Raw genomic sequence first — 57671 nt, 5'->3', positions numbered from 1 at the left:
TTTACCGTTATTATGAGAACCTTGGGCTTTTGGGGTATTATAATCTGCATTCAAAAAAATATCAGAAAGCTATTGAAGGTCTATTAGAATGTGAGAAATATTTCTTTACGAACAATATTAGTGATATAAGAAGCCAGAATTATACTCTTTTATATTTGGGAAAATCTTATGCCGGACTTCAACAAAAAGATAAAGCCGTAGATTTTTTCCGAAAGATAGATTCTATGGTTCTTAAAACAAACTATATTTATCCTGAACTGAGAGATGTATACACCTATCTAATTGATTATTATAAAGAAAACAGCGATACTGAGAAGCAGCTTTATTATGTAGAACGGTTTTTAAAAGTGGACAATGTACTGTATACCCAGTTCAGATATATTTCCAGAGAACTTCCGAGAAGATATGATACACCGGAACTTCAGCAGGAAAAAGAAAGCATTACCAATGAGCTTACAAAGAGAAAAAGCCTTTTTTATATTGTTCTAAGTCTTTTGCTGATATCACACCTGCTATTCATTAATGTTTATTTTAAATATAAAAAGTCTGAAAAGAACTATAAAAAGATTGCTCAGGATCTGATTCTATCGGCTAATGAAAGAAGGTTTGATAGAGATTATAAATCTGAACCAGAAAAAGAAACCTTCTCTGAAACTCTTCCGATAGAAAATACAGGAAGCTCAGAAGACAGGACTACCAGAACAATTTCTGAAGATATTGCTCAAAACATTTTAAAAGACCTTGAAATATTTGAAAACAAAGATCAGTTTTTAAGCAGAGGAATTACGTTGGGAAGTCTTGCCAAAAAAATAAAAACCAACTCGAAATATCTGTCGGAAATTATCAATACCCACAAAGGAAAAAACTTTGCCACATATCTTAATGATCTCCGTATTGATTACGCCATCAGCCGACTGGCCAATGACAGAAAATTCAGATCCTATAAAATTCCTTTTATTGCCGAAGAATTAGGGTATAATAATGAGCAAGCTTTCACTTTAGCCTTCAAAAAACGAACCGGAACACCTCTTTCTATCTATCTGAAAGAAATTGAAAATATGACCGGAAAATAAGTTTAACTTATTGATTTTCATTTTATTTGTATTTATAAATTCATGATTTTAGGTATATAAATTTATGAATCTATATACCATACACTTGTGTCGTTATTCCACTTCCTGCATCTTTGCTTCAGGTAAAAACACAACCATTTATTTTGTATGTGCACAATACAGGATATCAATTCCAAACTGTTGATTAATTAAAATATCAAGTCGGGAATTGGAGCATAAAAATTAATAAATAAAGAGGATAAAAACCTGAAAGAATAACCAAGAAAATAGAATGTAAATAATGAGATAATTGTTCAGAAATTTAAAAATATAAAGTGTAGTGATTATTTAAAAATCATAAGCAGTTAAAAACAAAATCCGGTGAATCCGCCACAAAGTTTAAAAGTATAGTATAGTCTAAAAATGGATGTATGGCCGGTAATGTACCACAGAGTTATCACTTAAAAACTAATAACCATTTCAGTAAAACTAATTCCATGAAAGCTCAGAGTAAAATAAAATTTTATTCTTTTTAAAAGTGATAGTGTAAAGTGTTCATTCCGGATCAATACGGATTTTATTGAAGTTCAGGACAATATTGAGTATAAATGTAACCTGAAAATGCAGAAGAGTAAGCAGAAGAAAAAAGGTGAAATTCCTGAACAGAAAGTTTAAATGCTTGTTAAATGATTTTTAAAGACAGCGCAATCATCAAGTTGCGCTGTTTTTTTGTAACTTTGCGGACATTAATTTTTATATAAAAAATTTATCATCAACAAATGAAAAAGCAAACGATCAAAGAAGTCCTAAAGGATTACAAGAAAGTATTACATCATGACATTACAGTTTACGGATGGGTAAGATCCTTCCGTGCTAATCGCTTTATTGCGCTTAATGATGGTTCTACGATTAATAATTTGCAGATAGTTGTTGATTTCGAAAATTTTGATGAAGCGATCCTTAAGAATATCAGTACTGCTTCTTCCCTTAAAGTAGTAGGTGAAGTGGTAGAAAGCCAGGGAGCAGGACAATCTGTGGAAATTATTGCTAAAAAGATCATTGTTTTAGGAGATAATTTTACAGAAGAGCTTCAGAGTACGATTCTTCAGCCTAAGAAACACAGTCTGGAAAAACTTCGTGAGCAGGCACACTTAAGATTCAGAACCAACCTTTTCGGAGCAGTGTTCAGAGTGCGTCACGCAGTGAGCTTTGCTGTTCACTCGTTCTTCAACCAGAACCAGTTTTTCTATATCAATACTCCGGTTATTACGGGAGCAGATGCAGAAGGAGCAGGTGAAATGTTTGGAGTAACAAACTTTGACCTGAACAATATGCCGAAAACTGAAGAAGGGGAAATTGATTTTTCTCAGGATTTCTTTGGTAAGAAAACCAACCTTACCGTTTCCGGACAGCTTGAAGGAGAAACTGCTGCAATGGGATTGGGAAGAATCTATACTTTTGGACCTACTTTCCGTGCTGAAAATTCTAACACAACAAGACACCTTGCTGAGTTCTGGATGATTGAGCCGGAAGTGGCATTCAACAACCTTGAAGATAACATCGACCTTGCGGAAGATTTCTTAAAATATGTGATCCAGTATGTATTGGATAACTGTAAAGATGATCTTGAGTTCTTAGACAACCGTTTTGCAGAAGAGCAGAAAACAAAACCGGAAAAAGAAAGAGCAAAAGAAGGTCTTATCGAAAAACTTCAGAATGTAGTGGCTAAACGTTTCAAGCGTGTAAGCTATACAGAAGCTATCGAAATCTTATTGAACTCTAAAGAAAACAAAAAAGGAAAATTTGCTTACCCGGTTGAAAAATGGGGAACAGACCTTCAGTCTGAGCATGAAAGATACCTTGTAGAAAAGCATTTCGAAAGTCCGGTAGTATTATTTGACTATCCGAAAGAAATCAAAGCTTTCTATATGAAACTGAACGATGACAACAAAACCGTTGCTGCTATGGATGTTCTTTTCCCGGGTATTGGTGAAATCATCGGTGGATCAGAAAGAGAAGCAAGATTAGATGTATTAAAACAGAAAATGACAGATATGCATGTAGATGAACACGAGCTTTGGTGGTACCTTGATACCAGAAAATTCGGTTCTGTGCCGCATGCAGGCTTTGGTTTAGGACTGGAAAGGCTAGTTCTTTTCGTAACAGGAATGACAAATATCAGAGACGTAATTCCTTTCCCTAGAACACCGAAAAGCGCTGAATTCTAGAACAATAAAAAAAGCCTTAATCACAAGTTAAGGCTTTTTTTATTATTTAATAGTTTATTATATTAAGGTAAGTCATGCAAAAATCATGCTAAATGTGTTTTTTATCAAATAAATTTATTAAATTCGTAGAATATGTTATGTTAAAACGCAAATTAGAATATGCTTAAACAACACTTACAACTCAAATTAGGACAGAAGCTGGCCCCTCAGCAGATCCAGTTGATGAAGCTTATTCAACTTCATACTCTTGAATTTGAAGAGGAATTGGAGAGAGAGTTAGAAGAAAACCCGGCTTTGGAAATTGCAAAAGAGGATTCTAAAGAGGATGAGTATTCTTCTCTGGAAGACGCTTATCAGGATGAGGGTACAGAAAGCATTGAAACAGATTTCGACGTCAATGAATATATTTATGACGATGAACCAAGCTATAAAACTGCATCCAGCAACTACTCTCCGGATGATGAGGAATTTGATAACGAAAGCCTTCTGACAGAAGGACAGTCTTTATATGACTATCTTACAGAACAGATTCATCTGATTAATATCAGTGAAGAAGATCTGAAGATTGCAGAATATCTTATCGGAAACTTAGATACAGATGGTTATCTGAGAAGAGAGATCAAATCTATTGTTGATGATCTGGCTTTCTCCCAAGGGATTTATACAACGAAAGAAAGAGTAGAGGATATCCTTGAGAACTATGTTCAGAAACTGGATCCGTCTGGTGTGGGAGCAAGAGGTCTGCAGGAATGTTTACTATTACAGATTGAAAAGAAAGTAAGCTCAGACAAAGCGGTTTCTTTGGCTGCCAATATCTTAAGACATCAGTTTGAAGCCTTAACGAATAAGCACTATAATAAGATCATTCAGAAATATGATATTGAAGAAGACGATCTGAAAGATGCTCTGGATGAAATCTCAAAACTTTCTCCGAAAGTAGGAGGGAACTTTGATACCCAGACGATTACAATTAATCAGGAAATTATTCCGGATTTTGTGATTCAGGTAAAAGACGGGCTGGTAATTCCTATGCTGAACAGCAAAAATGCACCTACTTTAAGAGTTTCTGAAGAATATAAAGATATTCTGACTACTTATTCTCATGATAAAAATTCATCAGAACATAAACAGGCTGCTTTATTTATAAAACAAAAGCTGGATGCTGCAAAATGGTATATTGATGCCATTAATCAGCGTCAGAACACCTTATTACAGACGATTACAGCCATTGTAAAGTTCCAGAAGGATTATTTCATCACCGGAGACGAAAAGTCGCTGAAACCAATGATTCTGAAGGATATTGCTGATATTACAGGATTTGATATCTCCACGATTTCAAGGGTGGTAAAAAGTAAGTATGCAGATACTCCTAACGGAATCGTATACCTTAAAGATTTGTTCTCAGACAGCTTAACAAATGACGATGGAGAGGAAGTTTCTACCAAAGAAATCAAAAACCATCTTCAGGAAGTGATCAGTAAAGAAAATAAAAGAAAGCCGCTTACAGACGACGCATTAGTGGTAATTCTGAAAGAACAGGGTTATAATATTGCCAGAAGAACGATTGCAAAATATCGTGAACAACTCAATATTCCTGTTGCAAGATTAAGAAAAGAACTTTAAGTTGATAAAAATAAAAAAGGTGAATATGTTTATTCACCTTTTTTATTTTAAATCCACCTGATCCCCTTAAGAAATCAGAAATATATTGTCACTTATCCTTTTGAACAGACTGAATGTATTCACCTGTTTTCCATATTCTTTGCTTTCCCAATGTATTTTTCCATCTTTATAATCATTCATCAGAACAAATATTCCTCCATTGATCTTTAAGAAAGCAATAGCGGGAAAGCTAAGTTCTTCAATATCTTCCCACTCGTCCAGCCTTATCACCATTGCCTCAATGTCAAAATCATCTTGTAGTATATTGTAAAAACTGTAGAAGTTATAATCTTCCAGCGGTAGGGTATAGTCTTTTATTTTTCCTGCTTTTTTATGCTGCTGTACAAATTTCTTCAACAAAAAATTAAAGGACAGGAGATACTCATATTTTGCAATCATAAATGCTGAAATTTTTTAATAAATATAGTATGCATTCTCTGTTATACGATTCTTTATGTTCTTGATGCTTATTTTATAGGGAATATTTTCTTCATTTTTATAATGAAAATCAATCGCACTGATATTCTTTTTACTTATTCCTATCCATTGATTGCCCTTAAGCTTATAAAGAGAAAACTGATTATAATGGAGCGCATTCTCGCCTTCGTTAATAATGATCAGTTTATTTTTGTCCTGCGGGTAAAAAGTAATATGGGTTTTTCCGATCTTATAAGACTGTTCTTCCAGAAAATTGACATGTTGTTTTTGATTGTAAGCAAGAAGCCTGGATTTCCATAATAGAAATCTGTAACGGGTATTGGTTACTCTTCTCTCTATATTTCTCCTGATCTTTTTTAAAGGATAGGAAACCTTGTTAGATTTATAATGAATCCCTTTTGGTGAAATTGAAAAATTGCCCTTAGGTTCAAAACGATCTATAAAGAAATGTGGATTGTCCTTCAGATTGATAAGATGAATCAGCAGGTATTGTTTTTCTGTTACAGTATTGAAAATATTACCTTCCACCCAATGGTGGGTTACATTGGAATAAACAAACTCCTGAACAATATTTTTGTGATAATATTTAATTTTCTTTTGAAGTTCCAGCTTCCTTACCACAAGAGTGAAACTTTCAATTTCAGTTTGGATCTCAGTAATATCTTTGGTATGAACAAGATTAAACTCAAAGTTACATTCATCAAAACAGAAATGACGTGTATTTTGTAGAATATGCGCATAATCTTTACTCTGTTTGAAAAGGTTAATGCACTGTTCATTGTTTTTCAATAGGGTGAAGAATCCCGCAGGATAGTTTTTGTGGGGCGAAATAACATCATATTTTTTCAATAATTTCTCTGTGATAAAATACCGGATATTCCCGAAAATAATATCAATGTCACAATATCCCCAAAAGTCGTATTCCTTTAAATAATCCTGAAAAATTAATCCATAAGTGGGCTTAAAATCACACAGTTTGTAACCATCCAAAATGTTGATGGATAAATTCAGTTTTTCGCTTGCTATTGCACTGAATTCAGCAAGACTACTGATCTTTATAAAATGAACATTCGGTAGATGAAAAGGCGCTTCCAGGTTGGTAAATAATAAAAAATCAACATCCGGATTGTATTTGCAGCTGTATAAAAAATGGTTGAAATACTCAGGCCAGCTTTTGCCAAAATAACAGTTTATTAATGCGATTCTGGTCATCTTATGTCAGTTTTTTAATATTCAGTAACGAGTCATAGCTTTTATGCAAGAAGTAGTATAAAACAGACTCATGGATATTGGGTTTTGAAGCAAATGTTCTGTTGATAAACATATGAATATAGCTTACCACCAATGATTTTACCATTTGCTGAGACTGCAGTTCCTTAACTTCAGCAATGTAACGGGCTGTTTTTTTAGACCTTATATCCAGAATTTTAGAGAACTCATCCGTGCCTGCCAGAAGTTCCAGGGTCTGATGTCTGTGATCTCTATATTTATCTTTTAATGTCTGTTTAGAATGATCATCCAGCATGCTTCCATATCCATTGGAAAGCTGCTGCAGAATATCTCTTTTTTCCGTCATGTTATAGCCGAAATCATCCAGAATCCTGTTGATTCCGGCAACGGCAGCTTTCCAGATAGGAGTTTCGGTGTATTCGACTTCTCTCAGTAATTGGCAGACGCATTCACTGTCGAAGTAAAAAATACTTTCCATCTGGTCTATTGTGGTTTCACCATATCGCTCAATCTCCCTGTTGTAGGTGTCCAGAACAATTTTATGGATAATCATTTCCCGGGTCAGATATTTGTCAAGTAACTGATAAATCTGGTTAGAAAGGGTGTGATCTTGAGATGCTGTCAGAAATCTTATTCTGATGTGCATATCCGGATCGCTGTAACGGATGAAGAACCATTTTTTGATAACTCCTTTTTTAACAAGTCCATTGGCAAATTTATAGAGGGTATCTTTAATAATCTGGTCCGAAACCTTTGTACTGCAATAAATTTTGTAGAAAAGCCACTCACTTCCCGGAACAAAATTTCGGGTCACTGTATTTTTTACAGGGAAAAGGGTCAATTTATCTTTCTTTTTGCTGTTGAAATTATTCCATGGAACAAGAAATTCATTGCTGTGATGATTTCCTTGTTGATCCTTAGTAACAGTTTTGTAATGGCTGGAAAGGTTTTCCAGAACTCTTATCTGTTTTTCTTTCAGTAAATGGTCAAAGAGAATTTCCAGAGAAAGAGGATTGTTTGTAAATACAGGAAGTTCCATGTCTTTTTCTGTGAAAACACAGATTTCAGGAATGTTTTTTTCCTTTAAATACTCTTTGAAAACCTGAATAGAAGCCTTCTTTCCATTGAAAATTTTAGAATAATCCAATAACCATGATGCTCTGGAAAGAATCACATTGTTGATCATTATTCTGGGCAGATATTCATAATTCACAAACATGCCCCAGTTCCAGCTATAGGAAGGAGTTGTATGCTGATACTGAAGATCACATAGAAAATGATACATCGGTACTTTATGCAGGTTATAATTATGCGCGGATGAAAGACTTGGAATAACTTCTTTATTATACTTTTTAGAACGAAGAACAATTCTGTCGTTTTTCACAGAAATCATAATGTCATTCAGATAAATGGGCTCACCATCCGTGTTATGACGGTTGATGATAGGAATTTCATACTTTCTCAGATGAGGTCTGATCGTAATATTTCCAACCCTTGGCTGCGGATTGTGTACCACTTCAGCAATGATCTGCCCGTCAAAGAAAGATTCTTCTTCCAACAGTGCATTTTTTACTGATTCCTCCAATTGATCATCCATATGGCAAAAACGTCCCAGATAGGTAGAAGATGAAGGTCCGTCACTGTACTTATGGAAAATGACAGGTTTTCCTTCCTGGTCTTCATAGATATGGACCAGTGAAGACATTGAAAAAGGAATATTTTTATTCTCCTCTAAAAATGGAGTAATTTCTTCCTGTGTGATTTGTATTAAATCCTGATTGTCTTTTAAGGCATTAATGAGCTTTTCTCCTAAAAACTGATTCCACTTCAAAGATCCCTGGATAATGTTGGTAGTATTTTCAGATTTAAACTGAATTCCGTCTGTCAAATTAGAATTTTCATTATCAGAATGCAAAGGGTAGTTGATCCCTGACAAAGGATCAAGTGCTAATAGTATTGGAATTTCCTGCTGATCATATCTTGCGATGAATTCCTTTTTAAAATTATCCAGAGCGTCAATAGTATCTGCTGCTCCAATCTGAAAGACTGTGGAAAGTACTTTTTTAAAGTCTTTAAAAATATTTTTATCCAGTGTATTGGATGTTTTCCCTTTCAGTAAGTCTGTCTGAAGGATATTCTTTTTGTGATTTTTAATCCCGATTGAGGTTAATATCTCAGAAATCTGATCAACAGCAAGAAATGTACTATTGGTTTCGTTAGCTTTCTGTACAATTTCAAAGATGGTAATCAGGCTTTGGATCAGTTCTGCATTTTCTTTATTTTCTTTATCCGCTGGAATTTTCAAATCTTTTAAAAACTGATAGATAAAATTCTGAAAATTCTTGTCAGTAACCTTTGGTGAAAGTTCACTGACAAGAATTTTTGAATCTATCAATTCGTTGATATAGTCGAAACTGTCTTCATAAGAAATATCCTGATTAACTAATATTTCTATGATTGCTGAAAGCTTTAAACCATCCTGACAGGCTTTTATGATAGAATTCAGATATTTGTTTTTTTCGGTAGAAATAATCTCATATTTCAACCCTGAATCCTTGATAGTAGGCTCAATATAACGGTATTTATTTTTAGTGCTGTAAATGGTATTGTTGGTATAGAATTTACAAACTTTTCTCACCTGCATATTCTCTTCCAGCTTTACGGTAATGTCATGCAAAAGCTGCATATCCAGTCTTGCAAATATTTTATCCTGATCTTTATTCAGGGTAATCTGAGTGCTGTCACTCCATTCGCCCATACTTACACCGGCATTGGTCCCAAAAGGAATGGTTCTGAAATGAGTTCTCAGCCAATATTTCAACAGAGATTTTTTTATTTTATCAGCTTTTTCTTTGGACAGTTTTTTTTCGTCCCAATGAATGAGCTGCTCATATAAATCCGGTGATGATAAATAAATGGTATTACGGAAACTTTCTGTATGGATATCCTCTTCCCACTTATCTATGTTTTTCTGTGGAAGAAGGGGTGTTCTCAGCAGGTAAAAGTTAAGTTTTTCTATATCGTTGTATTTCATCCTATGTTCATTAAATAAATTTTGTCCCAATCTTTGGCTTTATCGGGATACTGATAGTCTAGCAATACCATTCCTACTCCGGAAATACCTTCAAGAAGTCCTGTATGTTCTACCCACTCGTCATTCTTGAGGTCGAAAGGAAATTTTGCTCCTTTATCCAGTTGTTGTAAGGTTAGAGACATCCAGTAATCATGAGCCTCTTTCAGCTCTTTATTTTGAAATATCCTGTAGAATTTATTGAATATGTGGGAGATGCCGGATGTTCCGTGGCATATTCCGGTGTCTATACACTCATTTTTTTGACTATAGAAAACTCCGGATCTGTCAGCTTTTACTTTTGATACATTCAAAATCATCGAATGACACATCGTTTTCAGCTCCTCATCCTGTAAAACGGTGTAAGCTTTCCAGATGCTTATTGCCACTCCTAAATCACCATAGCACCATGCAAGTCTTTCTGATAACTGTTTTTCTCCTGTGGCGATATTGAGTTTTGAAGGAAATATGAATTGGGCATCTTTGTTTTCTTCGTAAAGTTCCTTTAGAAAGTTGACACTTCCCCTGATCAGTTTTGCACATGTTTCCTTCTCGCAGCCTTGATGATAGCATTCGGCTAAAAAGGATATAATAGAAGGCTGGCCATGGGCGAGACCAAGGTCAATGATATTGTCTTCTTTTACTATATGATCAATCCAGAAAAAGGATTGGTTTCTTTCATGTTTTAAATGGTCTATGTGGGATATTATTTTTGCAACGGCATCCATTTTTTGAATTTCAAGAAAATAGATTCCTAATCCAATCAGACCTGTGAATAAATCGTACTCTTTTTTGTCTGCAGCGGTAGAAAGCAGTTCCAGGAAAAATTCAATAGAATCTTCTTCTATGCTTTCAATGTCTTCATCCGTAATAATATTGGAATTATGCAGAAGCCTCATGAAGTAAATGATGGCTAAGCTTCCGGTAGCAAATGATGAATAAGAAGCTTCTGAGGCCATGTCAATAAGATCCTCAATTTTTTCAATCTCCACATCATTGTTGTAAAATAATGAATAGTACCCGTTTCCCAGACTGAATGTGATGTTTTCACCTTTGTCTTCATTACACTTTTCTGAAATTTGGGTTAAAAAGAAGTCGATTTTATCTTTATACATACTGGCTTAATATTTCAATAGCTGTTAAGGAATCTTTGTGTGATCTCGAGATATTATTGAACATAAATTCATTATATCCGTAGAGTTCTTTAAATTCCAGCAGTTTTTCCTGAAAGAAACTTCCGTCTCCTACAAGGCTTATGTTGCTTATATCGTTGTTGGTACTTTTTTTAGCAACGTTGATCGCCTTTTGTTTTGTTTTATGACAGCAACCTGAAAAAGTAAGGACCATTGAAGGTTCTTTTCCATGTTTTGCTTTGTATTCTGTTCTGAAATTTTGTAATTCTTCTTTCAGATACTCTTTGTTTGATTCTCCATGAAATATGGATCGTGCAAAATTAAGGTCATGCTCTAAAGCGACTTTTAAACCGGAGTGTGAAGAACCCATATACCATACATCCGGAATATTTCCTTTGTAAGGAGGGATAATTAAATCTTTTTTGAGAAATTCACTTTCATCTCTTAAAAAGCTTAATGTAGATTCCAGTTTAGGAAGAAAGGATGAAAAATAATTTTCTTTATCTACATCCACGTTGAAATATTTAAGATCATATTCACCAACGAGGCCTTTAACGAACCCGAGGTCTAATCTTTTGGGATATAAACTGGATAGCAGCTTATAATTGTGAGCCACTCTAAAAGGGCTTTGTAAGGGTAAAATAACTCCTGCAATTCCTATTTTTATTTTTTCTGTTAATCCTAATAAGATGGGAATCAGCATCTCAGGAGTAGACCAGGCCATGTCATGTGCTTTTGAAAAGTAGTTTTCAGTAACCCAGAATCTGGAGAAACCCAGTTCGTCCGCTCTTGTAGCATAGTCAATGATATCGTATAATGATTTCTTAGAATTGTTGAGCGAATTTTCTCTTATGCCAAATTCTAAAAGGCCTATTTTTAATTTATTTGCCATAATAGAGCTATTAAAAGCAGCTACCCCTTACGGAGTAGCTACAGTTTTTTTGTAAAATGTTTCTGATGAATTAAGCAGGACAAACGCAAAGGTTAGTAGATCTGCTGCTTCCAGCAGTACATGTCCAGTGTGAACAATCAAAAACAGATGTTACTAGCTCTTTTCCAGCTTTTACTGATTTCATTTCTTCAGAGTTTAATTGAGATAACTTCTCTTTTTTAAGAGTTAACTTTTTTGTAAGCTTTTTGCTCATGGTTTAAAAATTTTAATTTGTACCTACTCGTTAGCTTTTCGGTTTCCGCTTTATTATCAATTAAATTATATTTTTAAAAATTTGATGATCGACTTATTAAGCAGATCTGGTTTCTCAAATGGAACATAATGAGACGAATCAGGAACGATCAGGAGCTGTGAATTTGGGATACTGCTATTGATCAATTTGGTATGTTCTTCTTTGATCACATCATTGCTTCCCGCGATTACCAAAACAGGATTTTTAATGGTTTTCAGCTGATTTGTCTCGATATGTGGCTGCTGAACCATCAGTTTTATTAATCTTTGGTTAGGAACATCTTTTATTTCAAGTTGCTTTTTAAAGATATCCAGCGTTTTAGTTTCTATGCCTTCCGGATTAAGATTAGCTCCAACAACAATCAGCTTATTAACTAAATCAGGATGATTAATGGTAAATAATAAACCAGTAATTCCGCCATCACTCCATCCGACAATATTGAATTTGTTGATGTTAAGTTCTTTTGTTACTGCCAGTAAGTCATCAGAAAACTTTTCATAAGTATAATCTTCTGTGGAAAGATCTGTACTTCTTCCTTGTCCTCTCGTATCTAATACAATTACTTTGAATTGTTTGGCCAAATCAGGAATCTGATTGTAGAAATCCGATATACTGCCATTGTTCCCATGAAGAAGTACAAGTGGTTCTCCACTTCCATATTCTTCATAATATATTTTAGCATTCTTAAGATCTATATACTTTCCGGATTTATTTTTTCCATAAACCGTTTTTCCTGCCTTCTCTTTATTTTTGTAATAATCAATAAGTGATTGATCTTCAGTATTATTATCTGTTTGGCTTATATTTTTCGGAGTATTTTCATTTTTATCTTTCATATAATTGATATTAATATTGGAGATAAAACTTCCTTTACTGGCTTCCCATTTACCCTGACTTTGATAGCGGAACAGCAGATCATTAGACAATGTTTTTTTTGCAGAAATTCCAAATACGAAGTCTGCATTATCCTGAGGAACACTTTCAACAAGCTGTAAAGTAATCGCCAGCTGATCAAGATCCGTATAAATTAATTTATACTTTTGAAGATCAATGGTTTGCCATCCTGTGGTATTCGTTTTGAATATTATATTTTCATAAAGCAGAGATTGCTGTGGTAAATTATCCTTTACAGAATAGATGTTGAGCTTTAAAGTAATTTCCTTGAATTTAGAACTCGGAATAATGAAAAAATTATAGCTGTTAAGTTTCGTCCACTTATAAATATCGAATATTTGTCCCTGCTCTATGGTTGGAACATTTTTATCAAACATTTTAGAGAAGGTAAGCATAGGTCTTTTTGTATTTCCCAATGCTTCATTTTTTGTTTTTTTCCCAGTTATACTAACTTCTGGAATAATATTAACCTTTTTGCCTAATTTGATATGGGCATCTGTTGTTATCTGCTGTACAGTAACTTTTTTATCATCATACCCATTAGATTCAAATATGATATAGTCACTTTTTTTTGCATTTTCAGGAATATCTATTGAATAGTTACCATTAATATCGGTAATCGTGCTGGTATTTATATTCTCCAAACTTATGGAGCAGTAAGAAATAGCTTGGTTGCTTTCATCGGTAACTTTCCCTGAGATTTTTTGAGAGTAAATAGTTATACTAAGCAAAAGGGCACCTAGTACCGATATAATTTTCATGAGTTAGCTTTTTGTAAATATATTATTTTATTTCATATTAATCACATCTTGAGGAAAAAAAATGTAAAAAAATATTTATCATATATTCTGTTTTTAATCATATTTAATGATTGTTTTTAGTTTATTTCAAAAAAAGCATGTCAAATTTTTATTAAAAATAATTTTTTGAAAAGTGCTTGTGTTCTGTGTTTTTCACGTATTAGTGTATTAAATAACTCTATTTTTTGAAAAAAAATAGAGTTATTGATTTCTTTTAAGCAAAAATGAAGCTCAATGATAAGAAGAGGAAGCTAAAATTATTGATTGGAGCTTTTTATTATACTGCACAATCTTATTGACTGCTTTTCACATGGCCTAATCCCAACTCCTTCATGGAAATTTCACGCATCTCCACTTTTCTTATTTTTCCGGAAATAGTCATTGGGAATTCATCTACAAACTTCCAGTATTTTGGAACTTTATAGTGGGCAATTCTTCCTTTACAGTATTCCTCAAGTTCTTCAGCAGTGAGGACAAATCCTTTTCTCACTTTTACCCAGGCCATTACTTCTTCCCCGAATCTTTCACTAGGAACTCCAATGATCTGAACATCCAGAATGTTGGTATAGGTGTATAAAAAGTCTTCAATTTCTTTTGGTGAGATGTTTTCTCCACCACGGATGATGAGGTCTTTTATCCTTCCTGAAATCGTTATATAGCCGTCTTTATCCATTACCGCCATATCTCCGGTGTGCATCCAGCGGGCATCATCCAGTACTTTTTTTGTATTTTCGGGATCATTCCAGTATTTCAGCATGACAGAGTAGCCTCTTGTACAAAGCTCACCATGTTCCCCGCGCTGAAGAGTTCTGCCATTTTCATCCACAATTTTTATTTCAAGATGATCCTGAACAGTTCCTACTGTACTCACCTGTTTTTCCAATGGCGTTCCTATTAAAGTCTGAGTAGATACGGGTGATGTCTCTGTCATTCCATAGCAAATGCTCATTTCTTTTATATTCATAAGGCTTTCCACCTTTTTCATAATCTCCGGAGGACATACTGAACCTGCCATAACACCTGTTCTTAAGCTTGAAAAATCATAAGTATCAAAATCTTTTACTGCCAGTTCAGCAATAAACATCGTTGGGACACCATACAAAGAAGTACATTTTTCGTCCGAAACGGCTTTTAAGGTAATATCCGGATCAAAGCTATCATTGGGAATGACCATACAGGCACCATGAGCCACGCAGCACATATTTCCGATGACCATACCAAAGCAGTGGTAGAAAGGAACCGGTATACATACACGATCTTTTTCCGTATATTTTAATCTGATACCAATAAAATAACCATTGTTGAGAATATTGTGATGGGAAAGAGTAACCCCTTTCGGGAAACCTGTAGTTCCGGACGTATATTGAATATTAACAGGGTCATCAAACTGTACATGCTCCTCAAAACTGTGAAGAAATTCATCTGAAATATCCTGACCGTTATTCACAAATTCTTCCCAGTTTTCATCAAAGAAAATTTCATGCTCAAGAATAGGGCATACCTCCTTGGCATATTCCACCATTTCTTTGTAGTTGCTGGATTTAAAGCTTAAAGAAGAAAAAATAAAACGAATTTCAGATTGATTAAGGACGTATGTCAACTCATGAGTTCTGTAAGCAGGATTGATATTAACTAAAATAGTTCCTATTCTCGCCGTAGCAAACTGTAAAAGTACCCATTCATAGCGGTTGGAAGACCAGATCCCTATTCTGTCGCCGGCTTTTGCGCCTAAAAGAAGTAAAGCTTTCGCAACAGCAGTGGTCTGATTATAAAATTCCTGGTAAGTAGCTCTGTAGTTCTGATGAACACAGACTAACGCTTCCTGATGGGGGTATTTTTCGACAGTCCTTTTAAGATTGGCTCCGATGGTCTGTCCTAATAATGGAACATCAGAAGTTCCATATACATAAGATAAGGGCATAGTTTAAGATTTGGTGGGCTAAAATTAATGATTATATCCCGAACTATGCCTATGAATATTAACTTTCCTGCGAATCTATTTCTTTAAGTTGGTTTAAGTTTTTATCAAGTTTTCTGATAATAGTACCATAAACCAATCTGTAATAAAACCAGATCATGGATATAGCCAGTAAAGTGCTCACAACTATTCCTACAATAATGATAGTAAGGTTGGAGCCGCTAGGTTGTATATTCTGAGAATTTAAAGTATAAAATATAAATGCTGTCAGTACAAAAGTAAAGACTACTAATAATACAATACTGATTAGAATAAATGCATTGACCGTTGTTTTGAACTTAATAATTCTGGTGATAAGTCCCTTCAGATTTTCCTCAATCTTGATTTTTCGGTAATTCTGATAAAATTTAAAGACAAAATAGGCTGTGATCAATAGACTCAAGATCTTTATAGCTAAATAAACATGACCGAAGTTGTTCTCTACTTCAGGAGCTTCCTGGGCACCAAGCCTTTCTAACATCTTACGGAAACTGTCCGATTCTTCCTCTGGAAAAAGATAAAATAGTCCCAATACAGAAAAGAACAGAAATTCTACAACACTGATCCAGAAAATATATTTCACGTAATTACGTGATTTTCTATTCAACATCTGAAGAATCTCCTTGTTGTCATATTTAGGCTGAACAGGCTGTTCCTGCCATGTTTTTTTTAAACTATCTAAATCAAATTCAGGCATATTTTTCCATCTGTTCTTTAAGGGTTTTCTTTAATCTGTTCATTTTCACACGTGCATTAACTTCAGTGATTCCGAGGTTTTCTGCAATATCCTTGTAAGGCAGATCGTCAAGATACATCATGACAATAGCTCTTTCCACATTAGGAAGAGTCTTGATTACAGTATACAAAAGTGATACCTGTTGTTGTTTTTCATCATCATCTTCCACAAAATCTCTGTGGTTGATGTCCAGCTCATTCGTAGGAAGGCTTTTGCTTTTTTTTCTAAAGAGGGTAATGGCGGTATTGAGCGCTACACGATACATCCAAGTGGAAATCTTGGAATTTCCTTTAAAGGAATCATAACTTCTCCAGAGCTGTAACACGATTTCCTGAAAAAGATCCTCCTCATCCTCCAGAGAATTGGTGTACAGACGCGAAACTTTAATAATCAGTCCCTGATTATCCTTGATAAGTTGCGCAAATTCTTTTTCTCTGGAATCCATAGATATATAATGGCACGAAGATAATGATAAAGTGGTAATTGGTGAAAATTATAATTCAAAATCGTGAAAAGATAAAATTAAAAAAAAGAAGAATAAGTGAAATTCTGTTCTCTCTGTTCTTAGCTTCCTTTGCCTCTTCACCTTTTTACCACAGAATTTATGTATCTTTGCCACCGCGAGAAAATCGGCTTGTTGATTTCCCGTTTTCGGGAGGTAGGAAAGTCCGGACACCATAGAGCAGCAAAGCGGATAACATCCGTCACCCGTGAGGGTAGGACAAGTGCAACAGAAAGCAGGTACAGTTCGGCTGTAGTGAAACCAGGTAAACTCTTTGCGGTGCAATGGTAAGTATATCGGTTCTTTTCAGCAATGGAAATAGGGGCGGCTCGTCCTGAAAACCGAGGGGTAATCAGCTCAAGTGTTACAGCAATGTACCACGTAGATAAATAACAGGCACTTCTTCGGAAGTACAGAATCCGGCTTATAGATTTTCTCGTGATTTTTTTTAAAAAGCTGGAAGTTAGAAGCTTGAAGAGTGAAGTTATTTAAACGTAATGATTTTAAACCTCCATTCTTCAAGCTTCCTCCTTTCATTCCAATTTATTCGCCTTCCAATTGTTTTTTAGATTCCTGTAATTCCTGTCTGTCTTCATCAGAAAGCGTTGGATATTTAAGATCCATTTTCTCCAAAGTATCAATAATAATCTGGATAGCAGCTACTCTTGCAAACCACTTGTTGTCAGCAGGAAGTACATACCATGGAGCATGATCTTTTGATGTTTCATTGATAGCCGTTTCATAAGCTTCCATATATTGATCAAATAAGGCTCTTTCCGGAAGATCTCCTGCCGAGAATTTCCAGTTTTTTTCCTGTTCATCAATTCTGTCTAAAAGCCTTTTTTTCTGTTCGTCCTTAGAGACATGCAAAAAGATCTTTACAATGGTGGTTCCGTTCTGGGCAAGATGTTTTTCGAAATTTCGGATACTTTCATATCTGTTTTCCCAGAATTTACCATCGAAATCTTTTACTGAAGACCATGTTTTTTCACTTAAATTATACTCAGGGTGTACTTTGCAAACCAGGACACTCTCATAGTGAGAACGGTTGAAAATTCCAATCATTCCTTTCTGTGGCAGTGCAAGGTAGTGTCTCCATAAAAAATCATGAGAATATTCTTTAGAGCTTGGCGTTTTAAAGCTGGTTACATTACAGCCCTGAGGATTTACCCCTCCGAAAACATGCTCTATCATACTGTCTTTCCCTGCAGCATCCATTGCCTGAAGCACAACAAGAAGAGACTTGCTTCCATCAGCATATAATTTTTCCTGCAGTTCACGAAGCTTTTCTTTCTCCTGAATCAGCATTGCTGCTCCTTCTTCTTTAGTAAGTTTTCCTTTATATGAGGTTGACGTTTTTTTTATTGAAAATTTTCCATTTATTTTAAAGTCATCTGAGAAATCGGTGTCCATATATTAATATTAAAAGATTATGTTATTAAAATTCAATAGGGTGGGCTTTAGCCCAGCCGTTTTTAAAGAGAAATAAGTCCAAAGGCTTCAGCCAAAACCTAAATACATATAATAATTTCAACACTATTTCCTGCTGCCTATCACCTATCATCTGCAACCTATTCTAATATAAATGTAATAAAAAAACCGCCTCGGTGGAGACGGTTCTTTTATTTTTTTGAGTAGAGATTACTTCGCGGCAGCCTTTTTAGCTAGTTTTGCAGCTTTTTTCTCAGCTTTAGCAGCTTCTTTCTGCTCAGCAGGAGTCAATACTTTTGGCTCAGGTGCGTTAGCATCTACGTTACCTTTGATGTAGATTACACTTCTGTTGTTTGCAGGGTCGTTAGAGAAAACCTCAATCATTTTGTTGAAAGGACCAGGAATAGCAGTGTTGTATCCAACTTTGATCTTAGCTGATTTCCCAGGCATAATCGGATCTTGGCTGAACTCAGGAGTTGTACATCCACAAGAAGGCTTTACATTGGAAAGGATCAATGGCTTATCACCAGAATTCGTTACAGTAAAGAATCTTGTACCATCAGCGTTAGGCTTAAGAGTTCCGTAATCGAAAGTCGTTTTATCAAATGTAATAGTTTGTGCAGATGCAAGAGCAAATGTCCCGAATAATGCAATTCCTGCAATTAGTTTTTTCATATTCTTGAATGTTAATATGTTTGTTAGATAAATTTTGTGAAACAAAGTTAAAAATTATTTTAATTCATGCTTAAAAATTTTTTTCTTTAGACTATTTTTGCAAATTGCAAGCCAAAGAAATAGAATTTATGCAGATTTCAGAAAAGTACAATCCACAGGAAACAGAACAAAAATGGTACAGTTACTGGTTGGAAAACAAATTTTTCCATTCAGAACCTAATGACAAACCACCATATACCATAGTCATTCCTCCGCCAAACGTGACGGGGATACTACACATGGGACATATGTTGAACAATACCCTTCAAGATGTTCTGGTCCGTCGTGCAAGAATGCGCGGATTTAATGCTTGTTGGATTCCGGGAACAGATCACGCTTCAATTGCTACTGAAGCTAAAGTTGTTGCTAAACTGAAGTCTGAAGGAGTCAATAAGTCAGATATTACCCGTGAAGAGTTTTTAACTCATGCATGGGACTGGACCAATAAATATGGAGGAACCATCCTTGAGCAGTTGAAAAAGCTGGGATGTTCATGTGATTGGGACAGAACCCGCTTCACATTGGAAGATAAACTTTCGCAGCAGGTTATTAAAAGTTTTGTAGATCTATACCATAAAAGATTAATCTACAGAGGTTATAGAATGGTCAACTGGGATCCGGAAGCGAAAACCAATATCTCTGACGAAGAAGTAATATTTAAAGAACAAAACGGGAAATTATATTTCCTTAAATATAAAATCGAAGGATCTGAAGAATTTCTTTCAGTTGCTACTACGCGTCCTGAAACTATTTTTGGGGATACCGCTGTATGTATCAATCCTAATGATGAAAGATATGCTCACCTGAAAGGTAAAAATGTAATTGTACCGATTGTTGGCAGAGTAGTTCCAATCATTAAAGACGAATATGTTGATATTGAATTCGGAACCGGAGCGTTGAAAATTACTCCTGCACATGATATCAATGACTACGAAATCGGACAGAAACATCAGTTGAAAATGATTGATGCGCTGGATGATGACGGAAATCTTAATGAGCATGGTTTACATTATGCAGGAAAAAACAGATTCGACGTAAGAAAGCAGATTGCTAAAGAACTTGAAGAAAAAGATCTTTTGCTTAAAGCTGAAGATTATGTAAATAAAGTGGGAACTTCCGAGAGAACAGGCGCTGTTATTGAACCTAAAGTTTCAGTACAGTGGTTCCTTAAAATGTCTGAAATTGCTAAACCTGCATTGGATGTAGTAATGGATGATGAGGTTAAGTTCTATCCTGAAAAGTTCAAAAATACCTACAAGCACTGGATGGAAAACATCCGTGACTGGAATATCTCCCGTCAGCTTTGGTGGGGACAGCAGATTCCTGCCTATTACTTTGGAGAAGGAGATGAAGATTTTGTAGTTGCTGAAACTAAAGAAGAAGCTTTAGAACTGGCAAAACAGAAAACAGGAAACTCAGGTCTGACTATAGAAAACCTTAGACAGGATGACGATGCATTGGATACATGGTTCTCATCATGGTTATGGCCAATGTCTGTATTTGACGGATTACTTGATCCTGAAAATAAAGATATCAACTATTATTATCCAACATCTGATTTGGTTACAGGTCCGGATATTATTTTCTTCTGGGTAGCCAGAATGATTATGGCCGGATTGGAATATAGAAAAGAAGTTCCGTTTAAGAATGTTTATTTTACAGGAATTGTAAGAGATAAGCAGAGAAGAAAGATGTCTAAATCTCTTGGAAACTCTCCGGATCCTCTTGAATTAATGGATAAATACGGAGCAGATGGAGTACGTGTAGGTATTCTATTGAGCTCTGCAGCTGGAAACGACCTTCTTTTTGATGAAGATTTAATGCTTCAGGGAAGAAACTTCATGACGAAGATTTGGAATGCATTCCGTTTAATCAATATGTGGAATCATGAAGATAAACCTGCTATTGCTACAGATAATCAGGCTATTGAATGGTTTGAAAATAAATTGAACAAAACAATTGCTGAAATTAATGATCAGTTTGAGAAATTCAGAATTTCTGATGCCCTTCATTTGATCTATAAATTAATTTGGGATGATTTTTGTGGTTGGTACCTTGAAGCCATCAAGCCAAATTATGGAGAAGGAATTTCTAAAGAAGTATATAACAAAACCATCTATTTCTTTGAAGAACTAATAAAGCTTCTTCATCCGTTCATGCCTTTCTTAACAGAAGAATTATGGCAGACTATTTCAGAAAGAAGTATTGATGAGGCTTTGGTAATTGCTCAGCAGAAAGAAGCAGAAGCATTTGATGAGACAATTATCAAAAACTTCGAAACAGCGGCAGAATTAATTTCTGGAGTTAGAAACTACCGTCAGACAAAAGGCATCTCACCAAGGGAAGCCGCTGAGGTTTATACTAATGCTGCTGAATTTGCCAATGAAGCTGTGATAAGAAAACTGGCTAATATTTCTGAAATCCATTTCGGACAGAAAACGGATAAGCCAAGCTTTACTTTCCTGGTAGGAGCTACAGAAGTTTCTATCCCTTTAAGTGAAAACTTAGATTTAGGAGAAGAAAAAGCTAAAACTGAAGAAGAAGTAAAATATTTAAAAGGATTTTTAGTTTCAGTAGAAAAGAAGCTTTCCAATGAGAAATTTGTAGCGAATGCAAAACCAGAAGTTGTAGAGGTTGAGCGTCAGAAACAAAAAGATGCTTTGGATAAGATTGCGATCCTTGAAGAAAAACTGAAAAGTTTATAAAATATAGACAATAAATTTTGTCAAAATCTCAGGCTGGATACACATGAACAATTGTATCCAGCCTGATGGTTTAAAAGAATAAATACAATGACACACATAGAAAACATAAAAAAACTATTCTCGAAAGACTTTGTAGAAAGTCCGTTACTGGAAAGTTTTGAAGTAGGAAAGATTTACCTTTCCAGTGGTAAGCTGGTTGCCTGCGATCCATTGATCACCAATGATATGCTTCCTTTCACCACAGAATTTCCGAAAGGAGATTTTTCTGTCATGTTGCATAAAGAAAGAGAAAGCAACTGTGTGGCCTATACTGAAATTATTTTCAATAATTCTGAAATTAAAGAATGGAAAATGGCCACTACAGCGGGGCAGAATATAAAAGATCTGGCGAAAGAAGAAGTTTTTGGATATCCTGTAGAAAGTGGTATGGGATGCTTCATGGATGTTGATACCCAAAATAGTCTCAACGATCTGGAGCAGAGGTTGTATCAAAATAAAGGAGGAGATTTCATGGGAATCTACGAAGAATTTTTCCATGATTATTTCTTTGATGAAAATGGAGCTATAGATCAGTATGCCTTCCTGAAACCAGCAAAAGAACATCCCGGAACTATATTTGCTTTTGAAACCGGATATGGAGAAGGATTTTATGCAAGTTATATAGCTTACAGCAAAGATCAACAACCAGTGAAAATAATTACTGAATTTATTGAAATAAGTTAATTTTAAATTAGTTATTTTTGAAGCGCAATTTTTGTCAGGTATAAATTTTAAAGCTAATACAAAAACACAATGAATTTCTCATCAGAACAACCCCGAATTATTGTTGTAGGGAGCTCCTCTATAGATTTGGTTCTTGAAACCGAAAAAATTCCTATGCCCAATGAGACCGTTTTAGCCATTAAATCAGATAGCTATTTTGGAGGAAAAGGGGCTAATCAGGCGGTAGGTACTGCCAGGTTGGGAGCAAGTGTATATTTTATAGGATGTGTGGGGATGGATCCTCTTGGGCAGCAGATCATGAGGAATCTGGTAAGTGAAAATGTAAATGTAGGCTTTGTTCATGAAACAGATAAGGACGCTACAGGGACAGCCTATGTAACGACCTCTCACGGAAATGCAGCTATTGTGGTAGTTCCGGCAGCCAATAAATACCTTAGCAAACCTCATATAGATGAGGCTGAAAAATATTTTCATACTGCAGATCTTGTACTGATACAACTTGAGATTTCTATGGATGTAGTAGAACATACCGTTAGAAAAGCTAAGCAGTACGGAAAGAAGGTCGGTTTATATGCTTCTCCTGCCATGAGAGTCAGAGAAGATATCTTAGAAATGGTTGACTTTATTGTAGCCAAGAGTAATGAACTTTACATTATTTTCGGAGAAGAAAAAAGAGAAGAAGTTCTTAAGAAATATTTCAATAAAGTTTTCGTAAGAGATGACACCAATTCAACTATTTATTTTGATGGTACAGAGATGAAATATTACAGAAATGATAAAGATGAAAAAGTTCATAAAATGGGAATGGGAGATGCATTTACATCAGGATTTGCCATTGCGCTTTGCCATGGGAATTCTATAGAAGAATGTGTTAAATTCGGAAATGAAGTTTCATCAAGAGTGTCCGGAGGTAAAGGCTCTCAGACCGGACTGCCAAGAATCTCAGATTTCTTTTCCTAAAACTATTTACGACATATCAAAAGTCTGAAACTTAACATAAAAATATAAGTAAAATGTCCACTTTTATAGTGGATTTTTTCTTTTTATACTATGGAAAAACTAATATTAACCACAGAAGATCATACTCCGCTGGCTGTCCATCTCTTTAAACCGGAAAAAGATAATGGGAAACTACTGCTGATCAACTCTGCAACAGGAGTAAAACAACAGGTGTATTTTTCCTTTGCCAGCTATTTCGCTGAACAGGGTTTCACCGTAATTACTTATGACTACAGAGGAATAGGACTTTCCAAGCCAAAAAATATGAGAGGATTCCATGGCTCAATGAGGGTATGGGGCTCAAAAGACTATAAAGCTTTAACTCAATATATCAAAAAAGATTTTAAAGAACACAAAAAGTACTGCCTGGGTCATTCTGTAGGAGCATTAATCCTGGGAATGAATCAGGATTCTGAAATGTTTGAAGAATTTGTCTTTGTAGGAACACAAAATGCCTTCGTTGGAAACCTTAAAGGAATGACAAAAGTGGAAGCTTATTTAGGCTTTGGAATTGCCCAGCCATTAACAACTTCATTGTTAGGATATTTTCCTGCACATTGGTTTGGACTGGGAGAAAGTCTTCCAAAAAATTGCGCATATGACTGGAGAACCTTAATTTTAAACAAGAAATCAACCAACAGGCTGTTGGAAAAAATTGAGAATTTCTCTGAAAATTTGACGCAGAAAGTATTTGTAATTCGGGCTGAAGATGATATCTGGCTGACAGAAAGAGGAGTATTAAGCTTATTAAATAATACCTATCCTAATCTAAAACCAACTTACAGACTAGTGACAGTTTCAGAGTCCGATAAAAAAGAAATCGGGCATATTAATTTTTTCAGGAGTTACAACAGCAAACTTTGGGATATTATTTTAAATGAACTGATAGATAAATGAAAAGTACGATTGACAACACAGTAGCATTTGTAAAAGAAAAATTAGAAGGAGCAGAAGCAGGACATGACTGGTTTCATATTGAAAGAGTCTGGAAACTTGCTGCCCAGATAGCAGAAACAGAAGATTGTGACAAAGAAGTAGTAGAGCTGTCTGCTCTTCTTCATGATATTGCAGATCCCAAATTTCATAATGGTGATGAAACCATTGCTCCCAAAATATCCAGAACATTTCTTGAAGAACAGAATGTTTCTGAAGAAATCATTCAGAAGGTTTTATTTGTGATCGAAAATATTTCGTTCAAAAACAGAGATCAGGCGCCAGTAAATCCGCCTATTGAACTGCAAATTGTGCAGGATGCCGACCGTATTGATGCCATTGGAGCTATTGGAATTGCCAGAACATTCAACTTTGGAGGTTTTAAGAATAACCTGATGTATCACCCTGATATAAAACCCAAACTGGGAATGTCTAAAGAAGAGTATAAAAAATCTGATGGAACTACCATTAATCATTTCTACGAAAAACTATTGCTTCTGAAAGATATGATGAATACTCCAAAAGGAAAAAAAATGGCCGAAGAAAGACACCATTATATGCTGAATTTCCTCGACCAGTTTTATAAAGAATGGAATGTAGATTAGAAAATATTATATCCAAGAATTAAGGATACATATTTAAGATCTGCAGTCGCAGAATTTCTTTTTTCATCCAGTAAATTAGTATTTGTATTATATCTTGCTTCGATGCTGTATTTATTCTTGTAGTTGAAGCCTACACCCAATACAACACTTTTAAAATTTTGGGACGGAGATAATTGCAGTTTGTCAAAAACCGTCCCATCATAATCTAAATCAATGCTCTCAGATGAGCTGGTTTTAAACGAAAGGATATTAATTCCGGCATTGATAAATATTTTTGAATCATCATTGATATACATATAATGTCTTAAGCTAAGCGGAAGACTGAAGAATGCATAATTCTCCAGATGCATACTATATAAATTATCGCTTGTTTTAATCGTTGATTTATTGTTGTAAAGAGAGTAGGTAGGTTCCAGTACTAATGACCATTTGTTTTTGTTGAATGGTAATACAATTTCCGCCTCTACACCTATTCTTACCCCTGTTTTAGAAGAGAACCCTTCATTGCGGTATGTTTGCTCTATTTTTAACGGAGAGTAGAAATTAGCTCCCGGTCTTACGCTTAGGTTAAATTTTGCTTTCTTTTTCGTTTCTGTGAATGATTGCTCACCATCTGAGACTGCTCCGGAAAATTTACTGTTGTATACGCTGAAGATCTTTTTTAAATCGCTGGTTGTATATTTTGTTTTTGCTGCCAGAGCCTGTGCATTGGTATCGCCTGAAAAAATTGTTTTCAGTTGATTGATATAATCATCATTGGTTGCAATCTGTGAACTGCTGCCGTTGAAATAATATTTTTTGTAGATCAATGGCTGGATAGACGAATCTGAATCCGAATAAAAATATCTTTCAAAATTTTGTTTCTGATAGAAATACAGGTTTTTATTTCCTTTCACAACTTCTTTTAAGAAAACGATTCCTTTTTTAAATTCAGGGTCTTTATTGTTGGAAAGGTCATCAAGATGATCAGATGAATAATCAATATCACCATTGTAGCTGATAAACTTTACCTCATTATAAATTCCAAATTCTTTAATTGAAATGGGAGTACCGGTGTTTTCTGCTGAAGTTTCATCTGTTTTGTAAATGAAATTTTCAGGAGTACTTACCCATCCCTGATTTTTGATGAGTACCTCTTTTTTTACATCATTGCCATTGATGATGTACCCTTTTTCGAATTTTACCTGAGCGCAAATAAGCACTATACAGAAGGAAAGTAGTACCGAGAATGTTTTTTTCATGGTTAATTAGGATTAAAAATTTGGGCGCAAATATAGATAAAATAGAGAGAAGAAGTATCTTTGTAAAATATGACACTCATTATTTTTATAATATTCCTTGCTTCTGTTCTTTGTTTGGTCCTGTTTAAGGTTACATCAGGAAGTATGGCGAAGTGGGCAAAACTGTTTCGTATTGTAACACTGGTCTTTTCAATTTCTGTTTTTACATACTGGTTTATCAAGAAAAGTGCGGTGGCATTTGTAGATAATTCTGTTGGACTGCAGGTTGTCAATAAACTACCTCAGGCATTAGACTTTTACCTTATTAATGTCAATAAAACAGATAAAAATACTACCCTTGAACCAAAACATATTGGGAAAATACGTCCGGAATATTACAGAATAGAATATCTGAAAATGGATAAGTCTGATGAATATTGGATTGCAGGGTATCTGGGAAAGAAAAATCTTGTATACTTTTCTCAACATTCTGTGCCCAATAAAAATATTGATCAGATTGTAGAAGTTCAAAACTACATTAACCAAAGTATGAAACTTTCTGAGACTGCCAAAAAACAGGTAGATGCCTATAATTATGAGAATACAAAGCTGGGCATCTGGATTACACTGGATTTTCTTCTTCTGTTTCTCAATCTGGTACTGCTTCTTCGAAAAAATAAATAAAAAAAGGAATGAGACTTTACTGCTCATTCCCCATTTTTTGTTTTTAAGGATAATCCAGAATCTGCATGACCTGTTCTTTACATTCTTCAGGACATGCTCGTATGAGTTTATCCTTAGTATGTTTATTAATACTTTGAGGGGTAATCCATTCCGTTTTATCGGAATTCAGACTGTGGCTGTCATATACTCTTTTTATGGTGTTGTTGTCATAAAAAATATATTCATCACCAAGCCAGTTATTGGCAACACTGATTGTACAAATTTCCTTTTCCATGATTTATGTTTTTTAAAGTATAATGATTTCCGAAAAACATTATACTCTAATATACGAGTTTTTGTGATGAAAAGGATTGAATTGCTGGTTAAAAGTATATCGAAATTATTCTATTTGAATTGATCTTATTAAAAAAGTGTTCCTGTACTCTCTGTAGCCATTTGAGGAATATGAATATCAGTTTTCCATTCCTCATTTACTTTCTTGATGAAATAAGCTGATAATAATGGAGAGGCCTTTTCAATATTCTGATGTACGAAAAAGTAAAGATTCTGAAGACCATTTTTCTTCCATTGAGTAAGATGCTTCAACCAGTCATCCAGTCTTTCATAATCACTTTCTGCATTGGCACCCACATACCGGATAAATGCATTGGGAGTGGTAAGACGCATATGGAGCATATCTCTTCTTCCTGCAGTATCTACAATAATATTGGTGATGTTATGAGCTTCAAAAAGGTCACAGGTTGTATTCAGAATTTCCTCATTGGTAAACCATTCTGTATTTCTGAGTTCTATAGCTAATGGTACTTCTTTTGGCCATTCTTTTACAAATTTTTCCAGTCTGTCATAATCCTTAGGCTTAAAATTATCATGAAGCTGAAGGAAAGCCATTCCTAGTTTCTCATCAAAATTGATAACGGAAGATGCAAATTGGGTCACAGGATCTGTCACATCAATCAGTCTTCTGAAATGGGAAACAGTATTGGTGATCTTTGGAAAGAATTTAAAATCTGCCGGAGTCTTTTCTTTCCAGGTGGTTACCTGATCAGGAGTAGGCATTCCGTAGAAAGTAGCATTCAGTTCGATAGAATTAAACTGAGTGGCATAGTACGTCAGTTCATCCTTAGTTCCTTTAGGATAAAATCCTTTAAGGTCGGTCTTATTCCATTTGGCACATCCGATAGAAATATTTTCCAGTCCTTTTTTATTAAGAGCCAGCATTTCTTTGGTTTTAGGATGGTCTTTAGGTAATGTGAAATCTATTTTTGAAGGGTCTTCTACTTGTCCGAATTTCATATCTGTAGTTTTGGTATTAAACAATAAACACAAATATAAACCAAAAATATCAGAGCATTCTATGATTCCTACGGAAAATAATTAGACAGAATCAGCATTGAAAACGACAAAAGCACACCTCTCGGTATGCTTTTGCAAAATATAGCGTGTTTATTACTTGATCCTATGCCTCGCAGCTTGAACACGATACGAAGTTAACCATCATTTCTTTTGAAACCGATGAACTTCTTTGGTAGTAAAGTGTTTTTACTCCTTTTTTCCAAGCTTCAATATAAAGGTAGTTGACATCTTTTACAGGCATTGTAGAAGGAATCTGAAGATTCAGAGATTGTGCCTGATCAATGTATTGCTGTCTTTGTGCAGCCTGAGAGATAATCTCCATTGGAGAGATTTCTTTGAACGTTTTGAATACTGCTTTTTCTTCAGGAGTAAGCTCATTCAGGTGCTGTACGGATCCATGGTTGAGCATGATTGTTCTCCATGTTTCTTCGTTATCCAGTCCTTTTTCTTTCAATAGTTTTGCAAGGTATTTATTCTTACGCATAAAGTTTCCTTTCGCAAGACCTGCTTTATAATAGTTAGAAGAGAAAGGCTCAATTCCAGGAGAAGTCTGTCCTAAAATTGCTGAACTTGAAGTCGTAGGAGCAATAGCCATTGTAGTGGTATTTCTTAACCCGTATCCTTTCAATACTTCCGGTTCTCCATAGATGTTGGCAAGCTCTCTTGAAGCCTGCTCAGCCTGTTCTTTGATATGTCTGAATGCTCTTGCGTTGAACTGAGTTGCCTCAAAGCTTTCAAACGGAATCATATTTTTCTGTAAATAAGAATGGTAACCTAAAACTCCTAATCCAAGAGCTCTGTGACGCATCGCGAAGTTTCTTGCTCCCTGTAGGTAATAGTTACCATCAGTTTTGTCAATAAACTCTGATAATACAGCATCAAGGAAGTATACTGCTAATTTTACAGCATCTGTATCTTTCCACTCATCGTATAATTCAAGGTTCATAGAAGACAGACAGCAGATGAAAGACTCTTCCATTGTAGAAGGAAGCATGATTTCAGAACAAAGGTTACTCGCATTTACCGTCATTCCTAAATCTTTATAAACCTGAGGTTTGTTTCTGTTCACGTTATCTGTAAAGAAAATATACGGAAGACCTTTTTGCTGGCGGCTTTCCAATACTCTTGCCCAAACCTTACGTTTTTCCATATCACCGTCAATCATGTCCTGCATCCAGTAATCTGGTACACACACTCCGGTAAACAGGTTTTGAATCGGGCTACCGATATCTTTAATGGATAAAAATTCTTCAATATCTCCGTGGTCAATATCTAAGTAAGCAGCAAAAGCTCCTCTTCTTACGCCTCCTTGTGAAACAACATCCATAGCCGTATCAAAAAGCTTCATGAATGAAACTGCTCCTGAAGATTTTCCGTTATCCGTTACAGCGGTTCCTCTGTTTCTTAATTCTCCAAAATATCCTGAAGTACCCCCTCCGATTTTAGTCTGCATGATGACTTCTCCCATTTTGTGAGTAATCCCTTCAATACTGTCCGGAATGTGAGCGTTGAAACACGAGATAGGAAGACCTCTTTCTGTTCCCATGTTAGCCCATACAGGAGAAGAGAAACTGATCCATCCTTTTGTGATCATTTCTTTGAATGCCGGTTGAAGTTCAGGTTTGTACAACCTTTTTGCAGCGGCAGTGGTAATTCTGTCGATAGCTCCGTCTACCGTTTCACCTTTCAACAGATATCCTCTGTTCAGCATTTGCTCAGACTCTTCATTGAGCCACCATATATTTGAATTTTGCTCTTCCATAGATGTTATATTTTCGAATTCCGGAATGAGAGAATCACTCCGGAATTTTGTTTTTTTATATTATTGATTGTAAAATTTCTACTTTGTGGGAACCGTTCAACCCGCTTTCGTCTCTTAATCTCTGAAATTCTTTAAAAGACGGAATATTCAAAACTTCATGCTGAACTTCTTCATTAGCGTAGTTTGAATAATGTACAAAAGTAACGCCGTCTTCCTTTACAAAAACTTTGTATTCAAAAGAGGAAGCATCTAAATTTTTAAAATCTTCCAGAAACTTTTGGATATTGGTTTTATTGTTTGGAACAAATTCGGGGTTTACCGTATAGCTTACTATTACATTGATCATTTCTTTTGTATTTGTGCTTTATTAATGAACAGCAATTCCACTTATGAATCAGAAAAGGATTAATCCCGATACTGACTGCTTTGACGCTCGCTTCGCTCGCGCCTCCGTATTAGAACAAATCGTTTGCTGTAATACTTTTATCGTGCTTCGTGTAATCTACAGGTCTTTTTGCAAAGAAATCATCTAATGAATTGGCGAAAACTTCCTCTTCGAACCATACCATTGGTTTATATTGTTCCGGAGTGATGTTGTATCTTGTTTTCATGTTGATTTTCTTCAAGCTGTCATCTACACGGTATTTCATGAAGTTTAATAAATCTTCTTTAGAAACATTGTCGATTTCTCCTAGTTCAAAGATCCAGCTAAGGATATCACCTTCTCTTGCGATAGATTCATCCACTAACGTGTAGATATCTTCAATATCGCTGTCTGTTAATAAGTCAGGCTGTTCTTCACGGATTTTGTTGATCAGGTAGATTCCTGCATTGGCGTGAATTTGTTCATCTACGGAAGTCCATGCGATGATATTGGAAACATTTTTCATAAACCCTTTGAATCTTGTGAAAGAAAGGATGATGGCAAACTGCGAGAAAAGAGAAACATTTTCTACTAAAATACTGAATAACAGTAAAGCAGAAACATACTCTTTAGGGGTTGCAGAATTAGCATGTTTTAAAGCATTTCCTAAGAACTCAATTCTCCCTTTTACCGCAGGAATTTCGATCACGTTAAGGAATTCGTCGTTATATCCTAATACCTCTAATAAACGGGAATATGCTTCAGAATGACGAAACTCGCATTCTGCAAAAGTAGATCCTAATCCATTGAATTCCGGCTTTGGTAGGTGGTTGTATAAATTCCCCCAGAATGTCTTTACAGACACCTCGATCTGTGCAATGGCTAACAGCGCATTTTTCACAGCATGCTTTTCATGTGGTTCCAACTGCGAATGAAAATCCTGAACATCTGCAGTAAAGTCCACTTCGGAATGTACCCAGAACGATTTGTTGATTGCCTCTACAAATTGAAGAACCTCCGGGTATTCAAATGGCTTATAACTTACTCTTTTATCAAAAATTCCCATATTAAATATCTTTATAATTAAATAATTTAGATCCCTGTGGATAACGTTCCTGAAATACTTAACTTTTTGTTTATCTGTGAGTTGCTAAATAAAGTTATTCACTTCCGTAAATTCATATTTCTTGTAAAGAACTAATAGCAAAGTTCGAAAAAAAGAACTGATTTTGAAAGAGGTAAATACTAATCGGTTGACTTTTAGCCTGAAAAGTTTTCCACATTTACATGAAACTGGCTCGAATAATAGGCTAGACCGCTATCTAAGGGGTAAATAGATGGAAAACCGTAGTTACAGTTAAACAGAATTTTATAAAGTACTATTAATAAAGGTTTAAACCGTTAAACAAAAAAATATTTGAATAAATTTTTATTCTTGTAACAATTTGAAAATATCATCTACTTATTGGGTATAAAACATACATCACTTAATGTTAGTAATTCAGGATTTAAATAAGTCATACGATACAGGGAAAAGCAAGCTTCATGTTCTCAAAGGAATTAATCTGAATATTTCTGAAGGGGAGTTTGTTTCTATTATGGGAAGTTCCGGTTCCGGAAAATCTACGCTTCTTAATATTATTGGGATTCTGGATGAAAAAGATTCAGGAACCTATGAATTGGATGGTGTTCCTATTGAACATTTATCTGAAATAAAAGCTGCAGAATACAGAAGTAGATTTTTAGGATTTATTTTTCAGTCTTTTAACCTTATCAATTATAAAACAGCTTTGGAAAATGTAGCTCTTCCTCTGTACTATCAGAATGTACCGAGAAAAGAACGAAATCTGAAAGCTATGGAATATCTGGAGAAAGTAGGACTTGTACAATGGGCCAATCACCTTCCTAGTGAGCTTTCCGGAGGACAGAAGCAGAGAGTAGCTATTGCAAGAGCTTTGATTACCAATCCAAAAGTGGTACTGGCAGATGAGCCTACCGGAGCATTGGACTCCAAAACCACTCATGATATTATGAAACTGCTTCAGGATATTAATAATGAGGGAAAAACAATCATTGTTGTAACCCACGAACCTGATGTTGCTGCACAAACCAAAAGAAATGTAATACTGAAGGACGGGATTATTGAAAGTGATGAGTTTATTAAGCAGATTGTATTATAGGTGAATGGTGAACAGTCAATTTTGCTTCGCAAGTGAATTGATAATGAAGAGGGAAAATAATTAATAACACACACAAATGAATATGAAAAAAAATAAAAATGTTTTTAAATCTGAACCATTATAAACTTGATGTTTATCAGTCAGTCAGAGAATTAAGAATAGAATGTTATAAGATTTTATCTAAAATTCCTGATCATGAAAAATTTAATATAATCGACCAGATACGGAGAGCTTCTACTTCAGTGTTATTAAATATTACCGAAGGGTGTTCAAGAAAATCTGAACTGGAAAGGAAAAGGTATTTTGAAATTGCCAGAGGTTCGGTTATTGAGTTGGATTCTTGTTTTGATATCGTTATCGAATGTAATTATATTAAAATAGAGGAATTAACAAAAATTGGAAATTTAATAAAAACAGCATTTATCTTGTTAAGTAAAATGTTGAAAAAAGATTAGAAATGTGAAAATGAATTTTGCTTCGTAATTAAAGACTGATGAAGAATAAATTGACAATAAAGTTAATTGACTTCGAAGAAAATTGAAAGCGAAGCTAATTGACTTTTTTACAATGTAAAAAAATAAAAACTATGTTTGACCTAGATCGTTGGCAGGAAATATTCAGTTCTATCCGTAGTAATGTACTTCGGACAGTACTTTCAGGGTTTACGGTAGCTTTGGGACTGTTTATTTTCATTGTACTTTTCGGAATTGGGAAAGGACTTCAGAATGCATTTTCCGAAGGATTTTCAGGAGATGCCAAAAACCTGATCACCATCAGTACAGGAAAAACAACATTGGCTTATAAAGGATTACAGTCAGACCGAACGGTTACTATGAATAACAATGACTATGATTTCCTTATTAATGCTGAAAAGAAGAATGTAGGTGCTTCAAGTCCCAGATATAATGCCAGTTTAATGGTGAAGTATGGAAAAGAGAGCGGAATATATCAGGTACATGGAGCGGAGCCGGGAGAGCAGGTCATTGAAAACAGAAAAATGATTGACGGCAGGTATATTACGCCCCGAGATCTGGAAGGAAAACAAAATGTGGCAGTGATCGGAAGAATGGTACAGAGAGATTTGATTAAAAATGGAAGTCCTGTAGGAAAAGAACTGGACATTAATGGAACCATGTTTAAAGTGGTAGGAGTATTTTCTGATGATGGTGGAGACTGGGACGAAAGACATATTACTGTGCCTATTACGACCTTGCAACAAATGAAAAAAGGCTCGGATACAGTAAATATAGCCTATATTACATACAATGATAAACTGACTCCGGATCAGGCCATTAAGTATGGTGATGAGCTTAAAGATAAATTCAAAGCGAGAAAAAGTGTTTCTCCTGATGATGAAAATGGGGTTCGTGTCTGGAATAATGCCCAAAACATGAATGACACATTTGAGTTTATGGCAGTGCTTACAGCGATTGTCGGGTTTATTGGTATGGGTACATTGCTTGCGGGAATTATCGGGATTAGTAACATAATGGTGTATATTGTAAAAGAAAGAACCAAAGAGATTGGAGTACGAAAAGCTATTGGAGCAAAGCCAAGCGGAATTGTAGGGCTGATTGTTCAGGAAAGTGTTGTCATTACAGTAGTATCCGGACTTATTGGAGTAGGAATAGGCGTTTTGACATTAAGCCTTATTGGGAACAGTCTTGAAGAGTTTTTTATTAAAAGCCCAAGCGTAGGATGGGGTTCTATTATTATGGCGTTCATTGCTTTGATTTTTTCAGGACTAATTGCAGGTTTTGTACCTGCATACAGAGCTTCAAGAATTAAACCGATCGAAGCATTGAGAACAGAGTAATTTGTGAAAAAAGACAAACGAATTAATGGAATTCATAATTTATAACTTATAATTCAACAAGGTGAATATCATATTTAAAAAAGACACTTGGCAGGAAATTTATTATTCATTGAGGAATAATAAACTCCGAACGTTTCTTACCATGATTGGAGTAGGATGGGGGATGTTTTTGTATGTAAGCCTTCTTGGAGCTGCAAAAGGAATGGAAAATGGTTTTGATAAATTATTTTCCGGTTTTGCCACCAATTCAATCTTTCTGTGGGCACAGAAAACGTCAATTCCTTATGAAGGATTTCCTAAAGGAAGGGAAGTTCACCTGAAGCTGAACGATATGGAAATGCTGAAAAGAAAAGTGACAGCCATAGATTATATATCGCCACAAAATGCAAGAGGAAGCTTTACGGGAACACCGGGAGAAGCCATGTCAAGAAACGGGAAGAACGGAACCTATTCGCTTACCGGAGATTACTCTGTAGGAAATAAAATTTCAGAAAAGAAGCTGATCTTCGGACGCTATATCAATGATGCCGATGTTTCAGGAAATAAAAATGTAGTAGTTATCGGAGAAGAGATTTATAAAAACTTCTTTGATGGCAAGAAAAAAGAAAATCCAATAGGAAAATCGATCAATATTAAAGGACTATTCTTTAATGTAATTGGAGTTTTCCGTATGAAAAAAGGAGGTGGATTCGAAAATGATCAAACAGCTTTCATCCCACTTTCTACGTATACGAAAATGTATAATGCAGGAGAACAGATTGACATGTTTGCTATCGTAAGTAAACCAAATGCCAATGTAAACTCTGTAGAAGAAGACGTAAAACAGGTTTTGAAAACAAAAAATAAAGTTTCACCTGAAGATACCAATGCGTTTGGAAGTTTCAATCTTGGAAAAGAGTTTAAAAAACTGACAGGTTTCCTTACGGGAATGCAGTTGCTAACCATTATCGTGGGTACACTGACGATTCTTGCGGGAGTTATTGCTATTTCGAATATTCTCCTGATTACAGTAAAAGAAAGAACCAAAGAAATCGGGATTAGAAGAGCGTTAGGAGCAAAACCGGCAGAAGTAAGAAATCAGATTTTACTGGAAAGTGTTGTGATCACACTCTCCTCGGGATTATTAGGTTTTATGTTTGGAATTTTTGTATTGATGATTCTGAATGCAGCCACCCAGGGACAGGATTCATTTCCTTTTTATAACCCGACAGTCAACTATGGAAACGTATTTGCAGCGATGGCTGTAATGGTAATTTTAGGGTTGGTAATCGGGATGATCCCTGCGCAGAGAGCCGTAAAGATCAGACCTATTGAAGCATTAAGAACAGAATAATTAATTTTCACATCATTCAATCTATTTAATAAAAAATAAACTATACATATGAAAAAGAAATTCACCTGGAAAAAAGCCATTTATATTGTGTTGGGGCTTTTATTTGCAGTGGCATTGTTCTCAGGGCTTGGCTATTTTATCAAATCTAATTCCAAAGAAAGCGAGGCTTTTCTTACCCGTAAGCCTACTATTCAGAATATGGATGATAAAGTAATGGCTACGGGGAAAATTGTTCCAAAAGAAGAAATTGAAATCAAACCCAATATTGCGGGGATTATAGAAAAAATCTTAGTAAAAGAAGGAGATAAAGTAGAGGTGGGGCAGCTGATTGCTACCGTAAAGATTGTTCCAAGTATTTCTGAAGTAAATGCTTCTCAGCAGGAAGTTCAGAATGCGCAGATCCAGATCAGCAATGCTCAGATGAATGTAGGAAATATGCAGAAGCAATTTGAAATGCAGGAGAGACTCTACAAACAGGGAGTTGCTTCTAAACAAGAGTACCTGAACTCTCAGCAGCAATTGTTTTCTCAGCAACAGACTTTGAAAAATGCTCAGCAGCAATTAAATACCGCTCAAAAAAGACTTCAGATCGCTAAAACAGGGGCAACTCCTGAACTTAAAGGACAGGGCTTAGCTACCACAGAAATCCGTTCCAAAGCTTCAGGTACCGTACTGGAAGTTCCTGTAAAAGCAGGAAGCCAGGTGATTGAAGCCAATAACTTTAACGCGGGAACAACAATTTGTTCAGTAGCAGATTTAAATGTTCTGATCTTTAAAGGTGAAATTGATGAAGCTCAAGCCGGAAAGCTAAGTGAAGGTATGGATATGAATATCGTAATCGGTGCATTACAAAATAAAACGTTCCCTGGAAAACTAACCATGATTGCCCCTAAAGGAAAGGATAATGCAGGAACTATTAAATTTCCGGTAGAAGGGAATGTAACCAATCCTAATAATGAGTATATTAGAGCAGGTTTTTCTGCCAATGGTGAAATTGTTTTGAGTTCTCAGAAAAATGCATTATTATTGGATGAATCTTTAGTTCAATATGAAAAGAAACAAGGAAAAGACGTACCTTTCGTAGAAGTAAAACAAAAAGACGGTAAATTCAAAAAAGTATACGTGAAACTGGGAGCAAGTGACGGTATCAACGTTCAGATTCTTCCAGGATCAAATATTACTAAAGATACTGAAATTAAAGTATGGAATCCATCCGATAAAGATAAAGAAGAGCTGAAAGAGAAATCTAAGCAAAAATAATAAACTACACTATACACTTTTAAACTGTGAATCCTGGAGGAATTTTTTTCTCCGGGATTCTTTTTTTGTATTAAAACCTTTTGAAAGACTAAATTCCTATATTTGAATCATATAAATCCATGAAAAATGTGCAGGTACGCTGTGAAAACTTATAAATCACATTATGTTTGTTTTAAATGCCGAAAATCATTTAAACAACCTGATAGTGCTGATATTTTACGTCGGATCGAAAAAGAGAAAATATATCATGAACCGGATGGAAAGTCAATTTGTAAAATAGGATACGTTTTTACAAAAACAGAGACAAAAGAGTTACAGAAAATTGTTTCAGAGATTGAAAACAGAGCGATAAAATGTCCTGAGTGCGCCAGTATGATGGCTGGATTTCAAGGCCCCTAAAAAAACAGCGGTCAAAGAATGGAAAATTATAGAAGGTCTTTTTAAAACAGGAAAATGTTTTCATAGCTGTGGCTGTGATGGAATAGGATATATTCCTAAAAATCCTAAAGACTACGAAATGTATTTAAAAAACATATTGCAGTCTTACCAGGAATCGTTGATTTCCTGTCAAAATAAGCCGATTGAAGAGTTTCTTGATAAAAATGAGAAAATTAATTATTGGTCAGAGAAAATTCAAAAGATAAAATCCGAAATTTCTGATAATAACTTTGAAAAGGTGTAACAAAAAGTAAATTTAAAATGTCTTAATTTTAAATTCCAAACTATACCTCCATGAAAAAAGACTATTGGATTCTGTTTCTTTTTATTATTACAAAGTTTGTACTCCAATACTCATTGATAAGTCCTGAGTATGAATTGCACAGAGATGAATATTTACATCTTGATCAGGCCAATCATCTGGCGTGGGGATATCTCTCTGTTCCTCCCTTTAATTCCTGGCTGGCCTGGATAATCAAAATGTTGGGAAATTCTATATTTTGGGTTAAATTTTTTCCAGCCCTGTTCGGAGCTTTAACCATAGCATTGACATGGAAGGTGGTTGAAGAACTCAAAGGAAGTCTGGTTGCTAAAATCCTGGCTTCATTAGGAATATTATTTTCAGTACTTCTTCGGGTAAATATGCTGTTTCAGCCAACATCTTTAGAAATTTTGCTGTGGCTGTTCCTTTATTATAGCCTGATTAAATATTTTAATTCCCAACAAGTGAAATGGATCTATATAGGAGCCATCATTTTCGGAATAGGAGTATTAAATAAATACAATATTGTTTTTTCGTTATTAGGACTTATCCCAGCATTATTATTAACAGAACAAAGGAAGATTTTTATGCAGTCTCATGTGTATTGGGCAGCACTTTTAGCATTAATCATTATTTCCCCTAATCTTCTCTGGCAGTATGAGAATCAGTTTCCGGTAATTCATCATATGAAAGAGCTTTCCGAAAAACAGCTTGTACATGTAGACCGCATTGATTTTATGAAATCTCAGATTCTGTTTTTCATAGGCGTTATCTTCGTAATTATTGCAGGATGGGGAGCTTTATTACTCTATAATCCTTTTGAGAAATTCCGGTTTTTCTTCTGGAGTTATATCATAACAATTACCCTGTTTTTGTTTTTTAAAGCAAAAGACTATTATGCGATAGGTTTGTATCCGGTTTATATTGCTTTTGGTTCTGTTTTTCTCAGTCACGTATTTGAAAAAGGATGGAAAAGGTTTTTGAAACCGGTCAGTATACTCATTCCTATGCTTTTATTTCTTCCTTTGTATAATGTAGCCTTTCCGAATAAAAGTCCTCAATATATAGAATCCCATCAGGACGAATACAAAAAATTCGGACTGCTTCGCTGGGAAGATGGGGAAGATCATCCCTTGCCACAGGACTTTGCCGATATGCAGGGTTGGAAAGAATTGGCTCAAAAAGTAGATAAAGAATATTCCCGATTGTCAAAGTCTGGAAATACTATGGTATTGTGTGACAACTACGGGCAGACTGGCGCTATAAATTACTATTCAAAGGCAGGGGTTACAGCAATGTCATTTCATGCAGACTATATTAATTGGATCGATTTAAGTAAAAAATATAAAAATGTAATCAGGGTCAAAGATGCCCCTGAAGCAGGAAAAGAACTTGAAGAATCCGGTTCTTTTTTTGAGGTTGCAAAATTATATGATTCTATTACCAATCTCTACGCAAGAGAAAGAGGAACTGCAATTTTCAGCTTACAGGGAGCGAAAATAGATGTCAATAAAAGAATTCATGACGAAATTATCGAAGTTAAAAATGAGTGTAGTAGTGTTCAATAAAGATGAAAATGATGATTTGTTGACAAGATAAAGTTAATAGATAAATATTATTGCAACTTTATTGCGTTAATTGATTTTATGGTAACTTTGCACTATCAACTATCAACTATCAACTATCAACTATCAACTATCAACTATCAACTATCAACTATCAACTATCAATTGAACTATGGAAAACAAAAACTTTGATGCCATCATAATAGGAGGAAGCTATTCAGGTTTATCAGCAGGAATGTCTTTAGGAAGATCTTTAAGAAGTATCCTGATTATTGACAACGGAAAACCCAGTAACAGGCAGACTCCTCATTCCCATAATTTCGTTACCCACGATGGGAAAACACCAGCAGAAATTGCACAACTTGCAAAAAGAGATGTTGAAAAATATAAGACAGTCCATTTTTACAACGGAACAATTGTGAAAACAAAAAAGACCACCGAAGGTTTTGAGGTTGAAACTTCATCCAATGAAAAATTCAATACTAAAAAACTGATTCTTGCCTCGGGAGTAAAAGACCTCATGCCAGATATTCCTGGATTTGCAGAGTGCTGGGGGATTTCTGTGATACATTGTCCGTACTGCCATGGCTATGAAGTGAAAAATGAAATTACCGGAATTCTTTCCAATGGAGATATGGCTTACGAGTTTTCAAAACTGATCTTTAATCTGACCAAAAACCTTACTTTGTTTACCAATGGAAAGGCTGCACTTTCAAAAGAACAGATTGAAAAACTGAATCAGAATAAAATCATGCTTAACGAAGATGAAATTGAAGCAATAAAACATGAAAACGGCACTATTCAAAAACTGGTTTTCAAAAACGGACAGGAAATTTCTTTGCAGGCTTTGTATGCTAAAATTCCTTTTGAACAGAATGTAAACGTATCGGAAGATTTGGGATGTGAACTGACGGAACAGGGATTTATTAAAGTAGACATGATGCAGAAAACAAATATTCCCGGACTTTTTGCCTGTGGAGACAATGTAACCATGATGCGTTCCGTAGCCAATGCAATAGCACAGGGTAATTTTGCAGGTGCCGTGGTGAATAAAGAACTTACGGATGAAGAATTTTAAAGACTTTCCGGAGAAATAAAACAGGTGTATTTTCATTTTTTAGTGTTTAAAAATCATTTTTTCAATAGAGAAATCTCGACGAAAATTCCGTACATTTGGGGTGAAAATTTCAAAAACTAAAAGTAAAATGGATATTATTTTCGACCTGATTGAAAAGGAAAGACAAAGACAAACCCATGGATTAGAGCTTATCGCATCAGAAAATTTCGTTTCTGAAAACGTGATGAAAGCAATGGGAAGTGTACTGACAAACAAATATGCTGAAGGATATCCCGGAAAAAGATATTACGGAGGATGTGAAGTAGTAGACGAGGTTGAAACATTAGCTATCAACAGAGCAAAAGAACTTTTCGGAGTAGATTACGTGAATGTTCAGCCACATTCCGGTTCTCAGGCGAACGCTGCCATTTATCTTGCAGTTTTGAAACCAGGTGACAAAATCATGGGTATGGATCTTTCCATGGGAGGACACCTTACTCACGGTTCTGCAGTTAATTTTTCTGGTATTCAGTATAACGTAGTTTCTTACGGAGTTCAGCAGGAAACAGGTCTTATTGATTACGATCAAATGAGAGAAGTAGCATTGAGAGAAAAACCAAAAATGCTTATTGCAGGTTTCTCAGCCTATTCAAGAGATTTAGATTATGCTAAATTCAGAGAGGTTGCAGACGAAGTTGGTGCAACGCTTTGGGCAGATATTGCTCACCCGGCTGGTTTAGTAGCAAAAGGATTATTAAACTCACCATTCGAACACTGCCATGTAGTAACTACCACTACTCACAAAACCCTTAGAGGGCCAAGAGGAGGAATGATCATGATGGGTAAAGATTTCGAAAATACATATGGCCACAAAACTCCAAAAGGAGAAATCAAAATGATGAGCCAGGTATTAGACGGAGCTGTATTCCCTGGTATTCAGGGAGGACCGCTTGAGCATGTGATTGCTGGTAAAGCGGTAGCTTTCGGTGAAGCTTTAGATGTTCAGTTCGAAACCTATGCAAAACAGGTTAAAGCGAATGCTCAGGCATTATCAAAAGCGATGATCGACAGAGGATTTGATATCGTAAGTGGTGGTACAGACAATCATTTAATGCTGGTTGACCTTAGAAACAAAGGTGTAAATGGTAAGGAAACAGAAAAAGCATTAGTGCTTGCTGATATTACTTGTAACAAAAACATGGTTCCTTTCGATGATAAATCTCCATTTACTACATCTGGTATCAGATTAGGAACTGCTGCTATTACAACAAGAGGATTGAAAGAAAATGATATGGATACTATCGCAGGATTGATTTCTGAAGTAGTGGATAATATCAAAAATGAAGAAGTTCTTTCATCAGTAAGAAAGAAAGTGAACGAATTAATGGAAGGAAAAGCTTTGTTCAATTACTAACAGGCATTCCAATATCATATAAAGAATGGGCAGACTGCTCATTCTTTTTTTATTCAAATGGACAAAAAATCATATACTTTCGAGGAAATCAAACAAAAGCTGGTCAATTACTGTGTTTACCAGGATCGCTGTCATGCAGAAGTAGAACAGAAGATGAGAGAGTTTTTGCTTATTGATGAAGCAAAGGAAGAAATCATTTTATATCTGCTGAAAGAAAATTATCTGAATGAAGAGAGGTTTACAAGAAGCTATATCAGAGGTAAATTCTATATCAAACATTGGGGCAGAACTAAAATAAAAATGAATCTGAAGCAAAAACAGATTTCTGAGAGACTGATCAATTCTTGTTTCGATGAGATATATGAGTCTGATTATGAAAAAACTATCAGAAAGATTTTTGAAGATTATTATTCCAAGCAAACCGGCTTGAAAGAATATCAAAAAAAAACCAAGACAATAAAATATTTAATGAGCAAAGGTTTTGAATATGAGAAAATAATTGATATTTTTGACTAAAATTTTAACGAATTAAAAAAAACTAGACCGTGATTTATTCAGATAAAACAAAAAGTTCATTGAAAAAGATTGATATATAGATATTTAATAATTATTTTAAATATAAAGCAGCTAGAGTAAGATAATTTTACAGATAAATATCACTTTTATAAGAGTTTTTATGGTATGGTTTTTGTCTGTGAGTTTAGCTGTATTTTAATGGAATCAATAGATTTCATAAATGTAACATCAAATTTATTTTCGATTTCAACATATTGAAATAAATTTATTTATTTTTGCATGATTGTATCGGAATTATCTTTGATTGGATGATTAGATATTAGACTATAATTAAATATGAACACCAATAAAGACAATGTACAATTCTCTTAGGAAAACAATATTTGGAGGGGATAATGTTGTCAATCTCTCAGACGTAAGATATCTTCCTAGATGGATAATTCTTGTAATAGACATTATTATTCTGGTTATATCTTTATTTCTTTCTACTTACATTATCGAAAAAATTACCAAGCAGGAATTTATCTATCATGAAGATAAAAGCGTGATTTTCGTTTTTATCATTTTGATAAATACCGCTTTTATGTATGTTTTTAAGACCTATGCAGGGATTATCCGCCATTCAACATTCATAGACCTATTTAAGCTTTTGATATCGTGCTTTTGCACCATGCTGGCTATCGGAACTATAAATATATTTTATTTCTGGAGTACCGGGGGTAAATTTATACTTACACCTTATCTGATCCTGTATTTTGTGATTTCCTTTATGGGGCTGTTTCTCTTTAGATTATATGTGAAAGAATTTTTCCATATCGTAAGAGAATACAGAAGAAGCGCTCTGAAAAAAAGAATTTTAGTATTGGGAATTGATGAGCAATCTATTGCCATTGCCCGCGCCATTCTGGATAATCCAAGCCTGCCTTATCAGGTAGTAGGGTTTCTGACACAAAGGACAGATTCTAAAAGAGCATCACTATTAGGAAAACCCATTTACGAAAAACAGAAAATAGAAGAAAACTCAAAAGAAGATCTTATTATTGATGGAGTCCTTATTGTTAAAGAAATGATGGCCAGAGAGGAGATGAATGCCTGGGTTAATCTATTTTTGGAAAAAGATCTTAATGTTTTCAAAGCTCCATCTGTACAAAAATTGAGAGATAGTGATTTAGGGGGATCTATTAGAAATCTTCAGATTGAGGATTTATTGAATAGAAAGCCTATTAAAATTCAAAACGAAAAAGTAAAAAGTAGACATTTTGAGAAAACAGTACTGGTAACTGGTGGAGCAGGGTCTATAGGAAGTGAAATTGTAAGACAGGTTGCTAACTTTAATCCTTCTTTGATCGTGATATTGGATCAGGCAGAAACGCCATTGTACGAAATTGAACTTGAAATGAGAGAAAAATATCCTCACATTGCTTTCAAGTTTGTTTTAGGAGATGTTTCTAACCAACACAGGATGGAATCTCTATTCCAGATGTATAACTTCTCAATGGTTTATCATGCTGCTGCTTATAAGCATGTACCATTGGTAGAAGAAAATCCTCACGAAGCTATTTTTGTTAATATATTAGGTTCTAAGATTGTTGCAAAGTTATCCAGTAAATATAAAGTAAACAGATTCGTTATGGTATCTACAGATAAAGCTGTAAATCCTACCAACGTAATGGGAGCTTCAAAGCGTGCCGCTGAGCTTTTTGTACAGTCGCTGCAGAATGTGGATGGCAATGTGACAAAATTTATTACAACAAGATTTGGAAACGTATTGGGATCTAACGGGTCAGTAATTCCTCATTTTAAAAAACAGATTGCAGCAGGAGGTCCGGTAACCATTACACATCCGGATATTGTGAGATATTTCATGACAATTCCTGAAGCTTGTGAATTGGTTCTACAAGCAGGAACGATGGGAGAAGGTGGGGAAATTTTTGTTTTTGATATGGGAGAACCTGTTAAAATTCTCGACCTGGCAAGAAGAATGATAAAGTTATCAGGATTTGAACCCAATCTGGATATTAAGATCATTTATACAGGATTAAGACCGGGAGAAAAACTATATGAAGAGTTGCTAAGTGATGATGCGAAAACACTACCTACTCACAATGAGAAAATTATGATATCTAGAGATCCTTCTATGGGATTTGAAGAGATAGATACTCTTACAAAACAAATTACAAAGGCATCCTTAAGAAGGGATAAAGTAGAGGTAGTAAGAATCCTTAAAACTATAGTTCCTGAATTTAAAAGCAATAATTCTATATTTGAAGCTTTAGATAAATAAGAGGAATATAAGTGTATATTTGTACAATTTTAAAATATGAAAGGGAAAATATTAGCGATATCATTAGGTATTTTATTAGTTTCTTGTAAGACGAATAAGAATGCACAAAATGATTTAAATTATATGCAGAATATAGAGCAGGTGGCTATAGAGGCTTCTATGAAAAATTCTGGAAATACAATACAGACAGGTGATCAGCTTATTATTCTGATTACCGCAAAAGATATGGATGTGGTAAAGCCGTTCAATCAAAATTATTCCTCATCAGAAGTGATACAGCCTAATGGTACTGCTGGAGGCAATAATCCGTCACAGGGTGCTACAAGTATTTCTGGGCCTACCTATATTGTAGATGCCAACGGAAATATTGATTTTCCTGTTTTAGGTCAGATAAATACAACCAATAAGTCACTGGCTGATTTTAAAAACGAGATTCGTGAAAAACTAACGAGATATATTATAAATCCAACGGTAAATGTAAGGCTTGCTAACTTTAAGGTTACAGTACTTGGAGAAGTAAACAGACAAGGAGATTATACTATATCCAACGGGCAGGCCACTATTTTAAACGCTCTTGGATTAGCAGGTGATCTTACAATGTATGGAAAAAGAGATGATATATTAATTATAAGATCAGAAAATGGTAAGGTGACTCATGGAAAAATAAACTTGCAAGATGCGAATCTTATCAATTCACCTTATTATAATTTGAAACAAGGGGATGCAATTGTTGTATCATCTAATAAAGCAAGAAATATTGCAGCCAAGCAAAATCCAAATACAGGTATTTACCTTACGGCAATTTCAATTGGTATTACAGCAATCGCGGTAGTAATAAGTCTATTCAAGAAATAAATTAATGAACAATCAGGATTCTACTCAGTTTTCTCATACAGAAAATCAATATAATATTAATGAGATTGTAAAGCCATATTTACAACGATGGCCATGGTTTGTGGTTTCGGCTCTTTTATTTGTATTGATGGCTTATATTGCATTTAAATTTATAACTCCTGTATACAATATAAAAACTACAATTTTAATTAAAGATACCAAAAATACTCCTAGTGCAAATACTGATACCGGCGTGCTGCAGGATTTATCAGGATTTGGAGGGATGAAAACCAATAGTATTGAAAATGAAATTGAGATTCTCAAGTCTAAAAGACTAATGAGAGATGTAGTGATTACTAAAAACCTGCAGGTTGATATTTTTGCAAAAGGAAAAGTAATTAAAAAAGAGTTATATAAAACTACATCTCCTATTATTGTAAAAGTAATTAACGAGAAACCTCTCGCAAAATTTCCGGGTAAGCCTTTAAATGTTTCTCTAAAAGGAAATGAAATTAGCATTACTTCAGATGAGTTAGAAAAAAATATTGTTTCCGGTTTCGGAAAAACAATAAATCTGCCTTTTGCAAATATTATTATCGTTAAAAACGAACAGTTTAATCCAAACGAAATAAAAGATGTAAACACTAATGATTTAGAACTTTTTATCTCGCCAATTGAAGCAAAAGTTAATAGTTTGCAACAACAAGTGGGTATTGGAGTGGTAAACAAAGAAACTACTGTTGTAGGACTTGAAGTAAACTATCCAGAAACAATTAAAGCCGCAGACATTTTGAATACATTAGTTGTAATGTATAATAATGATGCGATTACAGATAAAAATCAGGAATCTAAAAAAACACTGGACTTTATTGAAGATAGAGTAAAGAAGCTTTCTGTAGAGCTTGGCCAGGTAGAAAATGAAAAAGAGAACTTTAAAGCTAAAAATAATTTAACGGACTTAGAAACAGAAGCAAAAATTAGTCTGGAGAGTTCTGCATCTGCAAGAGCTAAACAATTGGATGTAAATGCTCAACTAGAACTTACCAATTCCTTGCTTAATTTCGTTTCTAAACAAGGGCAGTATCAGGTATTACCTGCAAATGTAGGTCTTAATAATTCTGAAGCTGTAGCAGGAATTGTAAACTATAATCAGTTGGTATTACAAAGAAACAGATTGTTAGAATCTGCTACACCAGAAAACCCTGCAGTTGTTGACATTACCAAACAAGTTAATTCTTTGCGTACTTCTATTGTTCAAAGCTTACAAAAAAATCAAACCGGATTGGAGCTTGCAAGAGGTGAATATTTGGGAGAACAAAATAAAGTCTCTGAAAAGATTTCTAAACTTCCATCCATTGAAAAAATGTTTAGAGGTATTGAAAGACAGCAGCAGATAAAAGAAAATCTATATTTGTTATTATTACAAAAAAGAGAGGAAACGGCTATTGCACAATCTATTACAGCACCAAAAGCTAAAGTGATAGATACTGCATATTCATCACAAGGGCCTGTTGCACCTAAAAAAATGATAATCCTTTTAGCGGCATTTATTATTGGATTATTGATTCCTGTTGCCATTATATATTTGAAAAATCTATTTAATAATAAGATTAAAACTAAACATGATTTAGAGAAAATTGTTCATGCTCCTGTAATTGCAGAATTACCAAGTCTTGAAAAAGGAGATTCTGAAATCGTTAAGGTGAATGATATTACACCAATGGCAGAGGCGTTCAGAATTCTTATTACTAATATGAACTTCATGCTCCCTAAGGATAAAAAAGGTAAAATTGTATTTGTTACATCTACAGTTAAGGGAGAAGGTAAAACTTTTACTTCTGTTAACCTAGCTCTTACACTTGCTAACCCTAAGAAAAAAGCTATCATAATAGGTTCAGATATCAGAAACCCTCAACTTCAAAGATATAATCCTGCCAGAAAAGGACTTACAGGGCTTACTGAATTCCTTTATTCTGATAATACCAAACTTGAAGATATTATTCACATTTCATCCTTTAACCCTCATTTGGATGTTATTTATTCAGGAATGATTCCTCCTAACCCAACAGAATTATTATCTAATGGTCGTTATGAATCACTTCTTGAAGAATTGAGAGGAAAATATGATTATATCATTCTTGATACAGCTCCATTGCTTCTTGTTACTGATACATTCCTTATTTCTGATCTGGCCGATGTTACCATCTATGTATCTAGATCCAGATATACTGAAAAATCATTAATGGAATTTGCTAATATTAATATTGATCAGAAGAAAATAAGCAATGTTGGTTTTGTTCTTAATGATGTTAATAGAGAAAATTTAGGATACAGTAACAAATACGGCTATGGATATAATAACCATGTTGAAAAATCATGGTTTCAAAAAGTTAGAAACAAATTTAACAAATGATGATAAATTATAAGATAGCTGTTATAGGGCAAGGGTATGTAGGACTTCCATTGTCTTTAGAATTTGCAGTTCATTATCCTGTATTAGGATTTGATATCAATACACAACGTGTTGGTGAACTTAATAAAGGTGAGGATATTACTCTTGAAGCTGATATTGAAAAACTTACTACAGCTTTAAAAAAATATACAGAATCTAATGCAACAATAGGCTATCAGGCAACAAGTGAATTATCTGATATTGCAGATGCTAATATTTATATTGTAACAGTTCCTACACCTATTGACAGATATAATGCTCCGGATCTTAAACCCTTGATCTCTGCTTCAAAAATGTTGGGAGGCATTATCAAAAATGGAGACATTGTAATTTATGAATCAACCGTGTTCCCTGGTTGTACAGAAGAAGAATGTGTACCTGTTTTAGAAAAATATTCAGGACTAAAATATAATGAAGATTTCTTTGTAGGATATTCCCCGGAAAGAATTAATCCAGGAGATAAAATAAATACACTTACCAGTGTAAAAAAAGTAACATCCGGTTCTACAGAGGTAATTGCCGAAGAAGTAGATCAACTCTATAAAAAAATTATTACAGCAGGAACACATAAAGCATCCAGTCTGAAGGTTGCTGAAGCATCAAAAGCTATTGAAAATGCACAACGTGATGTAAATATTTCTTTTGTAAATGAACTGGCACTAATTTTTGACAGAATAGGAATTGATACAAATGATGTTTTGGAAGCTGCCGGAACGAAATATAATTTTTTAAAATATAAACCTGGTTTAGTAGGAGGACATTGTATTTCTGTTGATCCTTATTATCTTGCACATAAAGCGGAACAATTAGGCTACCATCCTGATGTGATTTTATCCGGACGTCGTGTAAATGACTCAATTGCAAAATTTATTGCTTCTAAAGTAGTAAAATTGATGATTGCAAAAGGTGAAGTTATTAAAGATTCTCAAGCATTGATTCTAGGTGTTACATTCAAAGAAAACTGCCCGGATGTAAGGAATACAAAAGTATTAGATATTTATACCGAACTTTCTGATTATGGTGTTAATGTAGATATTTATGATCCTTGGGCCAGTAAAGAAGAAGTAAAACATGAATATGGGATTGATATTTTGGATGTTCTTATTGAAGGAAAAAAATATGACGCTCTGATTTTAGCTGTTTCTCATAATGAATTTCTTCAAATGGATTTAAGTGCATTGAAAAAAGAAAATTCAATTGTTTTTGATACCAAAGCCTGTTTAGACAGAAATTCGGTAGATGCCAGATTATAATTTTCAAAAAATTAAAGTATAATAATGTCTGAAAAAATAAAATTCGCAGTAGTAGGCTGTGGACATATCGGAAAAAGACATGCTGAAATAATATCAAGGAATATTGAATGCGAGCTTGTAGCTTTAGTAGATGTTAAAGATAAATCTGCTTTAGAAATGGAAAGCTTGAATATCCCTTTTTTTACATCATTAGATGAACTTCTTAGTTCAGGAATTGATGTAGATGTAATTAATATTGCCTCACCCAACGGTTTTCACTTTGAACAGGCCTATAAGGCATTATCTGCAGGAAAACATGTTGTGGTTGAAAAACCCCTTGCGCTTAATAAGCAAGATGCTGAAAAACTTGTTTATCAGGCATTGCAGAAACACAAATATATTTTTGTTGTTATGCAGAATCGTTATTCTCCTCCTTCAGTTTGGATCAAAGAAATGATTGAAAGCAAAATGCTGGGAGAAATATATATGGTTCAGCTTAATTGCTATTGGAATCGTGATAACCGATACTATAAACCAGAATCTTGGCACGGTAAGCTGGATTTGGATGGAGGTACCCTATTTACACAGTTTTCTCATTTTATAGATATCATGTATTGGTTATTTGGAGATATTACCAATATTAATGGAAAATTTGCAGATTTTAATCACAAAAATCTTACTGATTTTGAAGATTCGGGATTTGTGAGTTTTGATTTCGTGAATGGTGGAATGGGAGCCCTAAACTATTCTACTTCAGTTTGGAATCAGAATCTGGAAAGTTCAATGACAATTATTGCCGAAAACGGAGCGGTAAAGATTGGAGGACAATATATGGATAAGGTTGAAGTCTGTAATGTAAAAAACTATATAATGCCGGAATTATCGCCTATAAATCTGGTTAATGATTACGGAGCCTATAAGGGGTCGGTAGCTAATCATGACTATGTTATTGAAAATGTTGTAGATGTATTAAGAGAAAGAAATACAATAACTACCAATGCTTTGGAAGGACTAAAAGTTGTGGACATTATTGAAAGAATTTACGCATTAAGAAAATAAAATTTTTATTGTGTTCAGATTCATATATAAAAATTAATCAAAGATGACTTAAGAATAGTAAGCTTTAGACATGGTTTCCTAAATTTTTCTAACGAAGTTATTTAGATTTAAGTTGTAATTAATATGAATTAAAATAGGAAGATAATTTATTGATTGGATTTTTCCGAAAAAAGATACAGCTTTGTATCTTATCAAATCAAAAATAACATACGCAAAATAAATAAATGAAAATGCTTTTCTCTTTATTTGGAATAGAATGAGTTTTTTTGAAATATTTTAAACCAAAACGGCCACAGTTAACCATACATATCCAATGAAAATCTATAAAAGATTATTAGAATATAGAGTTCAGATTAATAATTTTATTTCGCTATTTATACTTCAAGGGCTAAACTTTATTTTACCCCTTATTACTTTTCCCTATTTATTTAGAACACTGGGGGTAGATAATTTTGGTTTGATATCATTCTCTACAGCCCTCTTATTTTATTTTCAGATCTTTATAGATTTTGGATTTAATTTATCAGGAGCCAGGCATGTAGCCTTAAATAGAGATAATAAAGAATCATTAAATACAATATATTCAGCTATAACATATAGTAAGATTTTATTGATAATTATAGGCTTTGTTATATTGTTTGTTTCTGTGGTGTGTATACCCAAACTAAGCCATAATGCCAATTTGTATTATATTTCATATTTAGTAATAATTGGACAAACATTTTTTTCCAACTGGTTTTTTCAGGGTGTGGAAAAAATGAAAAATATAACTATAATTAATATTGTTACAAAAGTACTTTCTACAATTTTTATTTTTTTGTTTGTAAAGAAAACTAATGATTTTTTATTGGTTCCTATTTTCTACTGTATTGGGAATTTTGTATCAGCGGTTATATCCATTTTAATTATAAGAATAAAATACAATGTTGTTCTGGTAAGAGTAACAAAGGAAACCATCACTTATTACCTTAAAGATGCTATGCCATTATTTGTTTCAAATCTGTCTGTAACCCTCTATACTTTTTCAACGGTTATTTTATTAGGTTTTTTCTACAATAATACAATTGTTGGATATTATACGCTGGCAGAGAGAATTATTGCAGCCATGAAAAGTGTTATTAATCCTATATCACAATCATTATATCCTTTCTTAAGTATTAAAGCAAAGGAATCGAAAGAAAAACTATTAGCATTTAATTTTAAATTCCTTGTGGTTATGGGTGGGGTATTTTTACTGATTTGTCTTTTAGTTTTCATTGGATCCCCATATATTCTTCTGTATTTCTTTGGTAAAGATAGTTCCATGTCATTAGTTTCATTAAGAATAATGCTGCCAATACCATTTTTATTGATCATTGATACGGTGCTGGCAACTTTTACATTGCTGGTCTTTAATTATAGTAAATATTATACTAAGGCCGTATTGATCGTAGGTTTAGTGAACCTTTGTGTTGCTACAGTATTGATATATTATTTAAAAGATATAGGTGCTGCCTTATCTACCCTTTTAAGTGAAACGTTAGTCGCTATATTACTTTTCATTTATTGTAAAAAAGTTAACTTATTACCAATTAGATCTAAATTATAGTTTATGACCATACCTATTGTTATATTACATAAAGATGACATTATTAATTTAGAAATAATGTTGGACTCTATCTATAAAAATACCAGATATCCATTTGAAATTTTTTTAATAGATAATGCTTCAGCTCCTAATCTGAAAGCAAAATTGGAAGAATTACAGAAGAAATATAATTTTTATTTAATTTTTTCTAAAAAAAATAACTGGTTATTTGGATTTAATGCAGTTTTCAAACACCCTAATTGGAAAAAAGATTATCAATATTATATATTCTCCGATTGCGATATAGAAGTACCTGCTCTACAAGAAAAATGTTGGCTTGAAAGAATGGTGGATGAGATGGATAATAATGTATGTATCGGAAAATTAGGAATATCTCTTAAATATTCTGATATTGATAAAGGTGAAATATATGATAAAGTTGTAAAACAAGAACTTATTCATGATGCTCAGCCAACAATTGGAAGTAAAAACAGGATAGCTCCGGTAGATACTACATTAGCCATATATAGAACGGATCTCTTTGTATACAATAAATTTAGGTTTTCTATAGGACATGCTTCTCTTGTTAGGCCATATTACTATGTTTGTCGCACTGATAGATCTGAAATTGAAGCCAGACACTTAGGATGGTACAATAGAGGCACTACTAATAACACAGAAGAACAGCTAAAAAGTAAGATTATATGTTTTGCAAACTATGCTGCTTTTATCGAACCCGTTGTCTTCGAAAGAATGCCAAAATATTACTATTATTATTATAAAATAATTAAGCCTATTACCAAATTATATTGGAGTACAAATGTAATTATGGCACTCTTTTATTATTACATAAAAAATTTCCCACGCAATATAAATATGTTGCAAAACAAACTTAGGTAATTGTTAATACAAAACTTTATCAGAAATAATTGATTAAACCTGAATCATACAATGAAGATAAAGTACTTAAGTAATTGGTAACTAAAATAGAATCAAAGAATCTATTATTTAGATCATACAAAATTGGTAACTTACTTCAAATTTTATTAAAAGAAAGTAAATGTATTTTTTCATAGTATTACAATTATTGTTATATATCCTTTTAGCAAATCAATTTAAGATTAAGCCTGCATTTGCATTTTTTGCTATTCTGTATAGTATTGCAGCAATTGTTGCAAGATATTTGGTTCCATTAGAGGCTAATGCAGACTACGGTGCATATTATTACAATTATGGTAATTATATGGAAGATAATATACCGTTTTATGTCAAAATATTTAAAGAACCTTATTTATTTTATATTAAAAGATTATTAGAGTTCTTTTTTCGCTGGGAAGAGGTAATTCCTATTCTTTATTATTTTAATTTTGCTATTAGTACATTGTTTTTTATATGGTTGGCATCATTAAAAGATGTTGCTCTATGGAAAAAAATTTTTTTTTATGCAACGTATTATTTTCTAATCGCTTTTACCTTAATAAGAAATGGTCCCGCATATATGTTGGTTACTGTTTTTTTCTATTATATTCAGAGAGGGAAAGTCTGGTATTGGGGATATGCAGCCCTTTTAATGCACATAAGTAGTGTAATGGCATTGGCTACATCCTTTTTTAAAAATGACAAAGTAGACTTAAGGTTTTTCATTTTTGCCTTTGGTGGTGTTGGGATAATAGCCATGTTTGCTAATCTTCCAATATTTTCTTCATTATTATTAAAATATGATTCCTATTCAACATCGGATAGGGCAATTTCAGCTTCACATTATATTTTTTTTACAATATTTAATTTGGTAGTATTTTTTATATTTTATTTTAATAAAAAAATTGTATACACCAAAATATTTGTTATTCTATATCTGCTATGTGTGGCCTTTTTTATTATAAATCCAGTGATGTTTTTTCGATTTTCCATCTACGCAATATCTTTTTTAAGTATCAGTCCCACATATACAATAACAAAATTGGATCGCTTTTTGAATAGGTGTGTAATTTTGACTGTACTTTATTTTGTTTATAATTTTATAGGGAATCATCCGGATTTGCGATAGTTTTTAAAAAAAGATTTCATGGAGAGAATAAAAATTTTATTGGCTACTTATAATGGCGAAAAATATATTCAGGAGCAAGTAGACTCTATTCTTAACCAAACAAATGTTATAGTAGACATTGTGGTAGGAGATGATGGAAGTAGAGATGGTACGCTAGATATTGTTAAAAACAAATATCCGGAGATATCTATCACTAAAAATACACCAGGCACGGGATCTGCGGCGAAGAATTTTTTGAAAATGGTTGCTAATCTTCGTTTTGAAGAAAATTTTGAATATGTTGCATTTTCGGATCAGGATGATATATGGCTGCCCGAAAAGATGAATAAAGCAGTTCAATTATTACAACAGGAAAAAAGAGATTTGTATTGTTCCAACCTCACAAAATGGGATATGGGAACAGATATCTTTAGTGAGCTTAAAAAAGACTTTCCACAAAAAGAATTTGATTTTTTATTTGAAGGGGGAAGTGCAGGGTGTACTTATCTTTTTACAAAAAAGTTTGCCAAAGACTTGCAAGACTTTTTAAAGACTATTGATTCTTCAGATTGGAAAGGATTTTCGCATGATTGGTTAGTCTATTTTTTTGCCAGGTCAAGAAATTACAAAGTAATTATAGATAAGAATTCATATATCCATTATCGTTTGCATCAGGAAAATGTACATGGGCATCTTAATAAATTATCATGGAATACGATTAAAGAAAAATCTTCAGAAGTATTTAATGGGTACTATCAGAATCATGCAAAAAACTATATTAAATATTTAAATAAAAACTCAGAGGCTTATTCAATCTATCAGCAATTTTTGAAAGGATATATTGCAAGAAATAAAGTTATCTTAAAATATAACACAGAATTGATGAGGGATAAAAAAAAGTTTCTCATTTTTGCAGTATTGAATTTATTAAAATTTTAATTTGTTCCGTGTATGTATAAAAATTTTTTCAAACGCGTCTTTGATTTCTTAGCAGCACTCATTGGATTGGTTCTACTTTCACCCGTATTTATATTCGTAAGTATAGGATTGTATTTTGTAAATGAAGGAAAACCATTTTTTTTTCAGGCAAGACCAGGTTTGAACGGAAAGATTTTTAAAATTATCAAGTTCAAAACAATGAATGATAAGAAAGATGTGAAGGGCAATTTATTATCTGATGCAGAACGCCTAACACCCATTGGAGCATTTGTCAGAAAAACTTCTTTGGATGAAATACCACAATTGATAAATGTGTTAAAAGGAGATATGGCTTTAATTGGACCAAGGCCTTTATTACCACAATATTTGCCTCTTTATAATGAAGTTCAAATGCGTCGTCACGAAGTTCGTCCAGGAATTACTGGTTGGGCACAAATTAATGGTAGAAATGCTATTTCATGGATGCACAAATTTGAATTAGATGTTTGGTATGTGGATAATATATCCTTAATTTTGGACATCAAAATATATTTCTTAACCATTAAAAAAGTAATTATCAGAGAAGGAATTTCTCAAGAAGGCCAGGTTACAATGGAAGGGTTTAATGGGAATAATTAAAAAAATAGTATGAAAAGAAACTTAATCGAATACTTGATCGAAACAGTAAAACAAAAAGGAAATATAACTGCTGTTATCGAAAATGATAAAGAAATTACATTTAATCAATTATATAAAAACATTTGTATTTTAGGGAATTTGATTCTTGAAAAATCTGATGTAATTAATAAACCTATTGCTGTATATCTTCCAAAATCTATTAACTGTGTTATAGTAGATTTAGGCGTAATGATTACAGGAAATGCTTATCTTAATTTAGATATAAAAAGTCCTTCACAGCGTGTTGAGAATATTTTGGATTTGGTTCAGCCGGAGTTTATCATTACAACTAAAAATTTGCTAAAAGGACTGGAGGGAATTTATGCTGCAGATAAAATCATTCTTATTGACGAATTAGATTTTGATAACCAATCAAAGGATAAGCAATTATTAGAAAGATTACAACTGAGAAGTATTGATACTGATATGTCTTGTGTAATCAATACTTCAGGCTCTACGGGAACACCAAAATCCGTTGCACTTAATCATAGAAGTTTTGTAGATTTTATTGAGGTTTCTGATGAAATTTTTCAGTTTTCAGAAAACGAAGTTATTGGGTCTTTGTCACCTGTAATTTTTGATATTTTTAGCTATGAACTTTGCATGTTGATTTCTAAAGGAAGCTGTATTGTGGTTTTACCAGAAAATATGGCAGCATTTCCTATAAAAATATTAGAGGAAATGCAAAGAACCAAAGTAAGTTTTATCTTCTGGGTTCCTACTATAATGGTAAACATCGCCAATATGGATTTACTTACAAAAGTAAATCTTGATACCTTGAAGTTGGTTTGGTTTGCAGGAGAGGTTTTTCCTACAAAACAATTTAATTATTGGAAAAAAACACTTACCCATACAAAGTTTGCAAATCTTTACGGACCTATTGAGATTACTCTAGATTGTACATACTTCATTGTTGATAGAGATTTTGAAGATAACGAGCCACTTCCAATTGGTATTCCTTATAGAAATACGGATGTCTTAATCATAACTGATGAAGATAAATTGGCAGAAAAGGGTGAAGAAGGCGAGTTATGTGTAAGAGGAAGCTCATTAGCTTTAGGCTATTATAATAATCCTGAGAAAACAGCCGCTGCTTTTGTTCAAAACCCTTTGAATACACATTATCCGGAAGTTATTTACAGAACAGGAGATATAGTTGCTCTTAACGAAAGAAACGAAATTATTTTCAAAGGTCGAAAAGATACATTAATCAAACATCAAGGGTATAGAATCGAGATGGGTGAAATAGAGCATATTGTTGTAAATACCCTGAAAATTGCTAAAAATGCATGTTGTGTTTATAATCGTGACAACAAGGAAATTGTTTTATATTACGAAAACCCAACAGATATAGAACCTGCTGTGTTCAGAAAAGAATTGTTAGCAAATCTGCCAAAATATATGATTCCAACAGTCTATATACGTTATGATGAAATGCCTAGAAATCCCAATGGTAAAATTGACAGAGCATTTTTAAATCAACAAGCTAACGCATAAGAAAATGGAGCACGTTGAGCATTTTACTTATTCCGATATAAAATCTGAACTGTTTAGGTTAAAATCTAAAGAAATGAAAACCAATTTCTTTATGACTGAATTGCAATTTAATCAGTTGTTATCTGAAAATAAAATTCAGGTATTTAAAACAGAAAAAGCATGTTTTTTGCTGACAGGTGATGATGGGTTTACGAGATTATATTTTATTGCTTCGGACATTACAGAAATAAAGTTCTTTTTAAATAACGAAATTCGAAAACTGACAGCAGATATTTCAGTAGAAATCGCAGGAAGCTCTAAGTATTTACAAAATATTAAAGAAACTTTCCTTCAAAATGGGTTTTATAAATATTCTTCTATGGTAAGAATGAGTAAAATAAGAAACGAGATAGAAGAAGTAGATTTTGAGAATATTCATTTGCTCACTGTAGATAAGAAAAAGGAATTTCAGAAACTTTACAAAAAATATTTTGATAAATTTGTTGAGCGAATTCCTACAATGGAAGAGATAGACGGGTTTATTAATAATAAAAATACCTATTATTTCTCGGATAATGATGAAATTCAGGGTTTTATTGTTTTTGAGTCTCACGGAATCACCAGCCACTTACGCTACTGGTTTGTACATCCAAATTATCGCGACAAAAAAATTGGATCAAAACTTATTCAATTATTTTTCAATATCGGTGAAAATGTAAAGAGAGAGCTGTTTTGGGTAATTGAAAGTAATGAAAACGCTATAAAAAGATATAAGCATTTTGGGTTTGTTGAAGAAGACATGCACAATTTGATTTTAATAAATAAAGATAAAAAATATGAAGAACCAAATTATTGAAATATTAAACGGAATTCGTCCTGAGTTCGATTTCGGAACAGAAACAAACTTTATTTCTCAAGGTATGTT

Annotated in this window: 49 protein-coding genes and 1 other RNA gene (2 of these 50 cut by a window edge); 32 read left to right on the top strand and 18 right to left on the bottom strand. The window is 33.9% G+C overall.

The window, feature by feature from the left end; genetic code table 11:
* The 3 genes from CQ046_RS04250 to rpoN all read left to right on the top strand — a co-directional run.
* On the top strand, window positions 1-1073 hold the 3' portion of the coding sequence (locus CQ046_RS04250) for a helix-turn-helix domain-containing protein (RefSeq protein ID WP_105701076.1). 670 nt of this gene lie to the left of the window's left edge; only the last 1073 of its 1743 coding nucleotides appear in the window; its start codon lies off the left edge, out of view; it ends in the stop codon at window positions 1071-1073.
* A gap of 758 nt (window positions 1074-1831) precedes the next feature.
* Entirely contained in the window at window positions 1832-3280 is a 1449-nt protein-coding gene (asnS, locus tag CQ046_RS04245) for an asparagine--tRNA ligase (RefSeq protein ID WP_105701075.1), read from the top strand.
* Between the two features lie 159 nt (window positions 3281-3439).
* On the top strand, window positions 3440-4903 hold the full coding sequence (rpoN, locus tag CQ046_RS04240; protein WP_105701074.1) for an RNA polymerase factor sigma-54: 1464 nt from the start codon (window positions 3440-3442) through the stop codon (window positions 4901-4903).
* A 66-nt stretch (window positions 4904-4969) separates the two neighbouring features.
* On the opposite strand, the gene CQ046_RS04235 is transcribed toward rpoN, so the two are convergent.
* The 10 genes from CQ046_RS04235 to CQ046_RS04190 form a co-directional block, all read right to left on the bottom strand.
* Window positions 4970-5341 carry a hypothetical protein gene (locus CQ046_RS04235; RefSeq protein ID WP_105701073.1) on the bottom strand — a complete coding sequence of 124 codons (372 nt, stop codon included), beginning with the start codon at window positions 5339-5341 and terminating at the stop codon, window positions 4970-4972.
* A 15-nt stretch (window positions 5342-5356) separates the two neighbouring features.
* Window positions 5357-6592: a DUF6625 family protein gene (locus CQ046_RS04230; protein ID WP_105701072.1), complete on the bottom strand. Its 1236-nt coding sequence runs from the start codon at window positions 6590-6592 to the stop codon at window positions 5357-5359.
* 1 nt (window position 6593) lies between these two features.
* Entirely contained in the window at window positions 6594-9644 is a 3051-nt protein-coding gene (locus CQ046_RS04225; protein ID WP_105701071.1) for a lantibiotic dehydratase, read from the bottom strand.
* On the bottom strand, window positions 9641-10795 hold the full coding sequence (locus CQ046_RS04220; RefSeq protein ID WP_105701070.1) for a lanthionine synthetase LanC family protein: 1155 nt from the start codon (window positions 10793-10795) through the stop codon (window positions 9641-9643). Before CQ046_RS04220 ends, CQ046_RS04225 begins: the two co-directional genes overlap by 4 nt.
* Complete coding sequence (locus CQ046_RS04215) at window positions 10788-11705, bottom strand: LLM class flavin-dependent oxidoreductase (protein WP_105701069.1); 918 nt, start codon at window positions 11703-11705, stop codon at window positions 10788-10790. Before CQ046_RS04215 ends, CQ046_RS04220 begins: the two co-directional genes overlap by 8 nt.
* Window positions 11706-11775: 70 nt before the next feature.
* Window positions 11776-11958 carry a class I lanthipeptide gene (locus tag CQ046_RS04210; RefSeq protein ID WP_076596309.1) on the bottom strand — a complete coding sequence of 61 codons (183 nt, stop codon included), beginning with the start codon at window positions 11956-11958 and terminating at the stop codon, window positions 11776-11778.
* Window positions 11959-12023: 65 nt separating this feature from the next.
* On the bottom strand, window positions 12024-13652 hold the full coding sequence (locus tag CQ046_RS04205; RefSeq protein WP_105701068.1) for an alpha/beta fold hydrolase: 1629 nt from the start codon (window positions 13650-13652) through the stop codon (window positions 12024-12026).
* Window positions 13653-13983: 331 nt separating this feature from the next.
* Entirely contained in the window at window positions 13984-15612 is a 1629-nt protein-coding gene (locus tag CQ046_RS04200) for an AMP-binding protein (RefSeq protein WP_105701067.1), read from the bottom strand.
* A 58-nt stretch (window positions 15613-15670) separates the two neighbouring features.
* On the bottom strand, window positions 15671-16345 hold the full coding sequence (locus CQ046_RS04195; protein ID WP_105701066.1) for a beta-carotene 15,15'-monooxygenase: 675 nt from the start codon (window positions 16343-16345) through the stop codon (window positions 15671-15673).
* Entirely contained in the window at window positions 16338-16829 is a 492-nt protein-coding gene (locus tag CQ046_RS04190; RefSeq protein WP_002976998.1) for an RNA polymerase sigma factor, read from the bottom strand. Before CQ046_RS04190 ends, CQ046_RS04195 begins: the two co-directional genes overlap by 8 nt.
* 176 nt (window positions 16830-17005) lie before the next feature.
* On the opposite strand from CQ046_RS04190, the gene rnpB reads away from it, so the two are divergent.
* An RNA gene (gene rnpB / locus CQ046_RS04185) (RNase P RNA component class A) lies at window positions 17006-17329 on the top strand.
* Between the two features lie 100 nt (window positions 17330-17429).
* Here the strand turns inward: rnpB and CQ046_RS04180 are convergent.
* The gene (locus tag CQ046_RS04180; RefSeq protein WP_105701065.1) at window positions 17430-18299 is read right to left on the bottom strand and encodes a polyphosphate kinase 2 family protein; all 870 of its coding nucleotides are present in this window, start codon (window positions 18297-18299) and stop codon (window positions 17430-17432) included.
* 228 nt (window positions 18300-18527) lie between these two features.
* Entirely contained in the window at window positions 18528-18992 is a 465-nt protein-coding gene (locus CQ046_RS04175) for a DUF1573 domain-containing protein (protein ID WP_105701064.1), read from the bottom strand.
* Window positions 18993-19120: 128 nt separating this feature from the next.
* Between CQ046_RS04175 and CQ046_RS04170 the strand changes: the two genes are divergently transcribed.
* The 5 genes from CQ046_RS04170 to CQ046_RS04150 all read left to right on the top strand — a co-directional run bounded on the left by CQ046_RS04170 (window position 19121) and on the right by CQ046_RS04150 (window position 24996).
* The gene (locus tag CQ046_RS04170; RefSeq protein WP_105701063.1) at window positions 19121-21736 is read left to right on the top strand and encodes a valine--tRNA ligase; all 2616 of its coding nucleotides are present in this window, start codon (window positions 19121-19123) and stop codon (window positions 21734-21736) included.
* Between the two features lie 87 nt (window positions 21737-21823).
* Entirely contained in the window at window positions 21824-22459 is a 636-nt protein-coding gene (locus tag CQ046_RS04165) for a DUF4241 domain-containing protein (RefSeq protein ID WP_105701062.1), read from the top strand.
* Between the two features lie 69 nt (window positions 22460-22528).
* The gene (locus CQ046_RS04160) at window positions 22529-23419 is read left to right on the top strand and encodes a ribokinase (protein ID WP_105701061.1); all 891 of its coding nucleotides are present in this window, start codon (window positions 22529-22531) and stop codon (window positions 23417-23419) included.
* Window positions 23420-23509: 90 nt separating this feature from the next.
* Complete coding sequence (locus CQ046_RS04155) at window positions 23510-24355, top strand: alpha/beta fold hydrolase (RefSeq protein ID WP_105701060.1); 846 nt, start codon at window positions 23510-23512, stop codon at window positions 24353-24355.
* Window positions 24352-24996, top strand: a complete 645-nt coding sequence (locus CQ046_RS04150) for an HD domain-containing protein (RefSeq protein WP_105701059.1) — start codon at window positions 24352-24354, stop codon at window positions 24994-24996. Before CQ046_RS04155 ends, CQ046_RS04150 begins: the two co-directional genes overlap by 4 nt.
* Here the strand turns inward: CQ046_RS04150 and CQ046_RS04145 are convergent.
* The gene (locus CQ046_RS04145) at window positions 24993-26237 is read right to left on the bottom strand and encodes a PorT family protein (RefSeq protein WP_105701058.1); all 1245 of its coding nucleotides are present in this window, start codon (window positions 26235-26237) and stop codon (window positions 24993-24995) included. The genes CQ046_RS04150 and CQ046_RS04145 overlap by 4 nt on opposite strands.
* Before the next feature lie 69 nt (window positions 26238-26306).
* On the opposite strand from CQ046_RS04145, the gene CQ046_RS04140 reads away from it, so the two are divergent.
* On the top strand, window positions 26307-26900 hold the full coding sequence (locus CQ046_RS04140) for a hypothetical protein (protein ID WP_105701057.1): 594 nt from the start codon (window positions 26307-26309) through the stop codon (window positions 26898-26900).
* A 43-nt stretch (window positions 26901-26943) separates the two neighbouring features.
* Here the strand turns inward: CQ046_RS04140 and CQ046_RS04135 are convergent, their stop codons facing one another.
* The 5 genes from CQ046_RS04135 to CQ046_RS04115 all read right to left on the bottom strand — a co-directional run bounded on the left by CQ046_RS04135 (window position 26944) and on the right by CQ046_RS04115 (window position 31445).
* Window positions 26944-27174, bottom strand: a complete 231-nt coding sequence (locus tag CQ046_RS04135) for a hypothetical protein (protein WP_105701056.1) — start codon at window positions 27172-27174, stop codon at window positions 26944-26946.
* Between the two features lie 128 nt (window positions 27175-27302).
* Complete coding sequence (locus CQ046_RS04130; RefSeq protein ID WP_105701136.1) at window positions 27303-28193, bottom strand: DUF72 domain-containing protein; 891 nt, start codon at window positions 28191-28193, stop codon at window positions 27303-27305.
* A gap of 163 nt (window positions 28194-28356) precedes the next feature.
* On the bottom strand, window positions 28357-30015 hold the full coding sequence (locus tag CQ046_RS04125; protein ID WP_105701055.1) for a ribonucleoside-diphosphate reductase subunit alpha: 1659 nt from the start codon (window positions 30013-30015) through the stop codon (window positions 28357-28359).
* 55 nt (window positions 30016-30070) lie between these two features.
* Complete coding sequence (locus CQ046_RS04120) at window positions 30071-30361, bottom strand: hypothetical protein (protein ID WP_105701054.1); 291 nt, start codon at window positions 30359-30361, stop codon at window positions 30071-30073.
* A gap of 109 nt (window positions 30362-30470) precedes the next feature.
* Window positions 30471-31445 (bottom strand): ribonucleotide-diphosphate reductase subunit beta, encoded by a 975-nt coding sequence (locus CQ046_RS04115; RefSeq protein WP_047378790.1) that lies wholly within the window; start codon window positions 31443-31445, stop codon window positions 30471-30473.
* Window positions 31446-31869: 424 nt separating this feature from the next.
* Here CQ046_RS04115 and CQ046_RS04110 point away from each other — a divergent pair, with 424 nt between their 5' ends.
* From CQ046_RS04110 to CQ046_RS04000, 22 genes are all read left to right on the top strand, one after another.
* The gene (locus CQ046_RS04110; protein WP_105701053.1) at window positions 31870-32559 is read left to right on the top strand and encodes an ABC transporter ATP-binding protein; all 690 of its coding nucleotides are present in this window, start codon (window positions 31870-31872) and stop codon (window positions 32557-32559) included.
* Window positions 32560-32657: 98 nt separating this feature from the next.
* Window positions 32658-33014: a four helix bundle protein gene (locus CQ046_RS04105; RefSeq protein ID WP_105701052.1), complete on the top strand. Its 357-nt coding sequence runs from the start codon at window positions 32658-32660 to the stop codon at window positions 33012-33014.
* Window positions 33015-33145: 131 nt separating this feature from the next.
* Entirely contained in the window at window positions 33146-34375 is a 1230-nt protein-coding gene (locus CQ046_RS04100; protein WP_105701051.1) for an ABC transporter permease, read from the top strand.
* A gap of 61 nt (window positions 34376-34436) precedes the next feature.
* Entirely contained in the window at window positions 34437-35708 is a 1272-nt protein-coding gene (locus CQ046_RS04095; RefSeq protein WP_105701050.1) for an ABC transporter permease, read from the top strand.
* A gap of 48 nt (window positions 35709-35756) precedes the next feature.
* Window positions 35757-36968, top strand: a complete 1212-nt coding sequence (locus tag CQ046_RS04090; protein WP_185126143.1) for an efflux RND transporter periplasmic adaptor subunit — start codon at window positions 35757-35759, stop codon at window positions 36966-36968.
* A gap of 732 nt (window positions 36969-37700) precedes the next feature.
* The gene (locus CQ046_RS04080; protein WP_105701047.1) at window positions 37701-39236 is read left to right on the top strand and encodes a glycosyltransferase family 39 protein; all 1536 of its coding nucleotides are present in this window, start codon (window positions 37701-37703) and stop codon (window positions 39234-39236) included.
* A gap of 169 nt (window positions 39237-39405) precedes the next feature.
* Window positions 39406-40311 (top strand): NAD(P)/FAD-dependent oxidoreductase, encoded by a 906-nt coding sequence (locus tag CQ046_RS04075; RefSeq protein WP_105701046.1) that lies wholly within the window; start codon window positions 39406-39408, stop codon window positions 40309-40311.
* A 127-nt stretch (window positions 40312-40438) separates the two neighbouring features.
* Window positions 40439-41704 (top strand): serine hydroxymethyltransferase, encoded by a 1266-nt coding sequence (glyA, locus tag CQ046_RS04070; protein ID WP_105701045.1) that lies wholly within the window; start codon window positions 40439-40441, stop codon window positions 41702-41704.
* Window positions 41705-41761: 57 nt separating this feature from the next.
* Window positions 41762-42220, top strand: a complete 459-nt coding sequence (locus CQ046_RS04065; RefSeq protein WP_105701044.1) for a regulatory protein RecX — start codon at window positions 41762-41764, stop codon at window positions 42218-42220.
* A 355-nt stretch (window positions 42221-42575) separates the two neighbouring features.
* Window positions 42576-44504 carry a polysaccharide biosynthesis protein gene (locus tag CQ046_RS04060; protein WP_105701043.1) on the top strand — a complete coding sequence of 643 codons (1929 nt, stop codon included), beginning with the start codon at window positions 42576-42578 and terminating at the stop codon, window positions 44502-44504.
* Between the two features lie 36 nt (window positions 44505-44540).
* Entirely contained in the window at window positions 44541-45359 is an 819-nt protein-coding gene (locus tag CQ046_RS04055; protein ID WP_105701042.1) for a polysaccharide biosynthesis/export family protein, read from the top strand.
* Between the two features lie 4 nt (window positions 45360-45363).
* Window positions 45364-47751, top strand: coding sequence for a GumC family protein (locus tag CQ046_RS04050; RefSeq protein ID WP_105701041.1), 2388 nt, complete (start codon window positions 45364-45366; stop codon window positions 47749-47751).
* Window positions 47748-49043, top strand: a complete 1296-nt coding sequence (locus CQ046_RS04045; protein ID WP_105701040.1) for a nucleotide sugar dehydrogenase — start codon at window positions 47748-47750, stop codon at window positions 49041-49043. Before CQ046_RS04050 ends, CQ046_RS04045 begins: the two co-directional genes overlap by 4 nt.
* A gap of 24 nt (window positions 49044-49067) precedes the next feature.
* Window positions 49068-50081 carry a Gfo/Idh/MocA family protein gene (locus CQ046_RS04040; RefSeq protein WP_105701039.1) on the top strand — a complete coding sequence of 338 codons (1014 nt, stop codon included), beginning with the start codon at window positions 49068-49070 and terminating at the stop codon, window positions 50079-50081.
* A gap of 313 nt (window positions 50082-50394) precedes the next feature.
* On the top strand, window positions 50395-51669 hold the full coding sequence (locus CQ046_RS04035) for a flippase (protein WP_105701038.1): 1275 nt from the start codon (window positions 50395-50397) through the stop codon (window positions 51667-51669).
* 3 nt (window positions 51670-51672) lie between these two features.
* Window positions 51673-52548, top strand: coding sequence for a glycosyltransferase family 2 protein (locus tag CQ046_RS04030; RefSeq protein WP_105701037.1), 876 nt, complete (start codon window positions 51673-51675; stop codon window positions 52546-52548).
* 160 nt (window positions 52549-52708) lie between these two features.
* Complete coding sequence (locus CQ046_RS04025) at window positions 52709-53695, top strand: EpsG family protein (protein ID WP_105701036.1); 987 nt, start codon at window positions 52709-52711, stop codon at window positions 53693-53695.
* Between the two features lie 18 nt (window positions 53696-53713).
* On the top strand, window positions 53714-54613 hold the full coding sequence (locus CQ046_RS04020) for a glycosyltransferase (RefSeq protein WP_105701035.1): 900 nt from the start codon (window positions 53714-53716) through the stop codon (window positions 54611-54613).
* A gap of 12 nt (window positions 54614-54625) precedes the next feature.
* Complete coding sequence (locus CQ046_RS04015; RefSeq protein ID WP_105701034.1) at window positions 54626-55231, top strand: sugar transferase; 606 nt, start codon at window positions 54626-54628, stop codon at window positions 55229-55231.
* Window positions 55232-55240: 9 nt separating this feature from the next.
* On the top strand, window positions 55241-56767 hold the full coding sequence (locus CQ046_RS04010; protein ID WP_105701033.1) for an AMP-binding protein: 1527 nt from the start codon (window positions 55241-55243) through the stop codon (window positions 56765-56767).
* Window positions 56768-56840: 73 nt separating this feature from the next.
* Window positions 56841-57602: a GNAT family N-acetyltransferase gene (locus tag CQ046_RS04005; RefSeq protein WP_165790458.1), complete on the top strand. Its 762-nt coding sequence runs from the start codon at window positions 56841-56843 to the stop codon at window positions 57600-57602.
* Window positions 57583-57671, top strand: the 5' end (the start) of a protein-coding gene (locus tag CQ046_RS04000) for an acyl carrier protein (RefSeq protein ID WP_105701031.1). The gene runs 142 nt beyond the window's last position; the window shows 89 of its 231 coding nt (coding positions 1-89); the start codon lies at window positions 57583-57585; its stop codon lies beyond the right edge, outside the window. The genes CQ046_RS04005 and CQ046_RS04000 overlap by 20 nt, the downstream gene beginning before the upstream one ends.

Origin of the sequence: Chryseobacterium sp. MYb7 (genome assembly GCF_002979455.1) — a bacterium.
Classification (GTDB): domain Bacteria; phylum Bacteroidota; class Bacteroidia; order Flavobacteriales; family Weeksellaceae; genus Chryseobacterium.
The sequence above is the reverse complement of the archived record's forward strand: the minus strand, read 5'-3'. Positions and strand labels throughout refer to the sequence as shown.

Excerpts from the sequence above, each read along its gene's own strand:
- asnS (WP_105701075.1), top strand. The coding sequence starts at position 1,832 with ATGAAAAAGCAAACGATCAAAGAAGTCCTAAAGGATTACAAGAAAGTA.
- rpoN (WP_105701074.1), top strand. The coding sequence starts at position 3,440 with ATGCTTAAACAACACTTACAACTCAAATTAGGACAGAAGCTGGCCCCT.
- CQ046_RS04235 (WP_105701073.1), bottom strand. The coding sequence starts at position 5,341 with ATGATTGCAAAATATGAGTATCTCCTGTCCTTTAATTTTTTGTTGAAG.
- CQ046_RS04230 (WP_105701072.1), bottom strand. The coding sequence starts at position 6,592 with ATGACCAGAATCGCATTAATAAACTGTTATTTTGGCAAAAGCTGGCCT.
- CQ046_RS04225 (WP_105701071.1), bottom strand. The coding sequence starts at position 9,644 with ATGAAATACAACGATATAGAAAAACTTAACTTTTACCTGCTGAGAACA.
- CQ046_RS04220 (WP_105701070.1), bottom strand. The coding sequence starts at position 10,795 with ATGTATAAAGATAAAATCGACTTCTTTTTAACCCAAATTTCAGAAAAG.
- CQ046_RS04215 (WP_105701069.1), bottom strand. The coding sequence starts at position 11,705 with ATGGCAAATAAATTAAAAATAGGCCTTTTAGAATTTGGCATAAGAGAA.
- CQ046_RS04210 (WP_076596309.1), bottom strand. The coding sequence starts at position 11,958 with ATGAGCAAAAAGCTTACAAAAAAGTTAACTCTTAAAAAAGAGAAGTTA.
- CQ046_RS04205 (WP_105701068.1), bottom strand. The coding sequence starts at position 13,652 with ATGAAAATTATATCGGTACTAGGTGCCCTTTTGCTTAGTATAACTATT.
- CQ046_RS04200 (WP_105701067.1), bottom strand. The coding sequence starts at position 15,612 with ATGCCCTTATCTTATGTATATGGAACTTCTGATGTTCCATTATTAGGA.
- CQ046_RS04195 (WP_105701066.1), bottom strand. The coding sequence starts at position 16,345 with ATGCCTGAATTTGATTTAGATAGTTTAAAAAAAACATGGCAGGAACAG.
- CQ046_RS04190 (WP_002976998.1), bottom strand. The coding sequence starts at position 16,829 with ATGGATTCCAGAGAAAAAGAATTTGCGCAACTTATCAAGGATAATCAG.
- CQ046_RS04180 (WP_105701065.1), bottom strand. The coding sequence starts at position 18,299 with ATGGACACCGATTTCTCAGATGACTTTAAAATAAATGGAAAATTTTCA.
- CQ046_RS04175 (WP_105701064.1), bottom strand. The coding sequence starts at position 18,992 with ATGAAAAAACTAATTGCAGGAATTGCATTATTCGGGACATTTGCTCTT.
- CQ046_RS04170 (WP_105701063.1), top strand. The coding sequence starts at position 19,121 with ATGCAGATTTCAGAAAAGTACAATCCACAGGAAACAGAACAAAAATGG.
- CQ046_RS04165 (WP_105701062.1), top strand. The coding sequence starts at position 21,824 with ATGACACACATAGAAAACATAAAAAAACTATTCTCGAAAGACTTTGTA.
- CQ046_RS04160 (WP_105701061.1), top strand. The coding sequence starts at position 22,529 with ATGAATTTCTCATCAGAACAACCCCGAATTATTGTTGTAGGGAGCTCC.
- CQ046_RS04155 (WP_105701060.1), top strand. The coding sequence starts at position 23,510 with ATGGAAAAACTAATATTAACCACAGAAGATCATACTCCGCTGGCTGTC.
- CQ046_RS04150 (WP_105701059.1), top strand. The coding sequence starts at position 24,352 with ATGAAAAGTACGATTGACAACACAGTAGCATTTGTAAAAGAAAAATTA.
- CQ046_RS04145 (WP_105701058.1), bottom strand. The coding sequence starts at position 26,237 with ATGAAAAAAACATTCTCGGTACTACTTTCCTTCTGTATAGTGCTTATT.
- CQ046_RS04140 (WP_105701057.1), top strand. The coding sequence starts at position 26,307 with ATGACACTCATTATTTTTATAATATTCCTTGCTTCTGTTCTTTGTTTG.
- CQ046_RS04135 (WP_105701056.1), bottom strand. The coding sequence starts at position 27,174 with ATGGAAAAGGAAATTTGTACAATCAGTGTTGCCAATAACTGGCTTGGT.
- CQ046_RS04130 (WP_105701136.1), bottom strand. The coding sequence starts at position 28,193 with ATGAAATTCGGACAAGTAGAAGACCCTTCAAAAATAGATTTCACATTA.
- CQ046_RS04125 (WP_105701055.1), bottom strand. The coding sequence starts at position 30,015 with ATGGAAGAGCAAAATTCAAATATATGGTGGCTCAATGAAGAGTCTGAG.
- CQ046_RS04120 (WP_105701054.1), bottom strand. The coding sequence starts at position 30,361 with ATGATCAATGTAATAGTAAGCTATACGGTAAACCCCGAATTTGTTCCA.
- CQ046_RS04115 (WP_047378790.1), bottom strand. The coding sequence starts at position 31,445 with ATGGGAATTTTTGATAAAAGAGTAAGTTATAAGCCATTTGAATACCCG.
- CQ046_RS04110 (WP_105701053.1), top strand. The coding sequence starts at position 31,870 with ATGTTAGTAATTCAGGATTTAAATAAGTCATACGATACAGGGAAAAGC.
- CQ046_RS04105 (WP_105701052.1), top strand. The coding sequence starts at position 32,658 with ATGTTTTTAAATCTGAACCATTATAAACTTGATGTTTATCAGTCAGTC.
- CQ046_RS04100 (WP_105701051.1), top strand. The coding sequence starts at position 33,146 with ATGTTTGACCTAGATCGTTGGCAGGAAATATTCAGTTCTATCCGTAGT.
- CQ046_RS04090 (WP_185126143.1), top strand. The coding sequence starts at position 35,757 with ATGAAAAAGAAATTCACCTGGAAAAAAGCCATTTATATTGTGTTGGGG.
- CQ046_RS04080 (WP_105701047.1), top strand. The coding sequence starts at position 37,701 with ATGAAAAAAGACTATTGGATTCTGTTTCTTTTTATTATTACAAAGTTT.
- CQ046_RS04075 (WP_105701046.1), top strand. The coding sequence starts at position 39,406 with ATGGAAAACAAAAACTTTGATGCCATCATAATAGGAGGAAGCTATTCA.
- glyA (WP_105701045.1), top strand. The coding sequence starts at position 40,439 with ATGGATATTATTTTCGACCTGATTGAAAAGGAAAGACAAAGACAAACC.
- CQ046_RS04065 (WP_105701044.1), top strand. The coding sequence starts at position 41,762 with ATGGACAAAAAATCATATACTTTCGAGGAAATCAAACAAAAGCTGGTC.
- CQ046_RS04060 (WP_105701043.1), top strand. The coding sequence starts at position 42,576 with ATGTACAATTCTCTTAGGAAAACAATATTTGGAGGGGATAATGTTGTC.
- CQ046_RS04055 (WP_105701042.1), top strand. The coding sequence starts at position 44,541 with ATGAAAGGGAAAATATTAGCGATATCATTAGGTATTTTATTAGTTTCT.
- CQ046_RS04050 (WP_105701041.1), top strand. The coding sequence starts at position 45,364 with ATGAACAATCAGGATTCTACTCAGTTTTCTCATACAGAAAATCAATAT.
- CQ046_RS04045 (WP_105701040.1), top strand. The coding sequence starts at position 47,748 with ATGATGATAAATTATAAGATAGCTGTTATAGGGCAAGGGTATGTAGGA.
- CQ046_RS04040 (WP_105701039.1), top strand. The coding sequence starts at position 49,068 with ATGTCTGAAAAAATAAAATTCGCAGTAGTAGGCTGTGGACATATCGGA.
- CQ046_RS04035 (WP_105701038.1), top strand. The coding sequence starts at position 50,395 with ATGAAAATCTATAAAAGATTATTAGAATATAGAGTTCAGATTAATAAT.
- CQ046_RS04030 (WP_105701037.1), top strand. The coding sequence starts at position 51,673 with ATGACCATACCTATTGTTATATTACATAAAGATGACATTATTAATTTA.
- CQ046_RS04025 (WP_105701036.1), top strand. The coding sequence starts at position 52,709 with ATGTATTTTTTCATAGTATTACAATTATTGTTATATATCCTTTTAGCA.
- CQ046_RS04020 (WP_105701035.1), top strand. The coding sequence starts at position 53,714 with ATGGAGAGAATAAAAATTTTATTGGCTACTTATAATGGCGAAAAATAT.
- CQ046_RS04015 (WP_105701034.1), top strand. The coding sequence starts at position 54,626 with ATGTATAAAAATTTTTTCAAACGCGTCTTTGATTTCTTAGCAGCACTC.
- CQ046_RS04010 (WP_105701033.1), top strand. The coding sequence starts at position 55,241 with ATGAAAAGAAACTTAATCGAATACTTGATCGAAACAGTAAAACAAAAA.
- CQ046_RS04005 (WP_165790458.1), top strand. The coding sequence starts at position 56,841 with ATGAAAACCAATTTCTTTATGACTGAATTGCAATTTAATCAGTTGTTA.